Here is a 56607-nt window from a genome sequence, read left to right on the forward strand (position 1 = left end):
ACGCTGGTCGGAGGTGCGTAGACCCTGGGGCGCCACGCACGGGGGTCTCGGCTTCTTGGTTGTCAGGCCAGCTCGCCGTACCGCGAGCGCGGCCAGGCCAGCAGCGCGTCGATCTGGACCATCGCCGACTGCTCCAGCAGCAGCACCGGTCCGTCGGCGAAGTGGAACAGCCCGGTCGCCGGGTCGCGCACCTCGTTCCAGGCCCGTTCGGCGTACGCCTGCATAGTGGCCTTGTACGCCGGGTTGTGCGCCACCGAGTCGAGCAGCAGCAGGTTCTTGAAGTAGATCGAGTTGAACCTGGTCGGCTGCAGCCAGAGCCGGTCGTCAGTGCCGTAGAACGCCAGCGACGCCGTGGCCAGCGCCTTCGCGTCGTTCAGGTACTTGCGGTCGTGAGTCGCCTTGTACAGCAGCGTTCCAGCCCCGAGCATGACGCCCTGGTTGTAGCTCCACTGGGTCTTCTCGACATTGCCGGCGAGGTCGATGTGGTCGTAGTACAGACCGTTCGGCGCCAGCATGCACTGCTGCGCCCAGGCGTACATCCGCTTCGCCTCGGTCAGGTACGACTTGTCGCGGGTGAGCAGGTAGAGGTGTGCTCCGAGCTCGGCACCAGGACCGTTGGAGATCGTGTTGCGGTCCTGGCTCCACGGCGCCTGGGTCCAGTAGACGCCGCCCGCACACGGGTGCGTGGGGTCGGTGTCCCAGCCGTGGACGACGAGCGCGAAGATCTCCTTCGCACGGGCGAGCGACGAGCGGTCACCAGTCCGCTGGTAGTGCTGGATCAGGTTCAGGCCGATCCACTCGTTGTCGTCGTAGAACTTGTCTCCACCACCACCGAGCGGCGGACGCACGTAGGAGTCGTAGCCCTTGGGCGTCGTCGTGGCGTTCCAGTACGGCGCGTAGCCGGCCAGCCTGCGCTGCGCCTCCGCTGACGCCTTCCTGCCCGCACCAGGGATGCCGGCCAGGTTCTCCGCAGCGACCGCGGCCTGCGAGTAAGGCCAGACGTAGGAGTACGGGTTGCTCTGCGTGTTCGGATACTCCTCCAGCAGGAGGTTCTGCTGGCCGGTCTCGAAATACTTGGTCAGGGCCTGGTACGACGCGTTCGCGCGAGCCGCTGGGCTAGGCACGTGCGCCGCCCGCATCGAGGTGGCACCGTCGGGCTGCGCTCCGGCCGCACCGGCCGTGGTGGCGTTCAGCGCACCGAGCATGGCGACCGCCAGTACCCCACCGGCGACCTTGGTTGATATACCAAATTTCCTGGGCATCGACTTGCTCCTCCTGGGCGGCTGCGGTTGACATCGATGTCACGTTCTAACCGGCGCAGGGATTCGGCGTCAATGCTTCAGCGTCAGCGGGTTTCCTGATCGCTTGATATATCAAGTGTGCTCGGATCCGGTGCGGTGAAGCCGAACCAGGCCGAGCGAAGGCTGAGCCGGGACCGGAGCTGGTCGCCGGTCATCGCCTTCTTCTTCCCGTTGGTGCCGACCGCCTCGACCCGCAGCACACGACCGCCCCCTGGGCCGACGCCGGTCCGCGTCGTCACCCTGAGACTCCGCAACGGACCGACCCCGAAGGCCGCCTGGACCTGCGAGGTGGGCCGGGTCACCGTCCAGCTCGCGTTGGGGTTCCGGTTGCCCGGGTAGGCGTCCCAGGTGTCCACCTTCTGCACCTGGTACGGGAGATCGCCGGGCGTCGTCGCGCCGCCGTTCGACGAGGAGAACTCGGCGATGATCGGAGAGCTCTTGTAGAGCCGGATCTGGCCGGCGGTCGCCCCGATCGCGTTGTTGGTCGAGGACTCCTCGGAGTCGTAGCCGCCGTACACCTGGCAGAGGATCGTGTCGCACAGGTCGTAGGCTCGGTCCGTCGCCCGCTTCCGGTGGTACACCGCATAGGTGCGCGCGGCAACGGCTTGCGCCTGCAGCGCCGCCGGACGCCAAGTGAACAAGGCTTCCCGCGGTACGACGCCGCGCAGGTAGGCCTCCAGCGACAGCACGTTCACCGTGTCGAGGTGTGCCCCGGCGGTGTCCGTCGCCCGGAGGATGCCGCGGTACCGGACCTGGCTACCGCTCGGCAGGACCAGCGCGGTCAGTCCGACGCCCTCGAACTGCGCCATTCCCCTGAAGGTCCGCCACAGCGTCCAGGTCCGGTTCTTGGTATCGAACGAGCTGACCTTCGTGCCGTGATCGCCACTCGGATCGATCGACCACTGGTTGCGAGTCGATGCCCTGGGCAACGTATAGACCTTGTTCGCCTTGAGATCACGCACCTTCAGACCGGCTACCGTGATCACCCGGACCCCGTCGGTGGTATCCGCGGTCAGCCGAATCCGGACGTTCCCGGTCGCCTTGCCGGTCGCTGTACCGGGGTAGTAGAAGTCGAGGATCTGCTGCACCGACTTCCCGGCGATGGCAGCACCCTGGGCGCCGTACTGCGACATGCCGCGGCCGTGGCCGAAGCCGCGACCGTTGATCGTGGTCATCGCCTCCCCCTGGGGCGGATCGATGTCGTGGGCGACCGCCAGCCCACTCGGCAAGGCGCAGACGACGAGGCTGATGGCTAGGGCGCGTTTCATGTGATGTAGACCTTCCGGGTGCGGAAGCTGTAGGTGAGGCGGCCGTGCTGGTACTTCTGCTGCACCCCGCCGGCGACCTTGAAAGGTTCGGAGACCGGCAGGCCGAGCCGCGACCGGTCGGAGCCGAGAGCCCCGTATTTACGGGAGATCGGGCCGTTCACGGCGTGCATCCCAGTCCGCGGCGACCAGTAGATCGCGCCGGCCTGAAACCGCTGCACGAGGCTGCCGGACGGCCTGCCGTTGCGCTGTTCGGCGGTCGGGAAGCCGAGGATGCCGTCGGGACCGAACCTGCGGAAGTACCAGCGGAAGCCGCCTTGGAGACTGTGCGCGCCACTGGCCGGCGACCAGTAGAGGTCCCTGCTCCCGAAGTACGTCGCGCGGCCCTTCCGGGTCGGATGTTCACCCCAGAAGGGCTGGCCGATCTTGCGATAGCCGCCCAGCTGCAGGGCGAATCGGTAGATCTCGGTGGAGACGCTCCTGCCCATCAACGTGTCGGCCCGCGCCTTCAGCCAGCCGAGTTGCGAGTAGAGGTCGTTGCCCGGGCACGCGGTCGCCTTGGTGTCGCGATGACCGGAGACCGTGTGCAGCTTGCTGCCGTCCAGTACGACGGTCGCCTGCGGCGAGCGGTAGTTCGCGTCGAGCTTCCAGGCGATGATCCGGGCCGTTGCCTCGAGCATCTGACCGGTCGGCCTGGCCTTGTCGAAGTTGCCGATCAGCGAGACGCCGAACGAGTTGCTGTTGAACGACCCCGTGTGCGCGCCGAGCACGGGCAGCTGCATCCCGCCGTACCGGCCTTCGAAGATGCGGCCGAACTTGTCGACCAGGAAGTTGTAGCCGATGTCGCACCAGCCGCGGCTCTTCACGTGGTACGCATAGGTCGCGCGGATCATCGCCGGGACCTGCGCCCGCGTGTAGTTGTTGCGATCGGCGGTGTGGTGCACGAACGCCGCCTGCACAGTGCTGGTGTACTTCGGTCGCGCGCAGGCCGCACCGTTGTGGCTGCGCAGCCGCTCGTCGGCACCCCAGCCGGGCCGGCCGATGATCGCCGGGATCGGGTACGGCGCTCTGGCGCTGGTCTGGGTGGCGGCGACACCGCTCGGCGGCTTCGCGTCGGTGGCGAGCACGCCGGGCTGGATCAGCACCACCTTCGCGTCACTGACCGTCGTACCGTCCTTGGTGGTCAGCGAGGCGTCGATGCCGTTCGCGTCGCCGACCCAGAACGGATCGGTGCCGTCGCGCTCCTGCCCCTCCGGGGACGCCGGGTCCGGGCCATGCTCCTCCTCGACCGGGAGTTGCTCCCAGTCCGACCACACACCGTTGCGCTGGACGCGGATCTTCGCGACGACCTCGCGAGAGTCCGGCCGGGCAGGCCAGGTCACCCCGACCAGGCCGAACGGCTTCGTCGCGGTCGCGGACGTCGTACCGGGGCCCTGCCGCAACGGCAGTTCCTGGTACGACGAATCGGTGGCAGCGGATGCTTCGGGTGCCTGCGGTCGCGTTGCCTGCGAGCTTTGCCATTGGCTCGGAACGAACAGCGCCAGACCGGTCACCGCGATCACCGCGAGTCGGGTAGTTCTCATAAGTCACCCCTGTGCTCGGGCAGCGTGATCGATTATGTGCACAGCGTGACCGGAATCCGTGGCATTGCGCTCACTCTGCGTGGCGAACGGGGTGCGGAGCATTTCGGCCCGATTGGGCTGCCCGGTAGGCTCGACGCATCACCCGTCGAGGAAGGCTGTCATGGAATTCATCCTGCTGATCGCGGTCATTGTGATCGCCGCGCTGGCCTACCGCTCGTACCGGCGTACGAAGCTCGAGACCCAGAAGCGAGACGAGATTTCGTCGGCCGAACTCGAGTCCGTGAAGCGGACCGCCGACGAGGACATCACCAAGTTCGGCGAGGAACTGCAGGACCTCGACCTGGACATGGCCGGCAAGGACCTCGGCGACGGTGCCCGGCAGGACTACCAGCGCGCGCTGGACTCCTACGAGTCGGCCAAGCAGGCGGTCGGCCAGGTCACCCAGGCCGACCAGATCAAGCACGTGATCGAGATCCTCGAAGACGGCCGGTATGCGATGGCCTGTGTCCGCGCCCGGGTCCAGGGCGAACCGCTGCCGCAGCGGCGCCCGTCCTGCTTCTTCAACCCGCAGCACGGCCCGTCCGTCGCGGACGTCACGTGGGCCCCGCCCGGTGGTGCGCCGCGTGAGGTGCCGGCCTGTGCGGCCGACGTCGAGCGGGTCCGGGCCGGTGCCGAGCCGGACGTCCGCAAGGTCATGGTCGGCCCGCAGCGGGTGCCGTACTGGGAGGCCGGACCGGCCTACTCCCCCTACGCGCAAGGCATGTTCGGCGGCCTGGGCGGCGTGATGACCGGCATGTTCGTCGGCACCATGCTGGGCGGCATGTTCTCCGGCGGCGGCTACGGTGACTTCGCCGGAGGCGGGTTCGACGGCGGCGGCTACGACGGTGGTGACGGCGGCGGTGGTGACGGCGGCGGCGACGGCGGTGACTTCGACTTCAGCCAGGACTCCGGTGGCGACATGGGCGGCGGCGACTCCGGCGGCTGGGACTTCGGCGGCGGCGACGGCGGCGGCTTCGACGGCGGCGGCTTCGACTTCTGATCCCCGAGCACCGAGAACTCCCAGGCTTATCGAGCCTGGGAGTTCTTGCGTTCCGGAGCGATGCTTGCAGGCGGCTTGGAGCGCGTGCCGACAGCTAGGAGGACGCCGGCGGTTAGCGACAGCCAGAGATAGGCATTGCCGGCGAGCTGTTGAGGGATGTTCCAGGCCAGTTCGTGGTTGTCGCCCCGCGGCGGCCACCAGATCGGCGCCAGCATGAACAGGCCGAACCAGGCCACCGAGACCGGGGCGGGGTGACGCCGTCCGACGTCGGTTGCTGTTAGCAACGAAATGCCGAGCGGCAGGCACCAGACCCAGTGGTGACTCCACGACACCGGCGAACACAGCAGCCCGATCAGTGCGCAGACCGACACCGAGGCGAGGCGTTCGCCCCGGAACCACAGGACTCTGGTCAGCCAGAGTCCGGCAAGGACCGTCAGCACGACTGCGACCTGCCAGAGGCGACCGCCGCCGGCGAGATCTCCAGTAGCTCTGATCAGGAAGCCGTTCCAGGACTGGTTGCCGGAGTACGCGAGGCCGCCGATCCGGCCTGTGTCGGACACCATGTGGGTCCAGTAGTCCCAGGCCGTCCGAGGTGCCAGCAGGAAGCCGATCAGCATCGTGCCGAGGAAGGCGGCCGAGGCATTGATCAGCGCCCGCCATTGCTTCGTCACGAGCAGCAGACCGAAGAAGACCAACGGGGTCAGCTTGATCCCAGCCGCCAGCCCGATCCAGATTCCCCGAGTCGAGCGCTTCGCCGCGAGTACGTCGTACAGGATGACCGCGCAGAGGATCAGGTTGATCTGGCCGTAGGAGAGAGTTTCGCGCACCGGCTCGAGCAGCATCGATCCGGCGACGACCGCCACCAGGACGGCGGGGTGCGGGCGGCCGAAGTACTTGCGGAGCCCGTCGAGGTGGCTGCGCAGGCTCAGGCGCCAGATCGCGAACAGGGCGACCAGGGAGACGGCGATCGACAGGCCGTACGCGAGCGGCCAGGGCAGAAGGGAGACCGGCACCATCACCAGGCCGCCGAAGAGCGGATAGGTGAACGGCATCGAGATGGACTTCAGTCGCGCCTCGTAGAGCGTCGAAGGGTCCGCGAGAATCGCCGATCCACCGAGGCGGTACACCTTGAGATCCGCACCGGTGTGCGCCCAGACGAACGGCAGCAGCGCACCGACCACGACACATACCCCGGCCGCGAGCACCCAACGCCGCTTCGCCGGATCCCCCAGGATCCCCGTTATCACCGGCCAAGCTTGGCAGGGGAAGGGTGCAGAACGGGGCACTAAGCCGCTGGCATCTTCTGGCCAGACGGCTCGACAACGACCTTGAAGTGACTGACGGCCAGCAGTACGACGGCTGCCAGCGCCGCGATCAGGTAGGCGTTGCCGAGGAGCTGGTCGCCGAAAGCCCAGGTCAGCTCGCGATTGTCGTGATTCGGCGGCCACCAGATCGGCGCCACGGCAAAGAGCCCGAACCACAGCACCCCGACGACGTAGCGCCAGACACCGACGACGACACGCACGAGCGACATGCCGAGGGGCAGCGCCCAGACCCAGTGGTGGCTCCACGAAACCGGTGAGCAGAGCAACCCGACCAGGGCGCAGATCGAGACCGAGGCGAGCCGGTCATCGCGCAGCCACAGCAGCCGGGAGAACCAGAGTCCGCCGAGCACTGTCAGCCCTACCAGCGCGAGCCAGACCAGCCCGCCGCCGTCGAGATCACCGGTCAGCCTGATCAGGAAGGCGTTCCAGGACTGGTTGCTGGAGAACGCGAGCCCGCCGATCCGGGTGGTGTCGGAGACGAGCGAGGTCCAGTACTCCGTGGCCGAGTGCGGCGAGACGACGAAGCCGACCAGGACCGTCACCAGGAAGGATCCCGACGCGTACAGCAGCGCCCTCCACTGGCGGGTGACGACGAGCAACCCGAGGAAGACGAGCGGGGTGAGCTTGACCCCGGCGGCCAGGCCGATCCAGATCCCCCGCCGGGAGTGCTTGAGGTCGAGGACGTCGTACAGGATCAGGGCGCAGAGCATCAGGTTGACCTGGCCGAAGCCGAGCGTCTCGCGAACCGGTTCGAGCAGTAGCGATCCGGCGACCACGGCTAGCAAGACCACCGGCGGCACGCGACCCAATGACAGTCGCCAGACGAAGACCAGGCTGACCACCGTGCCGACGGTCCAGACGGTCACTGCGACCGGCCAGGGCAGCAGAGCGAACGGAACCATGACGACGGCGGCGAACGGTGGATAGGTGAACGGCAGGCCGGCCAGGCGTACGTCGTACAGGCTGGACGCGTCGTCGAGAAGAGCTCGGCCGCCGAGGCGATAGACCTTCAGGTCGACCAGGGAGTGCTGCCAGAGCATCGGCAGAATGATGCTGGCGGCAACACAGATCAGCAGGGCCGCCGCCCACATCAGCTTGGTCCGCACAACAGGGAATCCTGGCACGGTGGGGAGGCCACCGTGCCAGGAGCCTAGGCGTTAGCGGGTGATGGTGATCGGGACGGAGAGTGCAGCCGGAGCCGTGGGCGGACCGAGGAGCAGCTCACCGTGGTACTGCGAACCGGGTGTCATCGCCTTGTTGTAGTCGATGTGCAGGGTGACCGGCGTACCGGCGGCCAGCGGACCGGTCGGCACCCCGCTCACCGTCAGGTCGTTGCCCTGGACGGCGTCGACGTTCAGGGTGAAGGCCGGCGTACCGGCGACCGAGAAGCCATGCACCCAGATCTGGTAGTTCCCGTCCGGCGGGCTGATCAGATCGACCGACTCGTTCGCCGTGCCCGAGGTGGACGAGGCGACGATCTCCGACGACGAGAAGACGCCGTCGTTGTTGGCGTCCCGGACCACGAACAGGTCCAGGTCGTCGCTGTCCAGCGCGGTGCTGACGCTCAACCGGGACGCGTGCGACAGCGTGATGTTCTTCTTCACACTCGCCGTCGACGGGTCGTCGGGGTTGTCCTGATGCGCCGTCTCGGTGGTGGTGCTCGGCTGGCTGAGCCCGAACGCGGCCGCCTTCAGCCCGTCCAGCGGCACGCTCGACTCGAACTTCACGTCGAACCCGCCGGTGTCACCGGTCGCCGTCTGGGTGACCGAGGACGGCGAGACCGACGCGCTGCCGACCTGCACCTTGAACGGGGTGTTGAACTGGTCGCCCTGCCAGCCGACCTGGTGCAGCGCGATCTCCTGGATGCCTTCCTGGGCAGGCGCCGTGACGACATCGGCAGGTCCGCCGGTCGCCGTGTCGAACCGCCAGACACCGTTGCGCACGTTGGTGTTCGGGCTCTTGCCGACCGTGTCGATCGTGTACGGCGCTCCGAAGACCGTGTCGGGCACAACCTGGAAGTGGTTCTCCGAGCGGCCCATGATCAAGGTGTCCAGATCAGTGGCCGGTGCGGTGCCCTGCCACGTGGTGTTGGTGAGCAGCTTGGTGCCCTCGGCCGGCGTCTTCGGCACGTCCAGGTAGAAGAAGCGCCAGTCGCCGGACTCGGCCCGCCAGCCCCAGTCGTTCGCGCCGAACACCGACCCGTTGTTGTAGGTCAGGTTCCGCTGTGCCTTCGCGACGTCGTCACCACCGAAGGTGGTCGCGCCGGTGATCTTGCCGGTCGCGTCCTGGGTTGCCTTGGCGGCCACCGCGATGGAGACCGGCACGACCATCGAGTCACTGCCGCGCTTCAGCACGACGGCAGTGGAGTACATCCCGTACGGCGTGTTCGCGGGCACCTTGATCGAAGCCGTGAACGAACCGCCCTTGGTGGTCTTCGAGGTGGTGATCCACTTGAAGTCACTGTTCTTGTACCAGTCGATCGAGATCTTGAAGTTGGTCTTCGGGATCGACGCGTTCTTGGTCGAGTGCTGCAGACCGAGGAAAAGACCGTCGGCCATCCTGCTGGCCGGGTCACCGACCCAGGACTGCAGGGCGTTCGAGCCGGCCCGGTGGTACATGAACCGGGAGTACTCGCCCTGCTGCATCTCCGACTTCGCGAAGTCGAGGTCGAGGAAGCCGTCGATGTTCGAGCTGGTGGTCTTGTCGGTGTGGTTGACCACGCCGTTGTGGTTGGTGTCCTTCCACAACTTGCCGTCGTGGTTCACGTCGGTCCAGTTGTAGGTGAGCAACCGCCACGCCTGGTCCTCGGTGAGGTTGTTGTCGCCGTCGAACTGCGACCGCGGGTACTCCAGCTTCACCACCATCAGGTCGGCATCCTTGTGTTTCTTGACCTTGCTGGTGAGATCGATCAGGTAGTCGGGTGCGTTGAAGTTCCCGGTGCTCTCCTTGGCGAGATCCTGGCTGGTGAAGTCGAACGTGTCGTTCGCCGTACGGACCAGCTGCCGGTCGCTGACGTCCCACACACCGGGCCCGTTGACCTTGAACATCTGGGTGTCCGTGCCGCCGGGTGAGATCACGTTCGCGAAGACCGGGTACTCCGTACCGCGGTAGTCGCCGACCCGCCACTGCGACGGCGAGACGCTGGCCCGTACGCCGACCGCGCTGCGGACCGCCTTGCCGACGTCGATCGAGCCGGAGCCCTGGACGTTCGAGTCGTAGCCGAGATCCTTCGCGGACGACTTCAGCAGGTCCTTGGCGGTCGAGTAGAACCCTGCCGGGACGGTCCCGCCGTGCGCCTTCTTGTACGCCTGGTAGACGAGCGCGGTCGCACCGGCGGCAACCGGCGTACTACGGCTCGTGCCGCCCCAGGTCGTCCATGCGTTCCGGCCGTCCAGCACGGTGTTGAGCGTGGCGTCGCCTGGTGCATAGGCGCCGTCGGCAACGACATCCACTCCGTTGGTGGCGTTCGCACCGAAGCCCCGGTTCGACCAGACCATCACGTCGTTGTCGGTGATCTGCTTGGTCCGGACGATCGAGTCCCAGCCGGTGCCGCCGAACTGGGTGGACGCGCCGACCTCGATGCCCGCGGTCGGTGCGGCCGAGCCCGTCGTACCGAAGCCCGGGGCGCCGTTGCCGGTGGAGAACAGCGGCGTCGTACTGCGGCCCGCGTGGATCACGTCGGCTTCCTGGCTCGCCGCATCCCAGCCGTCGTTGTCGACGTTGGACTGGCCGTAGGAGTTCGAGGTGACGTCGACGCCCTGGCGGGTGGAGAGCAGGTAGCCGAACTGAGTGGAGAAGGCGAAGCCGAGGTAGATGTCACCGAAGGGCGCGAGCTTGGCATTCGGGGCTCCACCAAGGACGGCGCCGGGGTACTGACCGCCCGGAACATCCTTGAAATTGGGCAGTTTTCCGTTGCTGACCGCCTGGCCGACGACGTTCGACGCCGTCAGTGTGCCGTGGCCCTCGATCGACGGGTCGAAGTCACCGGTCCAGGCGACCAGCTCGCCCGGGCCGAACGAGGTGTCGTTGACGCCGAACGCGTCCAGGCCGCCGGGGATCGGGGTGGCGCCGTCCGACACGTAGTACAGGAGGCCGCCGGACATGTCGGTGTAGCCGTCGCCGTTCATGTCGCGGTACGACGCGGGCGAGGCCTTGGTGACCGGCTTCTCGTCGGCGAACGAGTAGTCGTTGTCGAGGTCGACGTAGATCGTGTCGTACACGCCCGCGGTGTGCGGGTCGGTGACGAGGAACGCCGGGCGCTCGCCGTACAGCTGCAACAGGTGGTCGTCCGGGTGGCTGCCGAGGCGCACCTTGCCAGACTTGCTCCACGCCGCCGGGAAGCTGTAGGTGTGGTCGTTCGTGCCGGCCGGTGCGGAGAAGTTCCGCGACGGGCCGGTCTTGGTGGCGAAGTCGGCCGAGCAGGTGTCGCCGGACTTCGTGCAGTCGGCGGCGGTGGTCTTCACGTACCAGGACAGACCGTCGTCGATCTGGCTCGGCGCGGACAGCCACTGCAGGGTGCCGAACGGGTCGAACGCCTTCGGCCAGCCGTTCCAGCCGGCCTTCGCGCCGGTCTGGCCGGACCAGGTCTGCCAGGTGTTCAGCAGGTCCGGGTGGCCGAAGTCGGTGCCACCGTCGAGTACGCCGACCGTCACGCCGGTGCCGGTGAAGCCCGCGTTCCAGGCGCCGGTGAAGTCGTGCGTCTTCGCGTCCAGCGCGTTCAGGTGCTTCATCTTGTCGAAGTTGGATCCGCGCAACGGCGGCGCCTCGTCGTACGGGACCTCGGCCGCCTTCACGCGCTTGATCGCGGCCTGCTGCTCGGCCTTCGTCGGCGCCTGGTGCAGCTGCGGATCCGGGTCACCGGTGGGCTGACCCGTTTTGGTCAGCTCGACCGGCTGGACCGAGATGACGCCCGCGGTGGTCGCGAGCTTCGGGAGCGCCTGTACGCCGATGGTGCCGATCACGATGCCGGTGTCGCCGGACTGCGCGGTCTTCGGGTTGTCGAGCAGCGCGCGGGCCTTCCCGGCGTCGCCCTTCACCGTGGCGAAGACGGCGACCTGCTGGGTGTCGCCCTTCTTGACCCGCGTCTCCAGCTTCGGATCCAGCTTGGCCTTCGCACCATCGGTCGCTGTCTCGATCTGTTGCGCCACCACCGGCGTCGGCGGTGGACCCGCCGCAGTCGACGCTTGCACCGGCAACGGTGCCGCGGTAAGCGGCACGGCAAGCAAGGTGGTCAAGGCAACGAACGCAGATCCGTACGACAGCCGTCGTCTCATCAAGTCCCCTCCGGCAAGTAGCGGCCCCCCGACCACCGCACGATGAACTCCCCGGAGCGTAAGACGACCAACCAACCGCACGGAAGCGGTTCAGCCGATGGGTTTACCGACCCTGTCCACTTGGTTGCCGCAGACAACGATCACACTCCGTGGCCGGCCATCCCGCCGCCTCATACCCACTCCGGAAATTTCGCCGTCACCCCGCGAAACACCCCCACCCCTGCTTCGACTACGCCATGTATCCACCCACCCCGATGCGTGAACGCATGTTTACCCCTGCATTTCCACCACCCCTGATCCGCCTGCCACCAGCCTCGGGCAAGCACCTTCCCTAAACCCCCGCCGAGTAGCCGCTGGAGAACGAGAAGACGACCCGGCTCAAGCTTTCACCCGCCCGGGAAGCGGACCCCCAGCGCCCGGAAGCGGACCGCCAGGCCATCAGTACTCGCCCCAGTCTCGCCACCTCGCCACCACGCCACCTCGCCACCTCGCCACCGACCACGCTCAACCACCGCCTCCACCGGCTCCCCACCGCCCCGACTGATGCCCTGGCGGTCCGGCCGAGGGCAACCCGCCCAACTCGCCGATGCGTACGGGCTCGCCCCGCCCGTCCTCTCCGCTCCCCGGCTCTCCACACTCACCCGGCTCGCCCCCGACGAACGCCGCGCGACCTACCGCCTCGACTGACCGGCCCCGCTCGACCTACCGGCTCGACTCGCCGTATTTCCGCCAAAAAATCCGCGAGTCGAGCCGGTAGGTGACGGCGACGCCGCGAGTCGAGCCGGTAGGTGACGGCGACGCCGCGAGTCGAGCCGGTAGGTGGCGGCGACGCCGCGAGTCGAGACGGTAGGTGAGATCTCGGGCGGCGAGTGGAGCCGGGTAGTGGGCAGCCCTAGCCCTGGACCAACTCGACTAGTTTTCGTTGTTGGGTCAGGAGCGGAGGTGGAGGCGGCGGGCGGCTTCGGCGATGGAGCCGGAGACGGAGGGGTAGATGGTGAAGGACTGGGCCAGCTGGTCGACGGTGAGGCGGGCGCCGACGGCCAGGGAGATGGGGTGGATGAGCTCGCTGGCGCGCGGGGCGACCACGACGCCGCCGACGATGATGCCGGTGTTGGGCAGGCAGAAGAGCTTGATGAAGCCGTCGCGGACGCCCTGCATCTTGGCGCGGGCGTTGTCGGCGAGGGGGACCTTGACGACCATCGCCGTACTGCCACCCGCGTCCAGGGTGGCCTGGGTGAGGCCGACGGTGGCGATCTCGGGGGCGGTGAAGACGTTCGAGGAGATCGCCGCCTGGTTCAGCGGGGCGACCGCGTCGCCGAGCGCGTGCGACATCGCGATCCGGCCCTGCATCGCCGCCACCGAGGCCAGCATCACGACGCCGGTACAGTCACCGGCCGCGTAGACCCCACGGGCCGACGTCCGGGAGACCCGGTCGACGGTGATGAAGCCGCCGTCACCGAGCGACACGCCCGACTCGACGAGGCCCATGTCCTCGGTGTTCGGCAGCGATCCGACGGCCAGCAGCGCGTGCGACCCCTCGACGGTCCGGCCGTCGGTGAGCGTCACCACCACCCCGTCGCCCTGCCGCCGGACGGATTCGGCCCGGGACTTGCCCAGCACGGTCATCCCGCGGCGCTTGAAGACGTCCTCGAGCACCTCGGCGGCGTCCTGGTCCTCACCGGGCAGCACCCGGTCCCGCGACGACACCAGCACCACGTCGCTGCCGAGCGCGTCGTACGCGCTGGCGAACTCGGCACCGGTGACACCTGACCCGACAACGATCAGCCGCTCGGGCAGCTCTGCCAGCTCGTAGACCTGCTCCCAGGTCAGGATCCGCTCGCCGTCCGGCTCGGATCCCTTGAGGATGCGCGGCCTTGCGCCGGTGGCGATCAGGACCACATCGGCCTCCAGTCGCTCGTCCCCGACCACGACCGTCTCCGGGCCGTCCAGCCGGCCGCGACCGTGGATCACCCGGACCTTGTCGTCGGCGAGCCTCCGGGTGATTCCGAGTGACTGAGCCTCCGCGAGCGCCTTGACCCGCTGGTTGACCACCGAGAGGTCGACCCGCACGGAGTTCGCGGGATCGTCGTCCCCGTCATCCAGGCGTACGCCGAGCTGGCCGGCCTCCTGGACCTCCGTCATCACCTCCGCGGTGGCGATCAGCGTCTTGCTCGGGACGCAGTCCGTGAGCACGCACGACCCGCCGATCCCGTCGGAGTCGACGACTGTCACCTCCGCCCCTAATTGGGCGGCCGCACTCGCCGCTTCGTACCCGCCAGGACCGCCACCGATGATCACAACTCGCGCCACGAGACGCCATTCTTCCGTATCCTGTTTTCCCGTGACCCTGTACGCCGCTTTTGCGTCGAATCTGGACCCGAATCTGATGGCCGAGCGGTGCCCGTTCTCGCCCCTGCGCGGGACCGGGTGGATCGTCGGCTGGCGCCTCACGTTCGGGGGCGAGGAGCTCGGCTGGGAGGGCTCGATGGCGACCGTCGTCGAGGATCCGGCCGACCCGACCAACCAGGTCTTCGTCGCCCTGTACGACGTCAGCCCGCAGGACGTGGAGCGGCTGGACGAGTGGGAGTGGATCGACCAGGGGGTCTACCGCAAGATCCAGGTCCGGGTGCAGACCCTGGACGGCGAGCAGCTGGCCTGGATGTACGTCCTGAACGCCTACGAGGGCGGCCTCCCGTCGGCGCGCTACCTCGGCATCCTCGCCGAGGCCGCCGAAGCCGCCGGCGCCCCCGACGACTACGTAGCCGACCTCCGCGCCCGCCCCTGCCAGTCCTCAGGCCATTAGTCGTCCGATCATCGGTCCGTTGTTCCCCGGCGTGTCGGCGTTCATCGGTCCCAAGTTGCATTCCTTGCGGCGGCGCAGCGGGGGATATCGTGCGGTGGTGACCGTCACTGATGATGTTCGTACCGCCGCCGAAGCCTGGTTGAGCCAAGACCCCGACCCTGACACGCGGGCCGAACTGCAGGACCTGCTGTCCGCCGGTGCCGGGGATGAGCTGGCCGACCGGTTCAGCGGGACGTTGGAGTTCGGTACGGCGGGGTTGCGGGGTGCCGTCGGCGCCGGGCCGAACCGGATGAACCGCGTCGTCGTGATCCGCGCCGCCGCCGGACTCTGCGCCTATTTGAAGGCTCAAGGACTCACCGACGGTCCCGTCCTGATCGGGTACGACGCCCGGCACAAGTCGGACATCTTCGCGCAGGACACGGCCGCCGTCGTCCGCGGCGCCGGGCTGGATGCGGTACTGCTCGACCGGCCCACGCCGACCCCCGTCGTCGCGTTCGGGATCCGGCATCTGAACGCCGTCGCCGGTGTCGTCGTCACCGCGTCGCACAACCCGCCGCAGGACAACGGGTACAAGGTCTATCTCGGCGACGGCTCGCAGATCGTGCCGCCCGCCGACTCCGGCATCGCCACCGCCATCGCGGCCGTGGGTCCGCTGGCTGAGGTACCTCGAGGCGACGACTGGCAGACGGCCGGGGACGACCTGCTGGGCGCTTATCTGGATCGCATCGCGACCCTGGTCCCCGCGGAGGCTCCGCGCGACCTGGAGGTGGCCTACACGCCGTTGCACGGGGTCGGGCGGGCGCTGGTCGAGCAGGCGGTGGCGCGGGCGGGATTCGCCGTACCGGCTGTGGTTGCTTCGCAGGCGGATCCGGATCCGGACTTCCCGACCGTGTCGTTCCCGAATCCGGAGGAGCCGGGAGCGATCGACGCGGCGCTGGAGCTGGCCCGGAGCGTCGGGGCCGACATCGCGGTGGCCAACGATCCCGACGCGGATCGCTGCGCTGTCGCCGTACCGGATCCCGCTGCTGATGGTGGCTGGCGGATGCTGCGCGGCGATGAACTCGGGTCGTTGCTCGGGGAATTCCTGCTGTCGTCGAAGCCGGCCGGGGTCGCCGCCTGCTCGATCGTCTCGTCGTCGCTGCTGAGCAAGATCGCCACGGCGTACGGCGTACCGTTCGTCGACACGCTCACCGGATTCAAGTGGATCGGGCGGGTGCCGGAGCTCGTCTTCGGCTACGAGGAGGCACTCGGGTACTGCGTGGATCCGGCAGCCGTGAAGGACAAGGACGGCATCTCGACGCTGATCCGCGTTCTGCAATTCGCTGCCCAGGCGAAGTCCGAGGGTCGCACGTTGCTGGACCTGCTGGACGATCTCGCCAAGAAGTACGGCCTGCACGCGACGGACCAGCTCTCCGCGCGCGTCGAGGATCTGAGCCTCATCTCAGCCGCGATGAACCGCCTCCGCGCAACTCCCCCGACCCTCCTCGGCGGCCACACCGTCGAAGGCATCGACGACCTGAACGAAGGCACCGAGGTGCTTCCCCCGACCGACGGCCTCCGCTACACCTTGTCGGCCGGTGCCCGAGTAGTAGTCCGCCCCTCAGGCACAGAGCCCAAACTCAAGTGCTACCTAGAGGTAGTCATCCCGGTTGAAGGCGATGACGTCGTAGCAGCCCGCGCACAGGCCGCAGCAGAACTGTCGGCCATCAAGCGCGACCTGGCGACAGCCGCAGGCATCTAGAAAAGCGTGAAGGGCCTCTGACCCAGAGGCCCTTCACGCAAGTCTGTTGGTCAGCGAACTGCTGCGGCTGCTTCTGCCTGCTCGGCGCGCAGGGAGCTTTGCAAGGAGGAGTGCAGGATGCGGAGGGTGCTGGCGGACTGCATCAGCGCCTCGCGTTCGTCGGAGTTGCGGTTCGCGAGGTTGGTGATCTCGTTGATGCTCGCCTCGATCCGCCCGATCCGGTCCGCGACCGTGCCCTCGCCGCTGCTCGCCCGCCGGACCGCCTCGGAGGTGATCGTCCAGACGTCCTCCCGGTCGTTGGTCCGCCGGGACAGGTCGACCATCTGGCCGAGCGCGGCCAGATCGCTGTCCACCTGGTTCCGCTCCAGCGGTTTGGTCAGTCCTGCGGTGGCCTTGCGCAGCCGGGTGACATGCCCGGACAGCTCGGACCAGCTGCAGGTACCACTCTTGATCTTGTCCAGCACCCGGGTGTACTCGGTGTTGAACTCGTCGTAGTTCACGATCCCTTGACTCCTGCCGTTCGTCGTTCGACACAAGACTGTAAGGCGTGCGGACCCGAAACACGGTAACCACACGATCGCAGATCGTGTACGTGTCGGCAAAACGCACGTGCTGGACAAGCACGCACGGTGCTGTTCAAGCACGCGAAGGCGCCCGGAATGCAGAACGCATTCCGGGCGCCTCGGGTTACACGGCCGGCCGAGGTTGCGGTGCAGTGTTACCGAACTGCATCAACGACCAACGACAAGGGAAGGAAAACGAGCGGGTGGGCAAGTTCACCTTCCGGTCGGATCAGGAGATCCGGGTCGCCGGTGCGGCCCAGGTCTGGCAGCTGCCGGCGTGCTGGCCGTGGCCGTCACCGTTGAAGCCGGCCATCGACCAGAAGTTGTGGTTGGTCCACGAGCCGTGGTCGCGCGGGTAGCCCGGCATGTCGCCGGAGTGCGACACGACGTACCGCCACTGGTCGTACAGACCGCCCGACATCGGGTAGGCCTTCTTGTTCGCGCCGATGTACGCCGAGCCGAGGCAGGACGCCTGCAGCTCCCGGCGACGGCTCTCGGCCAGCGCCGCGTCACCGGTCATGTGCTGCTGCCGCCACCACGACGCGGTCAGGATGCTCGACATCGACTGCACGTGGTGCCCGTACTCGTGCGCGATCGTGTTGGTCGCGTACGCAACGGCGAACGTCGGGTTCTGCGCGTAGTAGTTGACGATCTGGCGCCACGGGATGTAGATCGTGCCGTTCCCGTAGGAGCAGTAGAACGAGTTGTTCGTGACCGAGCCACACTTGGAGTTGACCGTCGTGTAGCCGTGCACGACCAGGGCCGGCTTGACGTCCCAGCGACCGCCGGAACGCCAGAGGATCGGCTTCCAGGCGGCGTACAGGCAGCGGACGAGTTCCTGCTCGAAGTACCGCACCCGGTACTCGGTGTTCAGCAGGACGTTCGGCCGCTTGCAGCCGGACGCCGGGATGTACGGCGTCTTGTAGAGCTTGTTGTTGACGACGGCGGCGCGCGAGTTGGTCGCGTTCCAGCCGGACGCCGTGGCTTCGATGCTGCGCGTCGCCAGCGGCGGCAGGACGACCTGCCCCTGACCGGGGATGGGCTGCTCGGTCGCGGCAGCCGGGGCGGCCTGCGCGTTCGGGACGGCAAGGGCCGCGCAACCGGCCATGGCAAGCACGCCTACCAGCCCGCGCAGCTTCTTGCTGGAGAGGTTGTACATACGCTCCACTCTCGAGTACTTGGGGGACTTACGGGCCCCATCTTGGATCACCGAAAGGTTCACCGGCGACGGACAGGGTCTCGGACGCAGTTCTTCACACCCAAGTTCCCCTCAGTTCGGAAGTTTGCCGCCGAGGAATCCGAGCTGCTCCGGCAGCATGCGCCGCCAATACCCGGCGGTATGGATCCCTGCTTCCAATCCACCCTCAGCCGGTACTTCGGAACGCAGGTCCCGGGTCGCACCGGCGAACGGATCGTCACGACCGCAGTCGATACGCACCGCGATGTCTTTCAGGTCGGCCGCCCGGCCGAAGAGCTGATGCGCCGCGAAGTCGTCGGCACCGTCGTACGAACCGGGTGTGGTGTCGTCGACGTGATGCCAGAGGGCCGGGCTCATCGCTGCGACCGCGGCTACCTGGGGTGCTTTGACGTCAGCGGCGAGCAGGAGGCCGCCGTACCCGCCCATGGACCAGCCGAGCACGCCGTACCGGCTTGTCTTGAGGCCGCGTTTCGTCAACAGGGGAAGGAATTCCTCGGTCAGCATGCGGTGCGGATCGTCTCCGGTCGCGCGGCGGTGCCAGTAGTTGTCAGGTCCGCCGTCGACGGTGGCGAGTGCGAACGGTCGGGTGCCGGCGGACACCGCGGCGGCGAGGTAGCGGTCGATGCCGAGGTCGTTGATCGCCGAGGTGTGGTCACCTCCTCGGCCGTGCAGGACGAGCACGACCGGCAACCGGGCGGCCGGCGAGCCCGGTGGATAGATGACCGACCAGCCGACCGTCGTACGGCGTGCTGCCGACGCGAAGGTACCGGAGACGACCGGGCCGGGCTCGACGTCGGGGACGACACCGTCGTCGCCGGTCAGACCGAGTACGCCGTGCACCCGCGCGCGGCCGGGGATCACGCCGGTCTCGACCAGACCCGCTGCTCCCGCGACCGCGCCGACGGCTGCCGTGATCAGGAAGGTGCGACGGGAGGTCAGCGGAACAGCCCGCCGATGACGGCTACCAAGGCGAAGACGGCGATGATCGAGAGTTCGGGATAGGCCCAGGTGGTGACGACTTCACCTTCGGCGGTGGGCCCGTACTGCTCCTGGTGGCTCTCGATCCGGGCCACCACGAAGTCGGCGCGGGAGATCGAGCTGTCGTCGCGGAGCTTGCGGCCGCCGACGCGTTGTTTGCGCATGTCGCGCATCACCAGCTGAACGCCGGGGCAGCGGATCTTGCCGCGTTCGGTGTGCACCCGGAGGATGTCGGTCACGTCGACGTCGGTGACCTTGTTCCACGGGATCCGGTGGTCGCGCAGGTGATTGCGGATCAGCAGGCCGTCCGGGCGCAGGTTGACCGACGGGCGCACCAGCCCGGCGTACGCGAGCACCATCAGGATCCCGATCACTCCCGCGACCATCAACCCACCCGCGGTCCGCCACTCCAGCACGATGTCGAGCAGCCCGAGGACCCCGATCACCATGACCACCACTCCGGTGATCCGATTGGACGTCGACAGATACTGCTCCTGCTCACGCTCCTTGGCCTTCACCGGGACAAGGTAACTCGCGCGGGAACAACGTCAAGTGGTCAGGTCGAGACCGAAGAGCCGCTGGGCGTTGTGGAGGGATTCGTTGACCGCGGCCAGGGCGTGGGTGCGCATTTCGGTTTCGTACTGCGGGAGCGAGTCGCCGGCGAGCGCCTCGGTCAGGCGGGCCGCGTCCCAGAGGGCCGTGTTGGCGCCCGCACCGGCGGACGGAAGCATCGGATGGACGGCGTCGCCGAGGAGGGTGACTCGGCCGGTCTCCCAGGACGCCACCTGGATGCAGGTTCGTAGGGTGATCGGGAAGGCGGCGGTGGGGTCGGCCGCGTTGATCAGGTCGGTGATGGTCGGGTGCCAGTCGGTGACGTTATGGGCGACTACCTTCCAGAGGTCCTCGGCCGACATGGCAAGCAGTTCTTCGTCCGGGTGGCCTAGTTGGTCTTGGGTGCCGGTCATGACTGCCATCAGGTAGTCGCCGTATTCCTCGGGCGGTGTGCGGAACAGCACTGGGGCGAAGGCTGCTCCTGGGCCGTCGCCGCCTGCGATGAAGCAGAAGCCGCGGAGGAAGTCAGGAGGGACCTGCAGCCCAGGAGTCAGCGGGATCTTGCCGTAGAGGCAGCGGATTCCGCTGTCGATCACCTCGAAGTCGGGCACGAGCTGCGCCCGGACCCGCGACCTGACCCCGTCGGCACCAACCAGTACGTCGGCTGTCTCGGTGCTGCCGTCGTCGAAGTGGATCTCGACCCGGCCCGCCTTCTCGGCGTACGACGTGAACTGTTTGCCGAAGACGAGCACGTCGTCGAGGCCGGTGATCAGCGCCCGGCGGAACGCGTAGCGGTCGATCGCGCTGACCGTCGCCGGGCCGGCGCCTGGGTAGAGCTGCTCGAAGGTCTTCGTCAGCGAGCTGTCGAACCCGGCGACCAGGTCGCCGGGATGCGTCGCGGTCTCGATCACCCGGCGCCGCACCTCGGCCGGCAACACCGCGGCGAGCGCCGATTCCCCCACCGGACTGATGTGGATCCGGTACCCCTGCTTACGGAACCGCGCGGACGGGTCGCGCTCGAAGAGCCGCACCCCGACCCCTGCCTGCCGCAGCCCGTGCGCCAGCGCCAGCCCACCGATCCCGGCCCCGATGATCGCTACCTGCATGATCCACTCACCCCTTAGTCATCCATTTGGATGATTAAGTTAGCACGATGATTGACAAATTCGCTAGAGTGATCGCATGCACAGATCGCCAGGGCCGGCCGAGCGTCAGCGCGACGCGGAGCGCAGCAAGCAGCAACTGCTCGACGCGGCGGTGATCGAGTTCGCCGCGCACGGCTTCGGCGGCGCGCGGGTGAGCGAGATCGCGACCCGGGCCGGCGTCAACAAACAGCTGATCTCGTACTACTTCGGCGGCAAACTCGGCCTCTACCAAGCCGTCAGCGACCGCTGGCGCAGCGGCGAGGAATCCATCACCGAGGGTGCGACCACTCTGCCGGAGGTGGTAGCGGCGTATGCCCGGGCCGCCCTCGCCGAACCGGACCTGGCCCGCCTCCTGATCCGCCAAGGCGTCGACCAGGAAGCAGCAGAGGCCGACCGCGAGTCCCAGCAGATCCGCTTCCAGGCGATGCTCAGCGATTTCCGGACCCGCCAAGAACAAGGCGAACTGGCGGGCGATCTCGACCCGGCGTACATGGGCCTTGCGTTGTTCGCCCTCTCGGCCGCTCCCGTCACCTTCCCGCAGATCGCTCAAGCCCTCGGGCTCAACACCACCGACCCCGCATTCGCCACCAACTACGCGACGCAGATCGCCCGCTTGGTCGCTCACCTAGGCTCTTCCGCCGCGACGAAAGATGGCGGGAAACCGCAGTAGACTGCGGTGGGTGACCACAACCGACACTGGCGTCGACAGTCTCGCCGACGTGACCTCGTCCGAGGACCGGCTGCGCCGGTTCCTGCTGGGCCTGCCGGGCGTCGACCAGGTCGGCGCCGAAGCCCGGGCCGCCACCCTGAGCACCCGGTCGATCAAGACCACCGCCAAGGCCTACGCACTCGACCTGGCGATCCGGATGATCGACCTCACCACGCTGGAGGGGCAGGACACCCCCGGCAAGGTGCGCGCCCTGTGTGCGAAGGCGAAACGGCCCGACCCGGCCGACCCGACCGCACCCCAGGTGGCCGCGGTCTGTGTCTACCCGGATCTCGTGGCGACCGCGAAGTACGAGCTCAAAGGCACCGGCATCAACGTCGCGAGTGTCGCCACCGCCTTTCCCAGTGGGCGTTCCAGCCTCGCGATCAAGATCCAGGACACCAAGGACGCGGTCGCGTCGGGCGCCGACGAGGTCGACATGGTGATCGACCGGGGCGCGTTCCTGTCCGGCCGGTACGGGCTGGTCTTCGACGAGATCACCGCGATCCGGGAGGCCGCCGGTGACGCGCACCTGAAGGTGATCCTGGAGACCGGCGAGCTGGTCACCTACGACAACGTACGGCGTGCGTCGTGGCTGGCGATGCTCGCGGGCGCGGACTTCATCAAGACGTCGACCGGCAAGGTCTCGCCGGCCGCGACGCTTCCGGTGACCCTGGTGATGCTGGAAGCGGTCCGCGACTACCACGAGGCGACCGGGCTGCACATCGGCGTGAAGCCGGCCGGCGGGATCCGGACGGCGAAGGACGCGATCAAGTACCTGGTCACCGTCAACGAGACGGCCGGACCGGACTGGCTGGACCCGGAGCTGTTCCGCTTCGGCGCCTCCAGCCTGCTGAACGACCTGCTGATGCAACGCACCAAGCTGGCCACCGGGAACTACCCCGGCCCCGACTACTTCACGCTGGACTGAGGCATGAGCAGATTCGAGTACGCACCCGCGCCGGAGTCGCGCGCGATCGTCGACATCAAGTCGTCGTACGGGTTGTTCATCAACGGTGTCTTCACCGAGGCGACCGACGGCAAGCCGTTCAAGACGGTCAGCCCCGCGTCGGAGGAGGTGCTCGCGGAGATCAGCGAAGCCGGCCCGGCCGACGTCGACAAGGCCGTCAAGGCGGCCCGGAGGGCGTACGAGAAGGTCTGGGGCCCGATGCCGGGTCGCGACCGCGCGAAGTACCTGTACCGGATCGCCCGGCTGATCCAGGAGCGCTCGCGCGAGCTGGCCGTGCTGGAGTCGCTCGACAACGGCAAGCCGATCCGCGAGTCGCGGGACGTCGACCTGCCGCTGGTCGCCGCACACTTCTTCTACTACGCCGGCTGGGCGGACAAGCTCGAGTACGCCGGTGCCGGTGCCGATCCGCAGCCGTTGGGTGTGGCGGCGCAGGTGATCCCGTGGAACTTCCCGCTGATGATGCTGGCCTGGAAGATCGCTCCGGCGCTCGCGGCCGGCAACACCGTCGTACTGAAGCCTGCTGAGACGACGCCGCTGACAGCACTCGCGTTCGCGGAGATCTGCCAGCAGGCGGATCTGCCGCCGGGCGTGGTGAACATCATCACCGGCGCCGGGCGGACCGGGCAGGCACTCGTCGAGCACGAGGGCGTCGACAAGGTCGCCTTCACCGGCTCCACCGCGGTCGGCCGCTCGATCGCGAAGTCGGTCGCGGGCACGGAGAAGAAGGTCACCCTGGAACTCGGTGGCAAGGCCGCGAACATCGTCTTCGAGGACGCGCCGATCGACCAGACCATCGAGGGCATCGTCAACGGCATCTTCTTCAACCAGGGCCACGTCTGCTGCGCCGGTTCGCGGCTGCTGGTCCAGGAGAGCGTGTACGACGAGGTGCTGGCGCGCCTGAAGCGCCGGATGTCCACCCTGCGCGTGGGTGACCCGCTGGACAAGAACACCGACATCGGCGCGATCAACTCCGCCGAGCAGCTGGCCCGGATCCGCGAACTCTCCCAGGTCGGCGAGGACGAGGGCTCCGAGCGCTGGTCGCCCGAGTGCGAGCTGCCCACGCAGGGTTTCTGGTTCCCGCCGACCGTCTTCACCGGCGTCTCCCAGGCGCACCGGATCGCCCGCGAGGAGATCTTCGGGCCGGTGCTGTCGGTGCTCACCTTCCGCACTCCGCAGGAGGCCGTCGAGAAGGCGAACAACACGCCGTTCGGGCTGTCCGCGGGCGTCTGGACCGACAAGGGTTCGCGGATCCTCTGGATGGCGAACCAGCTGCGGGCCGGCGTCGTCTGGGCCAACACGTTCAACCGCTTCGACCCGACCTCGCCGTTCGGCGGCTACAAGGAGTCGGGCTACGGCCGCGAGGGTGGCCGTCATGGTCTGGAGGCCTACCTTGCCCACTAAGTCCGATCCGGCCCGGCTGGATGTGCGCAAGACCTACAAGCTGTACGTCGGCGGCGCCTTCCCCCGCAGCGAATCCGGCCGTTCGTACGTCGTGACCAACGCCAAGGGCAGGTTCCTCGCGAACGCGTCGCAGGCCTCCCGCAAGGACGCCCGGGACGCGGTCGTCGCGGCCCGCAAGGCGTTCGGCGGCTGGTCGGCGAAGACGGCGTACAACCGTGGCCAGGTGCTCTACCGGATCGCCGAGGTGATGGAGGGCCGGCACGAGCAGTTCAGCTCCGAGGTCGCCGCCTCCGAGGGACTCTCGATCAGCAAGGCCCGCGCGGTCGTCGACGCCTCGATCGACCGCTGGGTCTGGTACGCCGGCTGGGCCGACAAGCTCGCCCAGGTGGTCGGTTCGAGCAACCCGGTGGCCGGGCCGTACTTCGACTTCTCGTTGCCCGAGGCAACTGGTGTGGTCGCGCTGCTGGCCCCGCAGGACTCCAGCCTGCTCGGCCTGACTTCGGTGATCGCGCCCGCGATCGTGTCCGGGAACACCGCGGTCGTGGTGACGTCCTTCGAGCGCCCGCTGCCGGCGGTGACGCTGGGCGAGGTGATGGCCACGTCCGACGTACCGGGTGGGGTGGTGAACATCCTCACCGGCTCCGCGTCGGAGATCGGCCCGTGGCTGGCGGCGCACCTGGACGTGAACGCGATCGACCTCGCCGGCATCGAGAGCCACGAGGAGGCGACCGCGCTGGAGGCGGCTGCGGCGGAGAACCTCAAGCGGGTGCGCCGGCCGGCCGACGAGGACTGGACCGAGTCACCGGGGTTGTCGCGACTCACGCAGTACCTGGAACTGAAGACGGTCTGGCACCCGATCGGGATCTGACCCTTCTGCTTCTGCTGCGGCGGCGAAACCGGATGGCCGGTTGCGCCGCCGCTCGCCTATCGTGACGCCATGCTGAACGCGCGGAAGCCGAAGCCTGGTGACAAGGTCGCGATCGTCTCCCCGTCGGGCGGTCTCCCGGAGATCTTCCCGGCGCCGTACGAGCTCGGCCTCGAGCGTCTGCGCAGTTGGGAACTCGAACCGGTCGAGTATCCGACCACCAGGAAGCTTGGCTCGACTCCCGAGGAGCGGGCCGCGGATCTGCACGCCGCCTGGTCGGATCCGTCGATCCGCGCGGTGATCGCGTCGATCGGCGGCGAGGACCAGCTCACCGTGCTGAAGCATCTCGACCCGGCCGTGTTCCGGGCCGACCCGAAGCCGTTCTTCGGCTACAGCGACAACACGAACCTGCACAACTTCCTTTATTCACAAGGGATCCGGTCGTACCACGGCGGCTCGGTGATGGTCGAGTTCGGCCGCAGCGGCTCGATGCACCCGGACAGCGAGCGCTCCTTGCGCGCCGCCCTGTTCAGCTCCGGTGACTTCGAGCTCACCCCCGCTGCCGGCTGGACCGACCGCAACATCGACTGGGGCTCGCCGGGCTACGGTGCCGAGGAGCCCGAACTGTTCCCCGCCACCGACTGGACCTGGTACGGCGACCAGCCGGTCAGCGGCAACCTCTGGGGCGGCTGCCTGGAGATCCTCGCCTGGCAACTGGCCGCGAACCGCTGGATGCTCCCGGTCGAGGAGTACTCCGGCATCGCCTTCTTCGAGACCAGCGAGGAGATGCCGTCGGCCACCGAGGTCTACCGCATCCTCCGCACCTTCGGCGAACGCGGCCTCCTGCAACGCTTCGACGCCATCCTCTGGGGCCGCCCCAAGGCCTGGGCCCTGGACAACCAACTCACCCCCACCGAAAGCACGACCTACACCGAAGCCCAGTACGCCGCCGCCCGCCAAGCCCTCGCGGAGTACAACCCATCGGCCCTCTTCGTCACCGGCTTAGACCTAGGCCACACCGACCCCCAATTCACCCTCCCCTACGGCGGCCCCGCCCAACTGAGCCCAACAGACCGCCGCATCACCGTCACCTACTAGCGGATGTCGGTGTGGGTGAGAGGGGTGTTGGGGTCGGGGTAGCAGGCGACGGCGGACTTGATGGTGACGAACTTCCATTTGATGGTGGCTCGGAGGTTGAGACCCGGGTTGTCGAAGCTGGTGCCCTGGAGCCTCGTCTCGATGGCGCCTGAGCGGCCTGCTCGCAGCTTGACCGTCAGAGAAGGCAACTGATAGCCGGAGCCGCCTGGGATCGGGCCGGCGACCTTGATCGTGACGACGCCGTTGGTCGCCTCGAGCGAGGGGCCCGAGCCGAGGCCGGAGCCGCCGCTCAGGGTCGCACTGACGTAGCGCGAGTTGGTGGGGATCGGCACCCGGAGCGACAGATCGCGCACCTCCTTGACCTTGAAGCCCTTGACCTCGCCCGGCAGTGACCCGGCGTCCGCGTTCACGACGATCTCGAAGAGCGCCCCCGGCTTCACCACCGCGGGCGCCGACGCCCCAACGCCCTGCCGCAGCGAGAAATGCTGGTGCCCGAACTTGGTGTCGGCCTGACACGTGTAGCTCACCGCCACCGGTCCCGCCACCGCTGGAAGCGCCCCGATCGTGAACGCCAACCCCAGAGCCAACACCTTGAGACTGCGGTGAGTAGTCATATGACTACTCTAAGAGAGCTGGTCAAGACGTTGCCCCGGTATAGCGGCGAAGGCCGAGACGCCAGCAAATGGTGGCGAGGAGGCAACTGACCGCCGCTCCGGCAACGACCGGTGCCAGGACCAGGATGCGTGGGCCGTCGAGGAGGGTGGTCGTCGGAACGGTGGCGATCAGGGCCAGCGGGAGGAAGTAGGTCAGTACTGCGCGCAGCGGGCGGCGATAGATGTCCATCGGGTAGCGGGCGAGTTGCCAGGCCGAGCTGTAGAAGATGTCGAGTTGCAGGCGAGGTGCCCAGAAGGCGAGACAGGCCAGCAGCACTCCCATCGACCAAGTCACCGCCAGTCCAGCTGCGAGAGTCACCAGCCAGGCCAGTACTGCGACCGGCGACGGCACCCGGTCGAGTCCGACGGCGATGACGGCACTGCCGAGAACGAACTGGACGAGAGCCAACGGCGTCGACTTCGCCAAGCTGGCCAGGAAGAGCGTCGGCGCCGGCTGCAGCAGGTAGGTGTCGAGCCTGCCGTTGCGGATGCCATCGTCCGGGAACCAGGAGAGGTTCGGATCGATGAAGGCGCCCTTCAGGCTGCTGAGCAGTTGGAAGGTGCCGATCAGCACGCAACTGTCCGCCTCGGACCAGCCGACCAGCGAATCAGTCCGGGTGAACACGATCACCACGGTGGCAAGGGATGCGCCCAGCCCGACGATCGCCAGGCCGATATCGAAGAGCAGGTTGAGGCGGAAAGCCAGGGTGCCTTGGACGGACATCCTCAATCCGGCACCGAAGAGCCGCAGCAGCTTCATGCACCCACCACCGTGTAGCGACGAATCCCGGCCCGCCACAGCAGAACAGAGACCGTGATCAGTACGGCGATCCAGCCGGCCTGGTAGGCAAGTCCGGTCAGCACCGGGGTCAGACCGTGGACCCGGCCGGCGACGACATCTGCGGGCAGGCCGAGCATCCCGTAGTACGGAAGGACTTTTCCGATTTCCCGCCAGGGCTCCGGGAGGAACGCCAGCGGTGCGACGGTGCCACCGAGCAGCGAGTTGAGGGTCCAGCCGAATCCCACGATCGAATGCACCCGCTCGGTCCAGAAGGCGGCCAACGAGAGGGCGAAGGTCGAGCAGAAAGTGAGGGCGGCGCTCAGCACGAAGACCGGAAGGGCCGTCAGCACCGCGGTCCAGCTCAGGGAGATGTCGAAGGCGAGGCCGATCAGCAGGGCGATCGGGAATCCCATCGCCGTCAGCCAGATCCGGATGGCGAGGTTGGTACCGATCACGGTGACCACGACGGGCTGCGGACGCAGCAGGTCGTGGCTGATCGTGCCGTCGTAGATCTTCTGGGAGAAGGTGTGTTGCTCGAACGACTCCGTCATCACGGTGACCAGCAGCAGCGCCACGTAGTACCTCGCCACATAAGGGTCGTGCGGATAGACGGCCGACCAGACGAACAGGCCGATCAGCGGCCCGAGCACAGCTTGGATGACGAGGGTCAGCAGGAACCACCAGGTACCCGACCATTCGAGCACCTCCATCCTGATCCGGCGTGCGATCAGCCGCGGCAGCCGGTACGCCGGTGCGGTCATCCGACGCCCTCCCGGTAAGCGCGATCGATGACGACGTCGAGGGGCGCCTCCTCCACGGACAGATCCGCGATGTCCAACTCGGTGAGCAGCCGGGCGGTGGTCCGGGCAACCTGGTCGCGTGGCACGCGCAGTACGAAAGTCCCGTTCGACGCCTCGACGAGCTCACCGGCCTGGCGGAGTCGTTGCTCATCGGCAGCCGGCGCGGTGAGACGAACGAGCTTGTACGGCGAGAGCCTGGCCGCGAGTTCGCCGAGTTTGCCGTCGTACTGGATCCTTCCCTTGTCGATCAGCACGAGCCGCGGGCAGAGCGAGGCCACGTCGGCCATGTAGTGACTGGTGAGCAGCACGGTCGCGCCGGTCTGTTCGGCGTACGAGGCAACGAAGCGCCGCATCGCCGTCGCGCCGGTGACGTCCAGGCCCAGCGTCGGCTCGTCGAGGAACATCACTTCTGGCCGGTAGACCAGTGCGAGGGCCAGACCCGCCCGCATCTTCTCGCCGAGGCTCAGTGCCCTCAGCTGACGGTGCAGCAGGTCATCGAGGTCGAGCAGTTCGGTGAGCTCGCCGAGGTTCCGGCGGTACTCGGCCGGTGGAACCTCGTACAGCAACTGCTGGTACTGCAAGGTGTCGAGCACGGTGAGCTCCTGGGATCCGCCCACCGGCTGACTCCCGCGCAGGAAGGCGATCCGGCGAAGGAAGTCGGACCGGCGCTGCCACGGCGAGGAGCCCAGCACCTGAACGCGCCCGGAGGTCGCGTGCAACAACCCGGAGAGGATCTTCATCGTCGTCGTCTTGCCGGCGCCGTTGGGTCCGATGAACCCGACGACCTCACCACCGCTGAGAGCGAACGAGATGTCCCGTACTGCGGGCACGTCGCGGTACCGGCGGTTGAACACCGACCCCAGGGTCGCCTTCCAGCCGGTCCCTCGGATCGGGGCCCGATACGTCATGCAGAGGTCGTCGACCTCGATTGGTGTCTCCATGGGGCCGACCGTAGGAAGAAAAGACGCCACCCGATGGCTTATTTGTCTGAGATAGTCGGAGCATGCGCGCCGAACGGCTTCTCCGGCTGTTGCTGCACCTGCAGACTCGCGGGCAGTCGACCGTCGCCCAGCTCGCGCAGCATCTCGAGGTGTCGCCACGCACGGTTCAGCGGGATCTCGACGCGCTGAGCCTCGCCGGGGTGCCGGTCTACTCGGTGCGCGGACGCGGTGGCGGCTGGGCGCTGCTGCCGGAGTACCGGACGAGGCTGACCGGACTCACGCCGGCCGAGGCGATGTCGGTCTTCGTCGGCGCGACCGCGCACGTGCTGGCCGACCTCGGCATCGACGCGTCGAGCGACCAGGCGATTGCGAAGCTGATCGCGACGCTGCCCGAACCGGCCCGGCGCGATGCCGAGTTCGCCCGGCAGCGGCTGCTCGTCGACCATGCGGGCTGGGACGACCGCCAGGAGACGCCACGCTGGCTGGACCGCTGCCGCGAGGCGATCTGGTCGGAACGCCGGCTCGCGATCACCTACCGGGACCCGGCCGAGCCGTTCGTCGTCACCCCGCTCGGCCTGGTCGTCAAGAACAGGACCTGGTATCTGGTCGCGGCCCGGCCGGACGGCGCGCTGCGCACCTATCGGCTGACCCGGATCTCCTCGGCAGCACTGACCAGCGAGGCCTTCACCCGGCCGGACGACTTCGAGCTGGCTCGCTACTGGGCGGAGTCGCAGGAAGACTTCAAGGGCAGCAGGCCGTCGTATCCGATCGTGCTGCGCGTGCGCGACAACGCCGTACGACGGTTTCGCCCGACCGCTCCGGCGCAGCCCGACGCGGATGGTTGGTCTGTCGTCGAGGTCGATCTCGAGAGCGCGGACGAAGCCTGCGCAGCCGTGCTGGCGCAGGCGGGTGATGCCGTGGTGATCGCGCCTTCCGAACTGGCAACCCTGGTACGCCGTGCCGCGACCCGGATTCTCGTAACTGGCACCGGGTAGCGTCGCGGGTATGCCTGCTCTGACTGTTGACGAAGCCCGGGAACGGGGTACTGCGGTTGAGGTTCGTGGATATGGGTTGGAGTTCGATCTGACCCTTGGTGAGGAGGCCTTCCTCGCGGTCAGCAGGATCTGGTTCTCCGCGACCGCGGAGAGCACGTTCGTCGACGTGAAGCCGGACGAGTTGCTGAAGGTGACGCTCAACGGGAAGTCGGTCGACGCGGCGGCCCTGGACGACGGCAGGTTGCCGTTGCACGGGCTGCAGAAGGAGAACGAACTCGTTGTCGAAGCGCGGATGAAGTATTCGCGGGACGGGGAAGGGCTGCAGCGGACGGTTGACGAAGCTGACGGGCGGGTCTACCTCTACGGGATGGCTTCGCTGGAGTCCGCGCCGCGGTACTTCGCCTGTTTCGACCAGCCGGATCTCAAAGCGCCGTACCAGCTCAAAGTGAGGTGTCCCGAGGACTGGATCGTGCTCGGCAACGGGCCGTCGACGCAGACCGCGCCGGGTGAGTGGGAGATCGCCGAGACGAAACCGCTGTCGACGTACTTCGTGACGCTGGTGGCCGGGCCGTACCACCAGATCACCGGCGAGCACGACGGCATCCCGCTCAGCCTCGCCTGCCGGCAGAGTCTCAAGGAGTATCTCGAGCGCGACCAGGACGACCTGTTCAAGGTGACCGCGCAGGCGTTCGACGAGTACCACCGGCTGTTCGGGTACCGCTACCCGTTCGGTGAGTACCACCAGGTCTTCGTGCCGGACTTCAACCTCGGCGCGATGGAGAACCCGGGCTGCGTGACGTTCGCCGACAGCCTGGTCTTCCGCTCCCAGGTGACGGATGCGGAACGCAGTACGCGGGCAAGGATCGTCGTGCACGAGATGGCGCACATGTGGTTCGGCGACGCCGTCACGATGAAGTGGTGGAACGATCTGTGGTTGAACGAGTCGTTCGCGGAATACATGGCCCACCGGGTCTCCAACGTCACCGACCACGTCGGGCACTGGACCGATTTCGCCTTCGTCCGCAAGTGGTGGGGGCTGCAGGCGGACCAGCGCGGTTCGACCCACCCGGTCGCCGCCGACCCGGTCAAGGACGCACGCGAGTCGCTCGACGACTTCGACGGAATCTCTTATGCCAAAGGCGCCGCGCTGCTCAAGCAGATGGTCACCTATCTGGGCGACGAGGTCTTCCTCCGCGGTGTCAACGCGCACCTCGACGCGCACGAGTTCGGCAACGCGGATCTGCGCGAGTTCATCGACACCCTGATCGCGGCCGGCGCCGACGACCTGCAGGACTGGTCCGACCGATGGTTGCGCACGTCCGGTCTCGACACCCTCCGCACGGAGCGCACCGAGAACGGGATCGTCCTCCATCGCGAGTCGACGGCCGACCGCCCGCACCGGCTGACGGTCGGCTCGTACGACGCCTCGGGCCGCGCCACGTTCGCCGACGTGCTGCTCGACCGGGAGTCGGTCGAGATCGCGCTGGAGCCGGGACTCGTCGTCGTACCGGATGCCAAGGACGACACCTGGGCCAAGCTGCGCCTGGACGAGACGAGTCTTGCCAACCTTGCGACCGTGCTGCCGAAGATCGAGGACGGTACGACGCGCGCCGTGATCTGGAACAGCCTGCGCGACGCGGTCGCCGACGCCGAACTCGATCCGCGCCAGGTCTTCGAGATCCTGCTGACCGCGATCCCGCACGAGGACACCGATATCGCGCTCGGTTCGCTGCTGCAATGGGCGAGGGCCCGCCTGCTCGGCATCGCCCTCCCTTACCAGCCGTACGCCGGCCGTCTCGCCGCAACGCTCGCGGCCACCGACGCCGAGCCCGGCAGCAGCCGCCAGCTGGCCATCGTTCGCGGCCTGATCGACACCACCCAGGACGCCAAGCTGCTGCAGCGCTGGCTCGCCGGCGACGAAGTACCGGCAGGTCTCCAGCTCGACAGCGACCTGCGCTGGTCCCTCGTACTACGGCTCGTCCAGCTGAACGTCTTCGGCGAAGCGGAGATCGCGGCCGAACTCGCCCAGGACAACTCGACCGAGGGTGCCGCGCAGGCCGCGAAATGCCGGGCCGCACTCCCGACTGGGAAAGAGGCGGCCTGGGCCTTGCTGATGACCAAGGCCGAGGTGGGCGTGAACGACCTCTACGCCACCGCCGACGGCTTCTGGCATCCCGAGCAGGCCGAGCTCACGGCGCCATACGTCGAGCGGTTCTTCGCCGAGATCGCCGCGACCGCGGAGCTGCGGTTCGGGATGGCCGTGGCGCTGGCGACCGGACGGGCCTTCCCGAAGTTCGCCGTCGACGAGAGGACCGTCGAGCTGGCCGAGCAGCTGATCGCGGACGAGAACGTTGCCCCGAGCATCCGTCGTACCGTCGCCGACGCGACCGATGACCTGCGCCGGGCCTTGACCGTACGGCGTGCCTTCGGCTGACTCGCTGATTCGACAGGCGAGGCCTATCCCGCGCACTTAGGCTCTTCGGGGACTGTCATCCGCCCCGAGGAGCTGTTCGAATGCGCCTGATCAAGCTGGTCCTGGTCACCCTGCTCGCTGTCGCGGCACCGACGCTCGCCCCCGCGGCAGCCGCGCCCGGCGTACGGGCTGCCGATGATGTGGCGGCGAAGCTGGCCACCATTCCGGGGTTGCGGATCGAGAGCAGCACGGTGATCAACGGGAAGCCGTTCTTCGTGCTGCAGTACACGCAGCCGGCTGATCAGCTGAAGCCGAACGGGCCGAAGTTCGAGCAGCGGGTGACGTTGTGGCACCGCGGTTTCGACCGGCCGACGGTGCTGCACACCACCGGGTACGGCGGTGTCGGCGGCGCGTTCACCTCCGAACCGACCAGACTTGTCGACGGCAACCAACTCAACGTCGAGGAACGCTTCTTCAACACCTCGACCCCCGCCGGACCGGCCTGGTCGAAGCTGAACATCTGGCAGGCGGCGAGCGACCATCACCGCATAGTTCAAGCCTTCAAGAAGGCCTTGTACGCCGGCAAGTGGGTCGCCACCGGGGCGAGTAAGGGCGGGATGACGTCGGTCTATCACCGTCGGTTCTACCCGAACGATGTCGACGCGACGGTCGCCTATGTGGCTCCGCAGGACGTGGACAACCGGCACGACAGCTACGTCAGCTTCATCCAGAACGCTGGCACCGATCCGGAGTGCAATCTGGCGCTCCGGAACCTGCAGCGGAACACCTTGCTGCGCAGGCCTGCGATGGTCGCGAAGCTGACCGCGTACGCCGCGGAGCATGGGCTCACCTATGAGGACACCTTCGGCTCGGCGGATCGCGCGCTGGAGGCCGCTGTGCTGGATACGCCGTTCGCCTTCTGGCAGTACAGCACGCAGGCGAGTTGCCCGTTGGTGCCCGGATCGGCGACTGCGACCGACCAGCAATTGTTCGACTTCATCGACCGGATCGCGGGTTGGTCGTTCTACTCCGACGAGGGCACGGCTGACTTCCTGCCGTACTACTTCCAGGCGACGCAGCAGCTCAACTGGCCGGATGTGGCGAGCAAAACCACGTGGCTGAAGGGATTGCTGCATTATCGCGAGGCCGGTGACGCGCCGGCCGCCGTACCGGATGCGATCGAGCCGAAGCACGAGCCGTATGCAATGGCGGACATCGATCATTGGCTGAAGACGGCTGGGCGGCGGATGCTGTTCGTTTATGGGGAGAACGATCCTTGGAGTGCGGAGAAGTTCGAGCCGGGGGCTGGGACGAGGGACTCGCATTGGTACACGGTTCCGGGCGGGAACCACGGGTCCAGCATCGGCGCGCTGCCGACCGCCCAGCGGGTCGAGGCGACCGGGATCCTGCAGACGTGGATGGGAGTGCCGGTGAACACTTCAGCAAAGACACGAACTGTTGACCCAGGGGCCCAGCGGCTCAGCGGACGGTGAGGTGTTCGGCGACTTGTTTGCGGGCCTGGTGGATGCGGGCCTTCACGGTGCCGAGCGGGACGGCGAGTTCGGCGGCGATCTCCGCGTAGGTCATGGCGCCGAGATCCCGTAGTACGAGCGGCTGGACCAGCTGCGGATGGTTCGACTCGAGTGCTTCGAGGGCTTCCAGCAGGTCGAGGCGAGAGCCGGCGATCACCGAGGTGGTCCGCGGGTCGACCGACTCGGGCAGCACCTCGGCGGACTGCTCCACGCTGCGGCGCTTGAGCGATCGGTAGGTCTGCCGGGCGCAGTTGGTGGCGACCACGGTCAGCCAGCCGGCGAAGGTGCCACTGCCCTTGAAGGTGTGAATCTTGGTGGCCACGGTCATCAGCGTGTCCTGGACGGCCTCTTCGGCGTCCTCGCGGTGCGGCAGGAACTTGGCCACCCGGCGCTGCACCTGCGGCCGGACCAGTTGCAGGATCTCGGCGAGCGCGGGCTCGTCACCGTGCGACGCCCTGACCGCCAACTCTTCCAGTTCGTCGTTCATTGCCCCCCAGCGTCTCCGGCCCGGTGTTCGCCTTGATCCGTTCCGTCACCGACAATAGCCGGAATGGATGTCATCGGACGCTACCGTTTGCAGTCGAAGATCGGCGCGGGTGCTTTCGCCACGGTCTGGCGCGGGTACGACGACGACCTCGACATCGACGTGGCGGTCAAGGTGCTGGCCGAGAACTGGGCGTCGCGGACCGACGTCCGCGAGCGGTTCCTGGCCGAGGCGCGGATGATGCGCCGGATCGCCAGCGACCGGGTGGTCCGGGTGTTCGACCTCGGACAGCTGCCCGATGGCCGGCCGTACTTCGTGATGGACCACATCGGTGGCGGGACGCTGGCCGAGATCATCAAGCGTGGGCCGCTGAACGCCGCGGACGCGCTCTGGTGGGGCGCGGACCTGGCGCGAGCGGTGGCGGCCCTGCATGAGGAGGGCGTCGTCCATCGGGACATCACTCCGGCGAACCTGCTGCTCAGGCCGACCCGGGCGGACTCGACCGGCGGCGGAACCCACCGGATCGTGCTGGCCGATCTCGGGCTCGCCAAACGCGTCGCGGAGGCCTCCGGGCTGACCCAGGCGGTCGGCACCCCGTCGTACATGGCGCCGGAGCAAGGCCGCGAGTCGGGCGGCTTCGACGAGCGGGCCGACGTCTACGCGATCGGCGCGGTCACCTACGCGCTGCTGACCGGGCGACCGCCGTACGTCGCGTCGTCGATCACCGACGTGCTCGCCCGCGACCCCGATGCCGACCCGCCCAGCCTGCGCCCGTGGCTCGGCGACTCGGTGGGCGACATCGACGCGATTCTCGCCCGGACGCTCGCGTACCGGGTGGACGAACGCTGGCAACGAGCCGATTCGCTGGCCGAACGGCTCGAGGCGGAGGCCTATCGGGTCGAGCAGGAGACCCCGGAGCCGCCGGTGACGGCAGCCGCTGCCGCTTCCGGGGAGAAAGAAGGCACTACGGTCGCGAATCGGCGGCGGAATTGGCCGGTGTTGCTGATGTTGCCCGTTCTCTTGATCCTGGCCGGCGTGGGCGGCTGGTTTCTTTCCGGGCGATGACCTCCTATGCTCGGGCGATGACTTCGGCAGGTCCGACCGGCGGTTACGACCCGCGACATTTCGATCAGCTTTTTCAGCTCGAGGCGGCCAGTTTCTGGTTCAAAGGCCGCAGCGACCTGATCAACTGGGCCCTGGACAAGCAGTTCCCGGCCGCTGAATCGTTCCTCGAGCTTGGCTGCGGTACCGGCTATGTGGTCGACCGGGTGCGGCAGATTCACCCGGACTGGCGGCTGGTCGGGACCGAACTGTTCGAGGAGGGCCTCGACAAGGCCCGGATCCGGATGCCGGAGGGCGTCGAGCTCCGGCAGATGGATGCCACCCAGGTCCCGTACGACGCGGAGTTCGACGTGGTCGGCGCGTTCGACGTGATCGAGCACATCGAGCCGGCGCCCGAAGTACTGGCCGGGATGTTCCGGGCGGTCAAGCCGGGTGGCGGTCTGCTGATCACGGTGCCGCAGCACAAGTGGCTGTGGAGCGAGGCGGACGTCGCTGCGCATCACGTCAAGCGGTACACAAAGAAGGAGTTGCGGTCGGAGATCACCGCTGCCGGCTTCGAGGTGGTCCGGATCGCCTCGTTCGTCTCGTTGTTACTGCCCGCGATGATGGCTTCCCGGTTGCTCAAGAAGGACGCGGGGAATGTCGAGGAGGAACTCGACATGGCAGCGCCGATCAACAAGGCCTGCTACGCCGTGATGAGGCTGGAGAGCGCGCTGATCCGGGCTGGGATCAACTTTCCGGCCGGCGGCTCACTGCTGGCGATCGCCCGCCGACCGCTCTAAGCCTGGCGGCCGCTCTCAAGCCTGGCGGCCGCTCTAAGCCTGGCGGCCGCTTTAAAGCTGCTTCGGGCGGTCTCTTTCATGCCTTAGATAAAGGCCTGCTGCCGTCGACACACTGGTGAACAGCCAGGCGGCCACACCGGCGTCGTCGGCGATGCCGATGATCGGCAGCAGGTCCGGGAGGATGTCGATCGGCGAGATCAGGTAGAGCAGGGCGAATCCCCAGAGCGCGAGCCGCCTCTTGGGGAGTCCCGGGTAGGCGCCGGTTCGCGCGGCCCTGATCAACCGGGGCAGCGCCTGGGCACGCTCGATGACGTTGCCTACCGGCTCCGGCTCACCACGCGCGGCCCGCCGACGGCGGCCGACCTTTCGGCGTACGACGCCCAGTCCGGCCATCGCGGCGCCCAGCACCAGCAGGACGACGCCGAGGCCGACCGGCGACACCCCGACGACATCGCTGTCGCGGAAGACCAGCGTCACCAGTCCGATCACGGCCAGCAGGCCACCGAATACCACCATTGTCCGACTCTAGTCGGGGTTGGCGGCCAGGTGCAGGTGGTGGGCGAGTGCCTTGACCGCGGCGTTGGGGCGGCGGCTGGAGTAGCAGAGCAGGTGGTGGCGCGTGGCCCACTGGTCGCGGAGCGGGCGGAAGACGAGCTGCCGGCCCGTCAGCGGTGCGGTCGGGTCGACGGTACGTCGGGGGACGATCGCGAGGCCGGCGCCGGCTGCGGCCAGAGCGATGACGGTGTGCAGGTCGGGCGCGAGGGTCCGGTAGCGCGGGACCGGGGCGTGCGGGCCCTGCGCCTTGTCGATCCAGCGGCGCAAGGCGGTCGACGGGTGCAGGCCGATCATCGGGTGCTCGGCCGCCTCGGCGTACGTCATCGCCGTCCGGTCCTGCAGGATGCCGTCGGCCGGACCGATCACGACGAGCGAGTCATCGGTCAGGAACTCGGTGAGGAGATCGGTCGGTTGCTCGTCGACGACCACGCCGAGATCTGCGTTGCCCTCGGCAAGTATCCGGAGGCTCTGCGGTGTGCGCTGCTCGGACACCGACACGTCGTACTCCGGATACTCGCGCAGGAACGTCGCCAGAGCCTCCGGTACGACGCGGTGCAGCCCCGACGTCCCCGCCACGATCACCAACGGCCTCGCTCGCGCCGCGGTGTAGCTCGCGACGGCGCTGTCGAGTTGTGCGGTGGTCGCGAGCACTTCGCGCGCATGACGAGCCAATGTCGTACCGGCCGGCGTCGGGCGGACCCCGCGTCGTTCACGGATCAGCAGCTGTACGCCGGCCTGCGTCTCGAGCGCCCTGACCCGCGCGCTCGCCGAAGGCAGACTCAGGTGCATGAGCGTAGCACCGGCCGTGATCGACCCCTCTGCCACGACATGAACGAAGAGTCTCAGGTCGTCCAGGTCATAGTGCATACCTTCAGCCTAAGGCTTGGACTAAGGCTGACTGCGTCAATCGCGCATTGTGAACCCGGCGGCAGACCCTGATCCTCGAAGATGTGGCCCACCTCCTGATCGTTCTGCTCGCCGGCCTGGTGTCCGGCGCGCTGAACTCGGTCGGAGGCGGTGGCAGCTTCATCGCGTTCCCGGTCCTGGTGGCGGCCGGCCTCGCGCCCGTCACGGCCAACGCCGCCACGACGGTCGCTCTACTGCCGGGCGCATTCGCGAGTCTCTGGGTCTATCGCCGCGAACTCCAGCCGCTCGCCGGGACCTCGACCCGCTCCCTCACCGTGACCAGCGTCGTCGGAGGCGGCCTCGGCGCAGTACTGCTGCTCGCGCTCCCCTCGGACTCCTTCGACCGCCTGGTTCCCTGGCTGCTCGCATTCGCCACGCTCGTCCTGGTCTTCGGCCGCCGGATCGCTTCCTTGCTGAAGACCGGCGTACTCAGTCAGCCCACGATCCTCGGCGGGCAGTTCGTACTCGCCTTGTACGGCGGGTACTTCGGCGGCGCGGTCGGCATCCTGATGGTCGCCTTCTGGAGCATCGGCCTCGGTCTCGATCCCGCTGCCGGCAACCCACCCAGGGTCGCCCAGCTCGCCGCCATCTACTGCGCCGCCGCGGCGATCTTCCTGCTCGCCTCCGACGTCGCGGATCGCCCGCTGATGCTCGCGTCACTCGTCGTGGGCGCGGTGGTCGGCGGCTTCGGCGGCGCGGTTGTCGCCCGTCGCCTTCCTCCGTCCGTACTCCGTGCGCTCGTGCTGACGCTGGCGATCGCGATGACGGCCGTCTACTTCGTCAAGGCGGCCGGATGAACCCGGCCGTCGCCCGCATCGCCTTGTCCTACGAGGCTTGCGAGCTGGCCGAACTCGCGGGCGCCGCAGTACCAACAGACCGCAGTACGCCGGAAGCCGTCGCTCAAGCCGCGCAGATCCTCCAGGCAGCCCACCGCCTGCTTACGACCGCCGTACTGGCAGCCCAAGCCGACAACATCCCCTGGCCTGAGATCGCCACGTTGCTGACTCCAACTGCCGAGGTCGCAACTTCGTGGCGCACCCATCTGCTCGCCAACCCCCATGAAGCGGCCGAAGATCTGGACGACTGGGTCAACCGCCACGCCGAACAAGACCTCGGCCCGGCCCCCGTCTCACAAATCCTCAGCTGATCTTGTCGCTACGCGGCGACGCGCCCGCCGCTTGAAGTTACGGGCGGGGGCCCAGCGGGTCCTCGTCGGGTGGGGTCGGGCTGCGCGGGGTCTTGGTGAGGGAGCGTTCGGGGAGCCAGAGGATGAAGGTGCTGCCGATGCCGAGTTCGGAGTGCAGGGCGACGGTGCCGCCGTGGGATTCCACGATCTGGCGGACGATGGCCAGGCCGAGTCCCGCGCGGCGTTGCCCGGTGGACGGGACCGTCGACGGAGGCTGGCGTTGGCCGGACCGGAAGAACCTGTCGAATACCCGGTCCGCGTCTTCCGCCGCGATCCCGGGCCCTTCGTCGCGCACGGCGATCCAGGCCCAGCCCGAGCGGCTGCCGACCGCGAGCACGAGTTCGCTGCCGCCGCGCGCCAGCCGGACCGCGTTGGAGAGCAGGTTGTCGACCGCCCGGCGAAGAGCCTGCGCGTCACCGGCGGCGATCGGGCCGGGTGCAAGACGTCGTACAAGCCTTAGTTCACGGTCCGCAGCGATCAGCGAGTACTCCTCGGCGGCCTCGCCGGCGATCGCGGCCAGGTCGACGTCCGCGTCCACGAACGCCGGTGACGACCGGCGGGCGGACGCGAGGAGGTCCTCGACCAGCCGGGTCATCCGCTGGATCGCGCGGGCGACGATCGCGGTCGCCTGCGCCCGGTCGGCGGGTGTCGTGTCGTCGTGCGCCAGTACGGCGTCCACGTTCGCCTGGATCACCGCGAGCGGATTGCGGAGCTCGTGCGAGGCGTCGTCGACGAGCTGCCGCTGCGCCACGAACGCGGACTCCAGCCGCTCGAGCATGTCGTCGACGGTGTCTGCCAGGTTGCGGAGCTCGTCCTTGGGCCCTTCGAGTGCGATCCGGCGGGACAGGTCGGTAGCCGAGATGTCCTGCGCGGTCGCCGTGATCCGGCGTACGGGTCTGAGCGCCCGGCCCGACAGCCACCAGCCGGTGCCGAGGCTGAGGATGAAGAGGACACCCATCCCGGCCGCCGAGTAGTTCCGCAGCGTCTGCAGGGTCTGGTAATTCACCGCCGAGGTGATGCTGGACAGCTCCGCGGCCTGGATGACGTAGCCGGGCTTGGGATGAAGGTTGCCGTTGGCATCTTTGTAGACCTTGTTGACGGTGATCGGGTCGAGCGGCTTGGGGTCGAGGATCGCCGCCAGGGTGAAATACAGGCCGCCGAGCAGCAACGCGGACAGGGCGATCAGGACCGCGGAGTACGTGACGGTCAGCCGGAACCGGATCGTCTGGGTCCAAGGTGGTCGCTTCATGTGTCGCCTCTGAGTCGGTAGCCGCGGCCGATCACCGTTTCCAGCAAGGGCTCTTCGCCTTCGAGGGTCAGCTTGCGCCGCAGCGTGCCGACGGTGACTCGCACGCTTTGGGTGAAGGGGTCGGCGTTCTCGTCCCAGACATGTTCGAGCAACTCCTCGGCGGAGACGACATGACCCGGTCGCGACATGAGATAACGCAGTACGCCGAACTCCTTCAGGGTCAGCGGCAACTCTCGGCCGGCTCGCGTCGCCTGGTGCCGGGCGCTGTCCAGGACCAGGTCGCCGACGTGCAACTGGGTGGTCCCGTTGGTCACGTCGCGCCGGAGCAGCGCGCGGATCCGGGCCAGCAACTCGACCAGCGCGAACGGCTTGGTCAGGTAGTCGTCCGCCCCTTCGTCGAGCCCACGCACCCGATCGGCGAGCGACGCCCTCGCTGTCAGCATCAGCACCCGCAACTCGCGCCCGGACGCCACCTCGATCTCACTCCGCCGGACCGCACGGCACAGGTCGAGCCCGCTGGTGTCCGGCAGCGTGATGTCCAGGATCGCCAGGTCGTACGCCGTGGTCGCCAGCTTCTCGACCGCCTCGGCGCCGGTCAGGGCGGTGTCCACCGCATAGCCGGCCCGGCCGAGTCCCGAGCGCAGGGCGCTGACCAGACCTTCTTCGTCCTCCACCACGAGTAGTCGCACGTCCCAAAGGTAGCGGGCGCCTCTGCAGGTGCAGGGGTGTTCTTTCGGCGGACTTTCGTTCTGCTTTCCGGTCGTTTTCGGGGCCTGTTGATGGTCTGTGAACCTGCAACCGATCGAAGGAGCACCGATGAACTCCAGCGGAAAACGTCTTCTGCTCGGTACCGCGGTCGTCGCGGCCGCGCTCGGCGTGGGTGGTTTCGCGTACGCCGCAGGCAACGACCCGGTCCCCGACCACGGCTACGTCACCATCGAGAACGACGCCACCACCCCGTCGCCAGGCACCGGACCGCAACAGGCTGACGGAAACGGAAACAGCGACGGAAACACCCAGCGGAACGGTCGCGACTGCCCGGACAAGAAGGGCAACCCGTCGCAGGGCAACCCGCCGCAGAGCACACCGCAGCAGGGCAACCCGTCGCAGAGTCAGCCGTCGACACCGGAGCAGAGCAACCCGTCGCAGAGTCAGCCGTCGACACCGGAGCAGAGCCGGCCGACGACGCCGGAGCAGAGCCAGGGCGACGTGCAGGGGCAGGCATGACGGCTGTGCTGGAGCGGGCGCTGTTCGAGGTGAAGCGGGTCGTCGTCGGGCAGGACCAGCTGGTCGAGCGGATGATGGTCGGCCTGCTGGCCCGCGGGCACTGTCTGCTGGAAGGCGTTCCGGGAGTAGCGAAAACGCTCGCCGTCCGGACTCTCGCGGAGGTGATCGGCGGCCGGTTCGCCCGCCTGCAGTTCACCCCCGACCTGGTCCCCGGCGACATCGTCGGCACCCGGATCTGGCGTCCGTCGGCGGAAGGTTTCGACACCGAACTCGGCCCGATCTTCGCCAACCTGGTCCTCGTCGACGAGATCAACCGCGCCCCGGCGAAGGTTCAGTCGGCGCTGCTGGAGGCGATGGCCGAGCAGCAGGTCTCCATCGGCGGAACGAGCTACCCACTCCCCGAACCGTTCCTGGTGCTGGCGACGCAGAACCCGATCGAGTCCGAAGGCGTCTACGCGCTCCCCGAAGCGCAGCGCGACCGGTTCCTGCTGAAGATCACCGTCGACTACCCGACGCCGCTGGAGGAACTCACGATCCTGCAGCGGATGAGCTCACATCGCCCGCATGCGAACGCCGTACTGACTCCCGAATCGGTCAAGCAGTTGCAGGAGGCAACGGAAGACGTCTTCGTCCACAACGCGGTCGCCGAGTACGTCGTACGCCTCGTACATGCGACCCGGGTGCCGCAGCAGTACGGCATCACCGACCTCGCCGGCGTACTGGAGTTCGGCGTGAGCCCCAGAGCCACCCTCGGCCTGGTAGCAGCCGGCCGCGCCCTAGCCCTCCTCCGCGGCCGCGACTACGTCCTCCCGGTCGACGTGTACGACGTAGCCCACGACGTCATGGCCCACCGCCTCGTCCTCACCTTCGACGCCCTAGCCGACGGAGTAGACCCCCGAGCCGTAATCTCCCGAATCCTCCAAGCCATAGACCAACCCCACGTAGTCCCCGCCGACGACACCCCCGGCGCAACGCTAAGCGGTTCCGCCGCATGATCGAGCACAACGCGTGCGGATGCGCCCTGGGCGGCAGGCACGCAGGAACCGGATCGGCACGAGCGGGTGCAGCACGAGCTGACGTGGTGCGCTCGGGTGCGGGACGAGCGGGTTCGGCGCGAGCGGGTGCAGCGTGAGCGAGCGGGGTGGGCTCGGGCGCCGGAGGCGGCATCCGGGGGCGGCGCCAGCCCCTCTCTCCCCCGATCTTCTGGCGGGGCGGGAGAAGGTGTTGCGGTCGTTGGAGTTGTCGGTGAGGCGGAGGCTTGACGGGTTCTTGCAGGGGGACATCACGGGGCTGCGGAGTGGGCCGGGGAGTGAGCCGAATGAGGCGCGGCCTTATCAAGTCGGGCAGGACGACGTCCGGCGGATGGACTGGCACGTCACCGCCCGCTCGCTCGAACCGCACGTCCGCGCAACCCTGGCAGAACGCGAACTGGAGACCTGGGCCCTGGTCGACGCCTCCGCAAGCATGGACTTCGGTACGGCGCGCAGCGAGAAGCGCGACCTCGCCGTGGCGGTCGTCGGCGCAGTCGGCCTGCTCGCGGACCGCCCCGGCAACCGGCTCGGCGTACGAGTTGCTGTCGGCAACCACCTCACCCGGATCCCGGACGCCGGCGGAGTCGCAGCACTCCGACGTACGATCAGAGTCCTGCTGTCGTTGCCCAGAGCAACTCCCGGTGAGCAATCACCGACCGAACTCGGCCACGCGATCGTCCGCCTCAACCGCGAGCATCCCCGCCCCGGCCTGCGAGTCGTCGTCTCGGACTTCCACCAGGACCACGCCGACTGGGCCGACCCACTCAGAAGACTCGCCGCCCGCCACGAGGTGATCGCGGTGGAGGTTCTCGACCCGCGCGAACTGGAGCTCCCCGAGGTCGGCCTGCTGACGCTTGTCGACCCGGAGACCGGCCGTCGCCGCGAGATCCAGACCGCGAACCGCAAACTCCGCGCACGGTACGCCGCCGCGATGACCGAGAAGCGCGCGCAGACCGCCGCCGCGATCCGTGCCGCCGGCGCCGCGCACCTCGTACTCCGCACCGACACCGACTGGGTCCGCGACATCGCGGCCTTCGCCACCGCCCGGCGCCGGGCGAACACCCGCCGGGCACCTCGAGCAAGGACGGGGATCCGATGAGATTCGAACAACCGCTGTGGCTCTGGCTGCTGCTGGTCGTCGCGGCGCTGGTCGTCGCCTACCTGATCGCACAACGCCGCCGCAGCCGTTACGCCGTACGGTTCGCGACTCTGCCGATGCTGGAGAAGGTCGCGCCGAACCGTCCAGGTTGGCGGCGGCACGCACCGGCGCTGGCGTTCCTGGCCGCGATGGTCGTGCTGACGATCGCGATCGCGAAACCGGTCGCCGACGTGAAGGTGCCGCGCGAGCGAGCCACCGTCGTGGTCGCGATGGATATCTCGAACTCGATGGCCGCCACCGACGTCGCACCGAACCGGTTCGAGGTGGCGAAGAAGGCCGCGACCGAGTTCGTCGAGAACCTTCCCGGGCAGTTCAATGTGGGTCTGGTGTCGTTCGCCCGTACTGCGAATGTGGTGGCGGCGCCGAGTACGAATCATCAGGCGGCCGTCGACGCGATCAACGGGCTCGAACTGTCCGACAGCACCGCTATCGGCGAGGCCGTGATGACCAGCCTGCAGGCCGTTCGCTCGCTCGACGCCGATGCGGCGACCGACCCGCCACCGACGCGGATCGTGCTGCTGTCCGACGGCGGCAACACCGCCGGGCGGCCGATCGACGAAGCGGCCGCGGCGGCGAAGGCTGCCGGCGTACCGGTCTCGACGATTGCCTACGGTACGCCGGAAGGCACCGTGAACATCGAGGGCCGGTCAGTCCCGGTGCCCGCCGACACCAAGTCCCTGCAGGGGTTGGCCGATGCCACCTCCGGGTCCTTCTACTCCGCGGAGAGCGACGAGCAGCTGCGCGATGTGTACTCCGACCTGCAGTCCTCGATCGGCTGGACCACCGAGGAGCGCGAGATCACCAACCTCGTCGCCGGGATCGCCCTAGCCGTGGCCCTCCTAGCCGGACTCGCCTCCCTGCTCTGGTTCTCCCGCCTCCCCTGAACCACCTGGAGCCCCCATGAGCCCCCACCTAGGCCACCCCTTCCGCGGCCCGCACTACCAACCCAGCCCACCCCCAAACCCTGAACCCAGTCAACCTTTTACCCCGGTCAACCCCACGCCCATCAACCCCGACCTCGCTAACCGCAGTCCCGCCCACCCCACCCCGGTTACCCCAGTCCCCGTCACCCCGGCCTCCGCCCAGCCGGCTCCCCCCTCTCCGGCCGCGGCACCTCAGGCCGGGGTGACGGACCCCCTCGGCTTCCCGGGGCAGTCGACCGCGCACCATCCCGCAGGGGCGCCTGGTGACGCTGGGCGGTCGACGGGCGCTCCGGTACGGCGTACCGGGTGGGGGTTGGTTGCCGGGCTTGCGTTGTCGGTGGTGGCGGGTGGGTTGGCTGGGGCTGTGAGCGGTGGGGTGTTCTCGGCTGATCAAGTCGGGGCACCGGTGGAGCAGGTGGGGGCTCCTCCGGGTGCGGCGCAGGGGTCGATCTCGGCGGCTGCGGCGAGCGTGCTGCCCGGTGTCGTCTCGGTGCGGGCCGGGCGCGCGACCGGCTCAGGCTTCGCGATCGACCAGCAAGGACATGTGGTCACGAACGCCCACGTCGTGGAAGGAGCCGATGAGGTGTCGCTGGTGCTGTCCACCGGGCGAACCGTCGACGCGAGCATCGTCGGCGTCGACACGAACAACGACCTCGCCGTACTCCAGGTCCGCGGCGACGCCTCGAGTCTGCGCCCGCTCACGCTCGGCCGGTCCTCGCAACTCCGCGTCGGCGACCCGGTGCTCGCGGTCGGCTCACCGCTCGGACTGGAAGGAACGGTGACGGCCGGCATCGTCAGCGCCGTCAACCGCCAGGCCCGCTTCGGTGACAGCGGCAACCAGCAGACCGCGATCCAGACCGACGCCGCCATCAACCCCGGCAACTCCGGCGGCCCGCTGGTTAACGCCGCCGGTCAGGTCGTCGGGGTCAACACCGCCATCGCCACCCTCGGCTCCAGCTCCCGCTCGGGCAACATCGGCATCGGCTTCGCGATCCCCGTCGACCGGATGACCACCATCGTCAAATCCCTCATCGACTGACCCGCTCCGGCCAAAGCCCCACGACACCGAAGCCCAAGAAAAATAGCGTCACCGCACCAAAGATGCCGACCAGCAGCCAAGGATCGGTCCCGTAGTCCGCAGCCTGCATCCGGTACGGATCCTCCCGGTCGTACAGGACGTCGATCGTCCCACCCACCGTGGCCTCGAAGTAGTTCGAGGTGTCGTTCTCGATGGTCTGCCCAGCCCGCGTGACATACCGCACGGTGATGGATGGATTCTTGCCCGAGCTCTCGGCCAGCACCGTCGCGGTCACCACCTCGCCGCGCCGGTCGAGCCAGTACAGATCCCGCAGCATGAAGGTCCCGACCGCCGCCATCACGACAGCCGCGACCAGACACATCACCGATTCCAGGTCGAATCGAAACGTCAGTCGCCCACGCTTCTTCTGCCGACTACCTGCCCGCTCCACCCCACGCATCCTTCCAGCTTGTCCCCCATCGACGCGTCCCACCGACACGCGGTTCCTTCCGCCCGGGATACAGCTAGCACCACCCTTGGTTCTGTAGGTAGCGGGATCGTTTGGGCCGCGCATTCGAAACAAGCTGTTGGAGTCAGCTTTCCGTCCCATCAGAGAGTGCCGTCATGCCCTTCAAATACAACAAGTCCAGCCGTACTCCGCGGCTTCGCCGAACTGCCGCCCTCGCCGCGGCCGCAACAGTGAGCCTGCTCGCGGCCGGCCTGGTCACCACCTCCACCCCAGCGGTTGCTGAGAGCAACCACATCACGCCGGACGTCGTACAGCAGGGCCTGGACCGACTCGTCAACGACGACAAGTTCCCCGGCGTCCTGGCCGCCGTACGGGATCGTGACGGCCGGACCCACAACTACACCGCCGGTGTCGCCGACCTCGAGACGCGCAGGAAGGTGCCGGTCGACGGACAGGTCAGAATCGCCAGCAATACCAAGACTTTCGTCGCCACAGTGGTGCTGCAACTGGCCGGGGAGGGCAAGATCGAGCTGGACAAGCCGATCGAGAACTACCTGCCGGGCCTGGTTCGCGGCAACGGCATCGACGGCCACAACATCACCGTCCGCCAGCTACTGCAGCACACCAGCGGCCTGCCCGACTACGACCAGGACGTGGCCGCCGACTACCTTCCCAACCAGCACAGGTACTTCGAGCCACGGGAACTCCTCGATCTGGCGTTGGCTCATGGGGCGGAATCAGCTCCCGGCACCCAATGGAGCTACAGCAACACCAACTACATCGTCGCCGGTCTGCTCGTACAGAAGGTGACCGGACGCCCGATCGGCGAGGAGATCACCAAGCGGGTGATCAACCGGATCGGCCTGCGGCACACGTACTGGCCGGCTACCGGCGACCAGACGATCCGCGAGCGTCACGCTGAGGGCTACTGGATGACCGAGCCAGGCAAACCGCTGGTCGATGTGACCGAGCAGGAGCCGTCGATGGGGTGGGCCGCCGGAGCGTTGATCTCGACGCCGAGCGACCTGAACAAGTTCTTCGGCGGATTGATCGGTGGCAAGCTCCTCAAGCCCGCGCAACTCGAGCAGATGCTGACCACGGTCGCTGCGCCCGACGCTGGCCCTCGCGGCGACGCGCAGTACGGGCTCGGTATCCAGACCTTCAAGCTGAGTTGCGGCGGCTTCGCCTGGAGCCACGGCGGCGACGCACCGGGCTACGAGACCCGCAACGCCATCACCACCGACGGCCGCCAGGCCACCGTCGCCGTCACCACCCTCCCCACCACCCTCCCCCTAGCCACCGACGTGGAAGACCTAGTCGACACCGCCATCTGCCACTGACCGAACCCGCAGTTCCGGGGGTTATCCCCTCAAAGTGTGGGTTGGGTCCCGGTATGCACGCAGGCAACCCACAGTTTCAGGGGATAACCCCTGGAACTGTGGGTTCGCCCATGGCGGGTGGAGCGCAGGTCAGGGTCTGGGGGCTGCCAGGAGGGGACGGGTGCCGGAGAGGACGGAGGCGTAGAGTTCGCGGACTCTGGTGGCTTCGGGGTCGGTCATGATCGAGGACTCGGGCTTGCTGACGGTGGCTTCCCAGGTGGGAAGGGTGCCGGAGACGGCCCAGGCTGCTTGGCGGGCGGCGCCGAGGGCGACGTATTCGGCCGGCTCGGGCAGGACGACAGGTGCACCGAGCAGGGCCGGAGCGAGAGCCTGTACTGCGCGGGAGCGGGCAGCCCCGCCGAGCAAGAGCACCCGTTCGACCGGGAGACCCTGGGCGCGCAAGGCATCGACCGCGTCGGCCAGGCCGCAGAGCATTCCTTCGACGGCGGCGCGAGCCATCGTCGCGGGCTGCGCGGTCGCCCGGGTCAGGCCGTAGATCAACCCGGTCGAGTGCGGCAGATCGGGCGTGCGCTCGCCGTCCAGATAAGGAAGCATCACGAGCCCACCGCTGCCCGGCGACGACAATGCCGCCTCGTCCAGAGCAGCCAGGTCCATTCCGAGCAACTGAGCCGTCGCAGACATCACCCGGGCAGCGTTCAAGGTGCACACCAAAGGCAAATAACCACCGGTCGCATCGGCGAAGCCGGCGACGAAGCCGCTCGGGTCGGCGGTAGGCGAGTCGCTCCGAGCGAACGCCGTACCGGAAGTTCCCAGCGAGACCGCGACATCGCCCGGCTGGAGGTCCAGCCCCAGCGCGGCAGCCATGTTGTCACCCGTCCCGGCGGCCAAAGCTGCTCCCGAAGCAGTCTGACCAACGACCTCGGCAGGACCCGCAACCCGCGGCAAGGTCAGCGATCGACCGAAGGCCATAGAGACCAGGTCAGGCCGGTAGGAGTTGGTGATCGGCGACCACCACCCGGTACCGGACGCATCACCGCGGTCGGTCGTCAGGTCCGAGATACCGGAACGATCAGCGGCCAGTTTGTGCGTCAGCCAGTCATGCGGCAGCGCCACCGCTTCGGCCCGGGCAGCCGCATCGGGCGCCGCCGAACGGACCCACCGCAGTTTGGTGACCGTGAACGAGGGCACCGGCACGGACCCCACCGCCGCGGCCCAAGCCTCGACCCCGCCCAACTCCGAGACCAGCTCGGCGGTCGCATCGGCTGACGAAGTGTCGTTCCACAACACCGCCGGGTGAACGACCTCGCCGTCGGCAGAAAGCAGCACCATCCCGTGCTGCTGCCCACCGACCGAGATCGCCGAGACGCCGTCGAGCAGCCCGTCCGAGGCGATCTCCCAGGCCCGGAACCACTCCGCCGGATCGACCTGGGTGGCATCGGGATGCGGCGCCCGGCCTTCGCGGAGCACCTCCCCGGTGGCCGCGTCGCACACCACGACCTTGGTCGCCTGGGTGGAGCAGTCCACACCAGCGACCAACGATGGTTCAGTCATCTACTCAGGTCCTCTCGAGGGCGGCGAGCTGCCGTAGTACTTCGCGGGCAAGGTCGGTGGTGGTCACCAGGGTGCTGACCAGACCGGCCCGCACCGCGGCGATCACCGCCGGAGCACGGTGCGCGCCGGCGGCCAGCGCTACCCGCTCGGCCGGCCGGCGCAACTGGTCAATCGACACCGCGATGATCATCTGCTCCAACGGTGACTCGACCAGTCTGCCGTCCTGGTCCAGGAGATGCCCGCTGATCTCAGCAATTGCACCGCCGGCCAGCCCCTCGTCCCGCAGTTCCTCCGAGACCGCGTCCCAGACCGTGGAACACCCGGCCCGCCATGCCCCGATCGCGACCACCGAGATGTCCAGCCCGTCCGCCAGCGCCAACGTGTCGGCTATCCCCGGCTGCCGCCGCAGCGCAGCCACCGCCGCGATGTCATCCACCACAAGCGGAGCGTGTACGGCGTGCGCGGTCCCGCCTGCCAGAGCTGCCGCCCGCCGCGCCAGATCCATCGTGCTCCCACCACCGGCCGGCGAGTGCAGCGAACCGGCCATCTGGATGACCGTGCACGCGGGCAACGCGTCGAAGTGATCGACCATCGCGTCGACCGCCCGGCTCCAGGTCAGCCCGAGCAGGTCACCGTCGTGCACCAGCGGCGCCACGGTCCGCGCCGCCGCCTCCGCCACCTGATCCCGGACCTGTTCCGGCGATCCCGACGTGTGGGTGACCACGCAGCGTGGCACGCCGAGCGCCGAGGCCAGCTCATCGGCCAGGGCCCGGTCGATCGGGCTCGGGCTCTTGATCTGGATCTGGACGATCCCGCGGGCCCGTGCGTCCTCGAGCAGCCGGGCGATCTTGAACCGGCTCAGGTTCAGGTCCTTGGCGATGTCCACCTTGGACGTGTTGTCCAGGTAGTAGCGACGAGCGACGTCCGCCAGTAGCTCGTCGTCCTCGTCTCCCTCGCCGAGCAGCTGTCCCCGCGTGTTCACCGTCGCCCTGCCCCCAATCCGTCTCCGTGCGGCACCGTAACCGGTTCAGGGGTTCGGCGCGACCGGTAGCCCCGTTCTGTCAAACAACCGTCATCCAGCCAGCTCTTCCAGGGTCGCTCGCGCTCCCCGCTCGTACAGTGCGGACAACGACGCCGTGTACGCCTGGACGAACCGCTCGTCGTCGACCAGGTCACCGAACAGGTCCCGGTCGGATACGAAGAGCAGCGGGTCGTCACGGTTGTGCTGGGCGCGTTCGACCAGCTTGTCGCGCAACCGGTCGACCACCTCGATCGGCTCACCCCGCTCGTCGGTGCCCTCGGCGTACCGGGCCCAGGCCGCCACCACCAGCGCGGACCGCTTGATCTCCCGCCCGGCCGCGAGTTGCTCGCGGATGACCGGCACCAGCCATTTCGGGATCCGGTCGGACGATTCCGCGCAGAGCCGCGCCAGTGTGTCGCGGACCTCCGGATTGGCGAACCGCTCGATCAGCTCCCGCTGGTACCCGCCGAGGTCGACGCCAGGCACCGGCGGCAACGTCGGCGCGCCCTCGTGCTCCATGTAGCCGAGCAGGAAGTCGACGAAGAGCTTGTCCTGGCACACCTCGTGCGCATACCGATACCCGGCCAGATACCCGAGGTAGCAGAGCGCCTGATGACTCGCGTTCAGCAACCGCAGCTTCATCAGCTCGTACGGCTCGACATCGGCCACCAGCTGCACACCGACATCCTCGTACGGCGGGCGCTCGCCTCCGAAATCGTCCTCGAGCACCCACTGGGTGAACGGCTCGCAGACCACCGGCCACCCGTCGTCGACCCCGAACCGCTCCGCCAGCGCCACCCGGTCCGCGTCGGTGGTGACCGGGGTGATCCGGTCCACCATCGAGTTCGGGAAGCGCACCTCGCGCTCGATCCAGTCCGCCAGCTCCGGATCCTTCAGCCGGGCGAACGACGTCAGCATCTTGCGAGCCACGTGCCCGTTGCCCGGGATGTTGTCGCACGACATCACCGTGAAGGGCTTGATCCCCGCCGTACGCCGGCGCGCCAGCGCCTCGATCACGAAGCCGAACACACTGACCGGCGTCGCACCCGGCGCGAGATCGGCGGTGAGCCCAGGGTCCGAGGCATCGAGCTCCCCGGTCACCTGGTTCACGTGGTAGCCGCCCTCGGTGATCGTCAGCGAAACGATCCGGGTCGCCGGATCGGCCATCCGGGAGAGCACCGCTTCAGCGTTGTCCGGTGCGAAGAGGTAGTCGACGATCGACCCGATCACCCGCGGCTCCAAGGTGCCGTCCGGGTACTTCACCACCAGCGTGTAGAGACCGTCCTGCGCCTCCAGCACGTCGGCCATCCGGCGGTCCTGGGGCAGCACGCCGATCCCGCAGATGCCCCAGTCGAGTGCCTTGCCGTCGTTCATCAGGCGATCGAGGTACATCGCCTGATGAGCCCGATGGAACCCGCCGACCCCGAAGTGCACGATGCCGGTGCGGACCGCCGTACGGTCGTACTGCGGTACGCCGATCTCGTTGCCGAGGGCACCTAATGTCACCGTTCCCAGCTGAGTCACTTGACCGCCCCGAGCGACAGGCCCTGGACGAGCTTGTCCTGGGCAGCGAATCCCGCGATCAGCACCGGCAGCGACACCACCAGCGAGGCGGCGCAGACCTTCGCCAGGAACAGGCCCTGGCTGGTGACGAACCCGGTCAGGAAGACCGGCGCGGTCTGCGCCACGGTACCCGTCAGGACGCGAGCGAAAAGTAGCTCGTTCCAGCTGAAGATGAAGCAGATCAGCGCCGCCGACGCGATCCCCGGGGTGACCACCGGCGCGACCACCGAGCGCAGCGTCCTGGTCAGCCCCGCGCCGTCGACCGAGGCCGCCTCGAGGATCTCCACCGGCACCTCGGCCAGGAAGCTGCGCAGCATCCAGACCGCGATCGGCAGGTTCATCGAGGTGTACAGCACGATCAGCAGCCAGATGTTGTCCAGCAGCCCCGCGAACTGCGCGAACAGGTAGATCGGCAACAGGCCGGCCACCACCGGCAGCATCTTGGTGGAGAGGAAGAAGAACATCACGTCCGTCCACTTCTTCACCGGCTTGATGGACAGCGCGTACGCCGCCGGGAAGGCGAGCAGGATCACCAGCACGGTGGACAGGATGCTCGCTGTCAGCGAGTTCGCGATCGACGGCCAGGGACCGGAGTCGAAGAACGAACGGAACCCGTCCAGCGTCAGCGGCGCGGCCAGATCCGGCGGATTCTTCGCCGCGTCCGTCTCGGCGTGGAACGAGGTCAGCACCATCCACAGCACCGGCAGCACGAACAGCAGCCCGACCACCCAGGCCAGCCCGCTCAACGCCCAGCCGCCACCGCGATTCTTCTTGCCGGTCACCATCGTCACCTGACCACTCATCGCCCCTCCTCCTTGAACAGTGTGGACACCGAACGCAGAGCGAAGGTCGCGATGACGATCGTGCCGATCACCACGATGACGCCGGCGGCCGAGGCCCGGCCGTAGTCGTGAGCGGTGTAGAAGGTCTGGTAGATCGTGTACGGCAGGTTGGCCGTCCCGAGGCCGCCGGAGGTGATCGTGAAGACCGCGTCGAAGTTCTGCACGACGTAGATCGAGCCGAGCAGCGCGCTCAGTTCGAGGTACTGGCGCAGGTGCGGCAGCGTCATGTAGCGGAAGATTTCCCACTTGCTGGCGCCGTCGATGCCGGCCGCCTCGATCACGTCGAGCGGACGACTCTGCAACCCGGCCAGCAGGATCAGCATCATGAACGGCGTCCACTGCCAGACCAGCGCAAAGATCACCGCCCACAACGGCTGGTTGCTGATCCAGTCCGGCTGCGGTGCGTTGTCCCCGAAGATCCCCTTGAGCAGACCGTTGAAGAGCCCGTACTCCGGGTTGTAGAGCGCGTGCTTCCACAGCAGAGCGGCTGCCACCGGCACCACGAGGAACGGCGTGATCATCATCGTCCGGACCACGCCGCGGCCGCGGAACCTCCGGTCCAGCAGCAATGCGATCGCCAGCCCGAGCACCAGACTGATCAGCACGACGCCCGCGGTGAGCAGGATCGTCACCCAGATCGCGTGCCGGGTGTTCACATCGGTGAGCACACTGCGGAAGTTGTCGATCCCGGCGAACCCGCGCTCGTCGGGGTAGTAGGCGTTCCAGTTCATGAACGACGTGATGATCGTGACCACGAACGGCAACTGGGTGACGATGATCATGAAGACCAGCGCGGGCAGCAACGGCGCCCGCCGGGCCCAGTCGCCGGTACTGCGGAGCAGGCGGCTCGGCGCGTTGGGCGGCACCGCCGCGTGCCGGCCCGGGCGAACCTCGGTATCCACACTCATGACGGTTCCCTCACTTCGCTTCTCGAGAGCGATACCGCTCCGCCACGTCGTCGGCGAGCGTCTGGCCGCGTTTCAGGGCCTTGTCGACGCTCATCCGGCCGGCGATCGCCGAGCTGACGTCCTGGCTGACCTGGGTCCCGAGATCCGGGAACTCCGGGATGTCGATGAACTGGATCCCGATCGCCGGCCGCTTCTGCACGCCGGGGTCGGCCGGGTCGGCCGTCTCGATCGCCTGCTTGGTCGGCTGCGCGAACGCCGCCGCCTCCTTCAGGTAGTCCGGGTTCTCGTACGTCGAGGCGCGCTTGCCGGCCGGGACGCGGGACCAGCCGAGCTTCTGGCCGACCAGCTCCTCGTACTGCTTGCTGGAGGCCCAGGAGATGAACTTCCAGGCGTTGTCCTTGCGCTTGCTGGCCTCCTGGATCGCCCAGGACCAGGTGTAGAGCCAGCCGGAGCTGTCGGTCTTCACCACGGGCGCCGGGGCGTACCCGATCTTGCCCTTGACCGGCGAGTTCGGCGCCTCCAGCGAACCGGCGGCGGAGGTCGCGTCGTACCACATCGCGACGTTGCCCTGGACGAGGTTGTTCAGGCACTCGGTGAAGCCGGCCTGCGGTGCGCCGAGCTCGCCGTGCGCGCGGACCAGGTCGACGTAGAACTTGGTCGCCTCGGTGAACTCCGGTGCGTTCACCTGCGCTTCCCACTTGTCGTTGAACCAGGTGCCGCCGAAGGTGTTCACCACGGTCGTCAGCGGCGCGAACAGCTGGCCCCAGCCGGGCTGGCCGCGCAGGCAGATGCCGCGCATCCCGGGCTGGGCGTTGTCCACCTTGGCGGCGATGTCGGCGACCTGCTGCCAGGTCGGCTTGGCCGGCATCTCGATCCCCTTGGCCGCCAGGACGTCCTTGCGGTACATCAGGAACGACGACTCGCCGTAGAACGGTTCGCCGTAGATCTTGCCGTCGGCGCCGCTGAGCGAGGTGGTCATCGGCTTCAGTACGTCGTCCTGGTTGAAGGACGGGTCCTTGGCGATGTAGTCCGACAGCGGTGCGATCCACTTGCTGGTCGCGTAGATCGGGATCTCGAAGTTGCTCAGCGACGCCACGTCGTACTGGCCGGCCTGGCTGGAGAACTCCTGGCTGATCTTGTCCCGGACGTCGTTCTCCGGGAGCACCGTGTAGTTGACCTTGATCCCGGTCTGTTTGGTGAAGTTGTCCGCGGTGAGCTTCTGCAGATCCACCATCTGCGGGTTGTTCACCATCAGCACGGTGATGCTGTCGGCACCGCCTCCGCCACCACCGCCACCACCCCAGCCCGCGCAGCCCGCCACTGAACTCACCAGGAGCAGTGCGACGGCCACACCCCCGAACCGCTTGCGCTGTACCACCACGAGTTGCTCCTTCGCCGTCGACGGCCGCTGCCGAGCTCGCTCATATGAGCACCCCGTTGCTCAAACTAGAGTGAACCGGCAGGCGGGCAGGCGTGTCAAGACCTCGCTCCCCATCCGAGCACATCACTGCTCAATTGAGCACCGGGGAGCTACCGTCCCTCGTCGACACCCTCGCGGTAGGACTCCTCCAGCTTCCGCACCCAGAACGGCACGAACACCGCCGGCCCGGTCACCCAGAGCGCCTCGTCGGAGGCCGGTGACGACACCATCGCGATCACGAAGGAGAGTGCGGTCAAGGCAATCAGAACGGCCCAGCCCATGGTGATGAACCACGGCCCGTCGCCCTCCACCAGCGGTTGCCGGATCAGCACCGCGATCAAGTACAACAGCGCCGCGACGGCAGTCACCACAACCAAGGTGACCGGCGCCAGGGAGACTCCGCCAGCCCAGAGCTCCTTCAGCAGAACCAGTCGCACCGTCTGGACGACGAGCAGCACCGACGTTCCGGCGTACACGAAGACACCACCGACAGTCAGCTTCATCCGCCATCTCCTCATCCCCCGGCCGAGCCACCCTGGTATCGCTCCCAGTAGGCCGCGCGTTACTGCACCGAGCGGTTCTGCAGCTTTAGGCATCCGGGCCGGCGATGGCGGAGAATGCTGCGGGTGAGTGCGCGAGTGGTGTTGCTGGCCGGCCCGTCCGGGACCGGGAAGTCTCATCTGGCGGAACTGACCGGGCTGCCGGTGGTCCGGCTCGACGACTTCTACCGCGACGGCGACGACGAGGCGATGCCGCGCTCACCGCTGGGCATCGTCGACTGGGATCACCCAGGCTCCTGGGACGCCGACCGAGCCGTCGCCGCCCTCGAAACACTCTGTACGACGGGATCCGCGGACCTGCCGATCTACGACATCTCCGCGGACGGAACCGTCGGTCATCGCCAGTTCTCGACCGAGGGCTCACCCCTGATCATTGCCGAGGGCATCTTCGCGGACCAGATCGTCGGCGCGCTGAAGGACCGAGGCCTGCTGGCCGCCGCGATCTGCGTGCGGCATCACCGGCTGGTGACGTTCACCCGCCGCTTCCAGCGCGATCTTCGCGAGCACCGCAAACCTCCGTTCACCCTGCTCCGCCGGGGAATCCTCCTGCTCCGCGACGACCCCCGCGTCGTACGGCGCTGCCTCGACGCCGGCTGCGAGCCTCTCGGGCCGAAAGCCACCCGCCGCCGGATCGCCGAGCTTCTCAGCACCGCCAGAACCTGATCTCCCACGGTCAGGGGCAATTCGCCTGGCGTTCACCTTGGTCTGGTGCCATCGAGGCGGCAATCCCTTGATCTACGGAGGAATCGTGAGGCGTGCTGCCCCCGGCGTCGCCGTGGTTCTGAGTGCCCTGGTCGTGCTGAGTGCGGCCGGCTGCGGCAACAGCGCCGGCGCGGTGACGACCAGCGAACCTGCTGCGGACGCCGCCGCCCTCGCCCCGTCCGCCACTGCCCCGTCCGCTGCCACGGCCAAGTCCGCCAGCGGTCTCGCCGGGCTCGTCGTCGTACCGAACGGCTACGTCACGGATCCCCGCCGGCAGAGCGGTCCGTTCAGCCGCGAGTCTTTCCTGAACACGCTGTCGTCCACGCCGGCCGAAGACCTAGCCTTGTTGCTCAACGCCCATTTCGCCGAGGGCTACCAGGCATCCCGAACCAGCGCCGACCGGAAGAAGCACTACACCGTGCAGATCTTCCGGGTCGGTTCGAAGAAGCAGGCAGACGTTCTGCAGCGTGGCTTCTGGGCCCAGGAAACGCACGACACCTCGTTCGCCGTACCGGGAGTGCCCGAAGCGCTGACCGACGCCCGAGTGGACGTCTCGACCGCGATCGGCCGGTCCGAGGCGGTCGCCGAATCCAGCTTCGTGGTCGGCAGCCTGGTCACCGAGATCAGCGTCACCCAGTCCGGCGACCTCACCGCCGGCCTCGAGCCCGATACAGCTCTCGTCGCCGCGATCACCAAGCAGCAAAAACAATCCCTGACCCGCAAGTCCA

At 67.9% G+C, this 56607-nt stretch carries 53 protein-coding genes (1 of these 53 only partly in view); 24 read left to right on the forward strand and 29 right to left on the reverse strand.

Going from position 1 to position 56607, the window contains the following annotated elements; translation table 11 throughout:
* Positions 1-62: 62 nt before the first annotated feature.
* The 3 genes from ABZ004_RS23495 to ABZ004_RS23505 all read right to left on the reverse strand — a co-directional run bounded on the left by ABZ004_RS23495 (position 63) and on the right by ABZ004_RS23505 (position 4149).
* Positions 63-1262, reverse strand: a complete 1200-nt coding sequence (locus ABZ004_RS23495; protein WP_355682731.1) for a glycoside hydrolase family 76 protein — start codon at positions 1260-1262, stop codon at positions 63-65.
* A gap of 83 nt (positions 1263-1345) precedes the next feature.
* Complete coding sequence (locus tag ABZ004_RS23500) at positions 1346-2569, reverse strand: SpoIID/LytB domain-containing protein (protein ID WP_355682733.1); 1224 nt, start codon at positions 2567-2569, stop codon at positions 1346-1348.
* Positions 2566-4149 carry an N-acetylmuramoyl-L-alanine amidase gene (locus ABZ004_RS23505; RefSeq protein ID WP_355682735.1) on the reverse strand — a complete coding sequence of 528 codons (1584 nt, stop codon included), beginning with the start codon at positions 4147-4149 and terminating at the stop codon, positions 2566-2568. Before ABZ004_RS23505 ends, ABZ004_RS23500 begins: the two co-directional genes overlap by 4 nt.
* 160 nt (positions 4150-4309) lie before the next feature.
* On the opposite strand from ABZ004_RS23505, the gene ABZ004_RS23510 reads away from it, so the two are divergent.
* The gene (locus ABZ004_RS23510) at positions 4310-5188 is read left to right on the forward strand and encodes a hypothetical protein (protein ID WP_355682737.1); all 879 of its coding nucleotides are present in this window, start codon (positions 4310-4312) and stop codon (positions 5186-5188) included.
* Between the two features lie 26 nt (positions 5189-5214).
* Here the strand turns inward: ABZ004_RS23510 and ABZ004_RS23515 are convergent, their stop codons facing one another.
* The 3 genes from ABZ004_RS23515 to ABZ004_RS23525 are packed head-to-tail and all read right to left on the reverse strand — an operon-like array spanning position 5215 to position 11786.
* Positions 5215-6435 carry a glycosyltransferase 87 family protein gene (locus ABZ004_RS23515; RefSeq protein WP_355682739.1) on the reverse strand — a complete coding sequence of 407 codons (1221 nt, stop codon included), beginning with the start codon at positions 6433-6435 and terminating at the stop codon, positions 5215-5217.
* Positions 6436-6473: 38 nt separating this feature from the next.
* Positions 6474-7619, reverse strand: coding sequence for a glycosyltransferase 87 family protein (locus tag ABZ004_RS23520; RefSeq protein ID WP_355682741.1), 1146 nt, complete (start codon positions 7617-7619; stop codon positions 6474-6476).
* A gap of 51 nt (positions 7620-7670) precedes the next feature.
* A complete protein-coding gene (locus ABZ004_RS23525) occupies positions 7671-11786 on the reverse strand; it encodes a S8 family serine peptidase (protein ID WP_355682743.1) in 4116 nt (1371 codons plus the stop codon).
* 543 nt (positions 11787-12329) lie between these two features.
* Here ABZ004_RS23525 and ABZ004_RS23530 point away from each other — a divergent pair.
* Positions 12330-12473 (forward strand): hypothetical protein, encoded by a 144-nt coding sequence (locus ABZ004_RS23530; RefSeq protein ID WP_355682745.1) that lies wholly within the window; start codon positions 12330-12332, stop codon positions 12471-12473.
* Positions 12474-12716: 243 nt separating this feature from the next.
* Here ABZ004_RS23530 and ABZ004_RS23535 read toward each other — a convergent pair whose 3' ends face one another.
* Entirely contained in the window at positions 12717-14096 is a 1380-nt protein-coding gene (locus tag ABZ004_RS23535) for an NAD(P)H-quinone dehydrogenase (RefSeq protein ID WP_355682747.1), read from the reverse strand.
* A gap of 31 nt (positions 14097-14127) precedes the next feature.
* On the opposite strand from ABZ004_RS23535, the gene ABZ004_RS23540 reads away from it, so the two are divergent.
* Together ABZ004_RS23540 and ABZ004_RS23545 are read left to right on the forward strand one after the other, a co-directional pair.
* Positions 14128-14589, forward strand: a complete 462-nt coding sequence (locus ABZ004_RS23540; RefSeq protein ID WP_355682749.1) for a gamma-glutamylcyclotransferase — start codon at positions 14128-14130, stop codon at positions 14587-14589.
* A 94-nt stretch (positions 14590-14683) separates the two neighbouring features.
* Entirely contained in the window at positions 14684-16330 is a 1647-nt protein-coding gene (locus tag ABZ004_RS23545; protein WP_355682751.1) for a phospho-sugar mutase, read from the forward strand.
* Positions 16331-16380: 50 nt separating this feature from the next.
* On the opposite strand, the gene ABZ004_RS23550 is transcribed toward ABZ004_RS23545, so the two are convergent.
* The 5 genes from ABZ004_RS23550 to ABZ004_RS23570 all read right to left on the reverse strand — a co-directional run bounded on the left by ABZ004_RS23550 (position 16381) and on the right by ABZ004_RS23570 (position 20727).
* Positions 16381-16830: a hypothetical protein gene (locus ABZ004_RS23550; RefSeq protein WP_355682753.1), complete on the reverse strand. Its 450-nt coding sequence runs from the start codon at positions 16828-16830 to the stop codon at positions 16381-16383.
* Between the two features lie 292 nt (positions 16831-17122).
* On the reverse strand, positions 17123-18052 hold the full coding sequence (locus ABZ004_RS23555) for a neutral zinc metallopeptidase (RefSeq protein ID WP_355682755.1): 930 nt from the start codon (positions 18050-18052) through the stop codon (positions 17123-17125).
* 111 nt (positions 18053-18163) lie between these two features.
* The gene (locus ABZ004_RS23560) at positions 18164-18952 is read right to left on the reverse strand and encodes an alpha/beta hydrolase-fold protein (RefSeq protein WP_355682757.1); all 789 of its coding nucleotides are present in this window, start codon (positions 18950-18952) and stop codon (positions 18164-18166) included.
* Between the two features lie 74 nt (positions 18953-19026).
* Complete coding sequence (locus ABZ004_RS23565; protein WP_355682759.1) at positions 19027-19587, reverse strand: PH domain-containing protein; 561 nt, start codon at positions 19585-19587, stop codon at positions 19027-19029.
* A gap of 30 nt (positions 19588-19617) precedes the next feature.
* Positions 19618-20727, reverse strand: coding sequence for an NAD(P)/FAD-dependent oxidoreductase (locus ABZ004_RS23570; protein ID WP_355682760.1), 1110 nt, complete (start codon positions 20725-20727; stop codon positions 19618-19620).
* A gap of 76 nt (positions 20728-20803) precedes the next feature.
* On the opposite strand from ABZ004_RS23570, the gene ABZ004_RS23575 reads away from it, so the two are divergent.
* The 5 genes from ABZ004_RS23575 (at position 20804) to ABZ004_RS23595 (ending at position 25806) form a co-directional block, all read left to right on the forward strand.
* Positions 20804-21436 carry a TetR family transcriptional regulator gene (locus tag ABZ004_RS23575; RefSeq protein ID WP_355682762.1) on the forward strand — a complete coding sequence of 211 codons (633 nt, stop codon included), beginning with the start codon at positions 20804-20806 and terminating at the stop codon, positions 21434-21436.
* A gap of 10 nt (positions 21437-21446) precedes the next feature.
* Entirely contained in the window at positions 21447-22403 is a 957-nt protein-coding gene (gene deoC, locus ABZ004_RS23580; protein WP_355682764.1) for a deoxyribose-phosphate aldolase, read from the forward strand.
* Positions 22404-22406: 3 nt separating this feature from the next.
* A complete protein-coding gene (locus tag ABZ004_RS23585) occupies positions 22407-23843 on the forward strand; it encodes an aldehyde dehydrogenase family protein (protein ID WP_355682765.1) in 1437 nt (478 codons plus the stop codon).
* Positions 23815-24711, forward strand: coding sequence for an aldehyde dehydrogenase family protein (locus tag ABZ004_RS23590; protein ID WP_355682766.1), 897 nt, complete (start codon positions 23815-23817; stop codon positions 24709-24711). Before ABZ004_RS23585 ends, ABZ004_RS23590 begins: the two co-directional genes overlap by 29 nt.
* Before the next feature lie 69 nt (positions 24712-24780).
* A complete protein-coding gene (locus tag ABZ004_RS23595) occupies positions 24781-25806 on the forward strand; it encodes a S66 peptidase family protein (protein ID WP_355682767.1) in 1026 nt (341 codons plus the stop codon).
* Here the strand turns inward: ABZ004_RS23595 and ABZ004_RS23600 are convergent.
* The 4 genes from ABZ004_RS23600 to ABZ004_RS23615 are packed head-to-tail and all read right to left on the reverse strand — an operon-like array spanning position 25803 to position 28981.
* Positions 25803-26420 (reverse strand): hypothetical protein, encoded by a 618-nt coding sequence (locus ABZ004_RS23600; RefSeq protein ID WP_355682769.1) that lies wholly within the window; start codon positions 26418-26420, stop codon positions 25803-25805. The genes ABZ004_RS23595 and ABZ004_RS23600 overlap by 4 nt on opposite strands.
* Before the next feature lie 22 nt (positions 26421-26442).
* On the reverse strand, positions 26443-27219 hold the full coding sequence (locus tag ABZ004_RS23605; RefSeq protein WP_355682771.1) for an ABC-2 family transporter protein: 777 nt from the start codon (positions 27217-27219) through the stop codon (positions 26443-26445).
* Positions 27216-28001, reverse strand: coding sequence for an ABC-2 family transporter protein (locus tag ABZ004_RS23610; protein ID WP_355682773.1), 786 nt, complete (start codon positions 27999-28001; stop codon positions 27216-27218). Before ABZ004_RS23610 ends, ABZ004_RS23605 begins: the two co-directional genes overlap by 4 nt.
* The gene (locus ABZ004_RS23615) at positions 27998-28981 is read right to left on the reverse strand and encodes an ATP-binding cassette domain-containing protein (protein WP_355682774.1); all 984 of its coding nucleotides are present in this window, start codon (positions 28979-28981) and stop codon (positions 27998-28000) included. Before ABZ004_RS23615 ends, ABZ004_RS23610 begins: the two co-directional genes overlap by 4 nt.
* 62 nt (positions 28982-29043) lie before the next feature.
* Here ABZ004_RS23615 and ABZ004_RS23620 point away from each other — a divergent pair, with 62 nt between their 5' ends.
* From ABZ004_RS23620 to ABZ004_RS23630, 3 genes are all read left to right on the forward strand, one after another.
* Entirely contained in the window at positions 29044-29976 is a 933-nt protein-coding gene (locus ABZ004_RS23620; protein ID WP_355682776.1) for a YafY family protein, read from the forward strand.
* 10 nt (positions 29977-29986) lie between these two features.
* On the forward strand, positions 29987-32410 hold the full coding sequence (gene pepN, locus ABZ004_RS23625) for an aminopeptidase N (RefSeq protein ID WP_355682778.1): 2424 nt from the start codon (positions 29987-29989) through the stop codon (positions 32408-32410).
* A gap of 80 nt (positions 32411-32490) precedes the next feature.
* Positions 32491-33882, forward strand: coding sequence for a S28 family serine protease (locus tag ABZ004_RS23630; protein ID WP_355682780.1), 1392 nt, complete (start codon positions 32491-32493; stop codon positions 33880-33882).
* Here ABZ004_RS23630 and ABZ004_RS23635 read toward each other — a convergent pair.
* Positions 33869-34408 (reverse strand): RNA polymerase sigma factor, encoded by a 540-nt coding sequence (locus tag ABZ004_RS23635; protein ID WP_355682782.1) that lies wholly within the window; start codon positions 34406-34408, stop codon positions 33869-33871. The genes ABZ004_RS23630 and ABZ004_RS23635 overlap by 14 nt on opposite strands.
* Before the next feature lie 63 nt (positions 34409-34471).
* On the opposite strand from ABZ004_RS23635, the gene ABZ004_RS23640 reads away from it, so the two are divergent.
* Both ABZ004_RS23640 and ABZ004_RS23645 read left to right on the forward strand, forming a co-directional pair.
* A complete protein-coding gene (locus tag ABZ004_RS23640) occupies positions 34472-35470 on the forward strand; it encodes a serine/threonine-protein kinase (RefSeq protein WP_355682784.1) in 999 nt (332 codons plus the stop codon).
* A 17-nt stretch (positions 35471-35487) separates the two neighbouring features.
* Positions 35488-36249 (forward strand): class I SAM-dependent methyltransferase, encoded by a 762-nt coding sequence (locus ABZ004_RS23645; protein WP_355682786.1) that lies wholly within the window; start codon positions 35488-35490, stop codon positions 36247-36249.
* A gap of 51 nt (positions 36250-36300) precedes the next feature.
* Here the strand turns inward: ABZ004_RS23645 and ABZ004_RS23650 are convergent, their stop codons facing one another.
* The gene (locus tag ABZ004_RS23650; protein ID WP_355682787.1) at positions 36301-36765 is read right to left on the reverse strand and encodes a YkvA family protein; all 465 of its coding nucleotides are present in this window, start codon (positions 36763-36765) and stop codon (positions 36301-36303) included.
* A gap of 9 nt (positions 36766-36774) precedes the next feature.
* Complete coding sequence (locus tag ABZ004_RS23655; RefSeq protein ID WP_355682789.1) at positions 36775-37671, reverse strand: LysR family transcriptional regulator; 897 nt, start codon at positions 37669-37671, stop codon at positions 36775-36777.
* Between the two features lie 83 nt (positions 37672-37754).
* On the opposite strand from ABZ004_RS23655, the gene ABZ004_RS23660 reads away from it, so the two are divergent.
* Together ABZ004_RS23660 and ABZ004_RS23665 are read left to right on the forward strand one after the other, a co-directional pair.
* A complete protein-coding gene (locus tag ABZ004_RS23660) occupies positions 37755-38507 on the forward strand; it encodes a sulfite exporter TauE/SafE family protein (protein ID WP_355682791.1) in 753 nt (250 codons plus the stop codon).
* Positions 38504-38857 (forward strand): hypothetical protein, encoded by a 354-nt coding sequence (locus ABZ004_RS23665; RefSeq protein ID WP_355682792.1) that lies wholly within the window; start codon positions 38504-38506, stop codon positions 38855-38857. Before ABZ004_RS23660 ends, ABZ004_RS23665 begins: the two co-directional genes overlap by 4 nt.
* Before the next feature lie 37 nt (positions 38858-38894).
* Here the strand turns inward: ABZ004_RS23665 and ABZ004_RS23670 are convergent, their stop codons facing one another.
* Positions 38895-40145: a HAMP domain-containing sensor histidine kinase gene (locus ABZ004_RS23670; protein WP_355682794.1), complete on the reverse strand. Its 1251-nt coding sequence runs from the start codon at positions 40143-40145 to the stop codon at positions 38895-38897.
* A complete protein-coding gene (locus tag ABZ004_RS23675; RefSeq protein ID WP_355682796.1) occupies positions 40142-40834 on the reverse strand; it encodes a response regulator transcription factor in 693 nt (230 codons plus the stop codon). Before ABZ004_RS23675 ends, ABZ004_RS23670 begins: the two co-directional genes overlap by 4 nt.
* Before the next feature lie 127 nt (positions 40835-40961).
* Between ABZ004_RS23675 and ABZ004_RS23680 the strand changes: the two genes are divergently transcribed.
* The 5 genes from ABZ004_RS23680 (at position 40962) to ABZ004_RS23700 (ending at position 45524) form a co-directional block, all read left to right on the forward strand.
* Positions 40962-41372 (forward strand): hypothetical protein, encoded by a 411-nt coding sequence (locus tag ABZ004_RS23680; protein ID WP_355682798.1) that lies wholly within the window; start codon positions 40962-40964, stop codon positions 41370-41372.
* The gene (locus ABZ004_RS23685) at positions 41369-42367 is read left to right on the forward strand and encodes a MoxR family ATPase (RefSeq protein ID WP_355682800.1); all 999 of its coding nucleotides are present in this window, start codon (positions 41369-41371) and stop codon (positions 42365-42367) included. The genes ABZ004_RS23680 and ABZ004_RS23685 overlap by 4 nt, the downstream gene beginning before the upstream one ends.
* Before the next feature lie 250 nt (positions 42368-42617).
* The gene (locus ABZ004_RS23690; protein ID WP_355682802.1) at positions 42618-43502 is read left to right on the forward strand and encodes a DUF58 domain-containing protein; all 885 of its coding nucleotides are present in this window, start codon (positions 42618-42620) and stop codon (positions 43500-43502) included.
* Positions 43499-44446, forward strand: a complete 948-nt coding sequence (locus ABZ004_RS23695) for a VWA domain-containing protein (protein ID WP_355682804.1) — start codon at positions 43499-43501, stop codon at positions 44444-44446. The genes ABZ004_RS23690 and ABZ004_RS23695 overlap by 4 nt, the downstream gene beginning before the upstream one ends.
* 403 nt (positions 44447-44849) lie before the next feature.
* A complete protein-coding gene (locus tag ABZ004_RS23700) occupies positions 44850-45524 on the forward strand; it encodes a trypsin-like peptidase domain-containing protein (protein ID WP_355682806.1) in 675 nt (224 codons plus the stop codon).
* On the opposite strand, the gene ABZ004_RS23705 is transcribed toward ABZ004_RS23700, so the two are convergent.
* Complete coding sequence (locus tag ABZ004_RS23705; protein ID WP_355682808.1) at positions 45514-45963, reverse strand: DUF3592 domain-containing protein; 450 nt, start codon at positions 45961-45963, stop codon at positions 45514-45516. The two genes, ABZ004_RS23700 and ABZ004_RS23705, sit on opposite strands and share 11 nt — an antisense overlap.
* 164 nt (positions 45964-46127) lie before the next feature.
* Between ABZ004_RS23705 and ABZ004_RS23710 the strand changes: the two genes are divergently transcribed.
* The gene (locus ABZ004_RS23710) at positions 46128-47312 is read left to right on the forward strand and encodes a serine hydrolase domain-containing protein (RefSeq protein WP_355682810.1); all 1185 of its coding nucleotides are present in this window, start codon (positions 46128-46130) and stop codon (positions 47310-47312) included.
* 129 nt (positions 47313-47441) lie between these two features.
* Here ABZ004_RS23710 and xylB read toward each other — a convergent pair whose 3' ends face one another.
* The 7 genes from xylB to ABZ004_RS23745 all read right to left on the reverse strand — a co-directional run bounded on the left by xylB (position 47442) and on the right by ABZ004_RS23745 (position 55120).
* Positions 47442-48863, reverse strand: coding sequence for a xylulokinase (xylB, locus tag ABZ004_RS23715; RefSeq protein WP_355682812.1), 1422 nt, complete (start codon positions 48861-48863; stop codon positions 47442-47444).
* 4 nt (positions 48864-48867) lie between these two features.
* Positions 48868-49845 (reverse strand): sugar-binding domain-containing protein, encoded by a 978-nt coding sequence (locus tag ABZ004_RS23720; protein WP_355682814.1) that lies wholly within the window; start codon positions 49843-49845, stop codon positions 48868-48870.
* Between the two features lie 90 nt (positions 49846-49935).
* Positions 49936-51390: a mannitol dehydrogenase family protein gene (locus tag ABZ004_RS23725; protein ID WP_355682816.1), complete on the reverse strand. Its 1455-nt coding sequence runs from the start codon at positions 51388-51390 to the stop codon at positions 49936-49938.
* Positions 51391-51404: 14 nt separating this feature from the next.
* Complete coding sequence (locus ABZ004_RS23730; RefSeq protein ID WP_355682818.1) at positions 51405-52250, reverse strand: carbohydrate ABC transporter permease; 846 nt, start codon at positions 52248-52250, stop codon at positions 51405-51407.
* The gene (locus ABZ004_RS23735) at positions 52247-53197 is read right to left on the reverse strand and encodes a sugar ABC transporter permease (RefSeq protein WP_355682820.1); all 951 of its coding nucleotides are present in this window, start codon (positions 53195-53197) and stop codon (positions 52247-52249) included. The genes ABZ004_RS23730 and ABZ004_RS23735 overlap by 4 nt, the downstream gene beginning before the upstream one ends.
* 10 nt (positions 53198-53207) lie before the next feature.
* Positions 53208-54578: a sugar ABC transporter substrate-binding protein gene (locus ABZ004_RS23740; RefSeq protein WP_355682821.1), complete on the reverse strand. Its 1371-nt coding sequence runs from the start codon at positions 54576-54578 to the stop codon at positions 53208-53210.
* 149 nt (positions 54579-54727) lie between these two features.
* Positions 54728-55120, reverse strand: a complete 393-nt coding sequence (locus ABZ004_RS23745) for a hypothetical protein (protein ID WP_355682823.1) — start codon at positions 55118-55120, stop codon at positions 54728-54730.
* A 123-nt stretch (positions 55121-55243) separates the two neighbouring features.
* On the opposite strand from ABZ004_RS23745, the gene ABZ004_RS23750 reads away from it, so the two are divergent.
* Both ABZ004_RS23750 and ABZ004_RS23755 read left to right on the forward strand, forming a co-directional pair.
* The gene (locus ABZ004_RS23750; RefSeq protein ID WP_355682825.1) at positions 55244-55840 is read left to right on the forward strand and encodes an ATP-binding protein; all 597 of its coding nucleotides are present in this window, start codon (positions 55244-55246) and stop codon (positions 55838-55840) included.
* Positions 55841-55925: 85 nt separating this feature from the next.
* Positions 55926-56607: the 5' portion of a hypothetical protein gene (locus ABZ004_RS23755; RefSeq protein WP_355682827.1), read on the forward strand. 5 nt of this gene lie beyond the right edge of the window; the window shows 682 of its 687 coding nt (coding positions 1-682); its start codon is at positions 55926-55928; the stop codon falls past the right edge of the window.

Origin of the sequence: Kribbella sp. NPDC006257 (genome assembly GCF_040613535.1) — a bacterium.
Classification (GTDB): domain Bacteria; phylum Actinomycetota; class Actinomycetes; order Propionibacteriales; family Kribbellaceae; genus Kribbella.

What these genes read in the sequence shown, in the direction of transcription:
- ABZ004_RS23685 (WP_355682800.1), top strand. Translation starts at nt 41,369, where the DNA reads ATGACGGCTGTGCTGGAGCGGGCGCTGTTCGAGGTGAAGCGGGTCGTC.
- ABZ004_RS23710 (WP_355682810.1), top strand. Translation starts at nt 46,128, where the DNA reads ATGCCCTTCAAATACAACAAGTCCAGCCGTACTCCGCGGCTTCGCCGA.
- ABZ004_RS23590 (WP_355682766.1), top strand. Translation starts at nt 23,815, where the DNA reads ATGGTCTGGAGGCCTACCTTGCCCACTAAGTCCGATCCGGCCCGGCTG.
- ABZ004_RS23610 (WP_355682773.1), bottom strand. Translation starts at nt 28,001, where the DNA reads ATGACCGCACCGGCGTACCGGCTGCCGCGGCTGATCGCACGCCGGATC.
- pepN (WP_355682778.1), top strand. Translation starts at nt 29,987, where the DNA reads ATGCCTGCTCTGACTGTTGACGAAGCCCGGGAACGGGGTACTGCGGTT.
- ABZ004_RS23620 (WP_355682776.1), top strand. Translation starts at nt 29,044, where the DNA reads ATGCGCGCCGAACGGCTTCTCCGGCTGTTGCTGCACCTGCAGACTCGC.
- ABZ004_RS23705 (WP_355682808.1), bottom strand. Translation starts at nt 45,963, where the DNA reads ATGCGTGGGGTGGAGCGGGCAGGTAGTCGGCAGAAGAAGCGTGGGCGA.
- ABZ004_RS23615 (WP_355682774.1), bottom strand. Translation starts at nt 28,981, where the DNA reads ATGGAGACACCAATCGAGGTCGACGACCTCTGCATGACGTATCGGGCC.
- ABZ004_RS23500 (WP_355682733.1), bottom strand. Translation starts at nt 2,569, where the DNA reads ATGAAACGCGCCCTAGCCATCAGCCTCGTCGTCTGCGCCTTGCCGAGT.
- ABZ004_RS23495 (WP_355682731.1), bottom strand. Translation starts at nt 1,262, where the DNA reads ATGCCCAGGAAATTTGGTATATCAACCAAGGTCGCCGGTGGGGTACTG.
- ABZ004_RS23735 (WP_355682820.1), bottom strand. Translation starts at nt 53,197, where the DNA reads ATGAGTGTGGATACCGAGGTTCGCCCGGGCCGGCACGCGGCGGTGCCG.
- ABZ004_RS23745 (WP_355682823.1), bottom strand. Translation starts at nt 55,120, where the DNA reads ATGAAGCTGACTGTCGGTGGTGTCTTCGTGTACGCCGGAACGTCGGTG.
- ABZ004_RS23600 (WP_355682769.1), bottom strand. Translation starts at nt 26,420, where the DNA reads ATGACTACTCACCGCAGTCTCAAGGTGTTGGCTCTGGGGTTGGCGTTC.
- ABZ004_RS23665 (WP_355682792.1), top strand. Translation starts at nt 38,504, where the DNA reads ATGAACCCGGCCGTCGCCCGCATCGCCTTGTCCTACGAGGCTTGCGAG.
- ABZ004_RS23640 (WP_355682784.1), top strand. Translation starts at nt 34,472, where the DNA reads ATGGATGTCATCGGACGCTACCGTTTGCAGTCGAAGATCGGCGCGGGT.
- ABZ004_RS23630 (WP_355682780.1), top strand. Translation starts at nt 32,491, where the DNA reads ATGCGCCTGATCAAGCTGGTCCTGGTCACCCTGCTCGCTGTCGCGGCA.
- ABZ004_RS23635 (WP_355682782.1), bottom strand. Translation starts at nt 34,408, where the DNA reads ATGAACGACGAACTGGAAGAGTTGGCGGTCAGGGCGTCGCACGGTGAC.
- ABZ004_RS23605 (WP_355682771.1), bottom strand. Translation starts at nt 27,219, where the DNA reads ATGAAGCTGCTGCGGCTCTTCGGTGCCGGATTGAGGATGTCCGTCCAA.
- ABZ004_RS23680 (WP_355682798.1), top strand. Translation starts at nt 40,962, where the DNA reads ATGAACTCCAGCGGAAAACGTCTTCTGCTCGGTACCGCGGTCGTCGCG.
- ABZ004_RS23575 (WP_355682762.1), top strand. Translation starts at nt 20,804, where the DNA reads ATGCACAGATCGCCAGGGCCGGCCGAGCGTCAGCGCGACGCGGAGCGC.
- ABZ004_RS23505 (WP_355682735.1), bottom strand. Translation starts at nt 4,149, where the DNA reads ATGAGAACTACCCGACTCGCGGTGATCGCGGTGACCGGTCTGGCGCTG.
- ABZ004_RS23695 (WP_355682804.1), top strand. Translation starts at nt 43,499, where the DNA reads ATGAGATTCGAACAACCGCTGTGGCTCTGGCTGCTGCTGGTCGTCGCG.
- ABZ004_RS23510 (WP_355682737.1), top strand. Translation starts at nt 4,310, where the DNA reads ATGGAATTCATCCTGCTGATCGCGGTCATTGTGATCGCCGCGCTGGCC.
- ABZ004_RS23525 (WP_355682743.1), bottom strand. Translation starts at nt 11,786, where the DNA reads ATGAGACGACGGCTGTCGTACGGATCTGCGTTCGTTGCCTTGACCACC.
- ABZ004_RS23670 (WP_355682794.1), bottom strand. Translation starts at nt 40,145, where the DNA reads ATGAAGCGACCACCTTGGACCCAGACGATCCGGTTCCGGCTGACCGTC.
- xylB (WP_355682812.1), bottom strand. Translation starts at nt 48,863, where the DNA reads ATGACTGAACCATCGTTGGTCGCTGGTGTGGACTGCTCCACCCAGGCG.
- ABZ004_RS23645 (WP_355682786.1), top strand. Translation starts at nt 35,488, where the DNA reads ATGACTTCGGCAGGTCCGACCGGCGGTTACGACCCGCGACATTTCGAT.
- ABZ004_RS23570 (WP_355682760.1), bottom strand. Translation starts at nt 20,727, where the DNA reads ATGCAGGTAGCGATCATCGGGGCCGGGATCGGTGGGCTGGCGCTGGCG.
- ABZ004_RS23650 (WP_355682787.1), bottom strand. Translation starts at nt 36,765, where the DNA reads ATGGTGGTATTCGGTGGCCTGCTGGCCGTGATCGGACTGGTGACGCTG.
- ABZ004_RS23655 (WP_355682789.1), bottom strand. Translation starts at nt 37,671, where the DNA reads ATGCACTATGACCTGGACGACCTGAGACTCTTCGTTCATGTCGTGGCA.
- ABZ004_RS23595 (WP_355682767.1), top strand. Translation starts at nt 24,781, where the DNA reads ATGCTGAACGCGCGGAAGCCGAAGCCTGGTGACAAGGTCGCGATCGTC.
- ABZ004_RS23730 (WP_355682818.1), bottom strand. Translation starts at nt 52,250, where the DNA reads ATGAGTGGTCAGGTGACGATGGTGACCGGCAAGAAGAATCGCGGTGGC.
- ABZ004_RS23555 (WP_355682755.1), bottom strand. Translation starts at nt 18,052, where the DNA reads ATGTACAACCTCTCCAGCAAGAAGCTGCGCGGGCTGGTAGGCGTGCTT.
- ABZ004_RS23585 (WP_355682765.1), top strand. Translation starts at nt 22,407, where the DNA reads ATGAGCAGATTCGAGTACGCACCCGCGCCGGAGTCGCGCGCGATCGTC.
- ABZ004_RS23530 (WP_355682745.1), top strand. Translation starts at nt 12,330, where the DNA reads ATGCCCTGGCGGTCCGGCCGAGGGCAACCCGCCCAACTCGCCGATGCG.